Source organism: Phenylobacterium sp. (genome assembly GCF_965284355.1).
Taxonomy (GTDB): Bacteria; Pseudomonadota; Alphaproteobacteria; order Caulobacterales; family Caulobacteraceae; genus Phenylobacterium.
Genome location: NZ_OZ260078.1, coordinates 1,173,342 through 1,228,208 on the forward strand (window position 1 = coordinate 1,173,342; position 54,867 = coordinate 1,228,208).

Annotated in this window: 54 protein-coding genes (2 of these 54 running past the window's edge); 21 read left to right on the forward strand and 33 right to left on the reverse strand. The window is 69.6% G+C overall.

What is annotated here, in order from left to right; all coding sequences use genetic code 11:
• The 3 genes from ACQ66R_RS05665 to ACQ66R_RS05675 all read left to right on the forward strand — a co-directional run.
• A protein-coding gene (locus ACQ66R_RS05665; RefSeq protein ID WP_430419998.1) for an EAL domain-containing protein crosses the window boundary here: on the forward strand, positions 1-1,308 show its 3' portion. 255 nt of this gene lie to the left of the window's left edge; 1,308 of the gene's 1,563 nt are visible here — the last part of the coding sequence; the start codon falls outside the window, past its left edge; the stop codon is at positions 1,306-1,308.
• A gap of 270 nt (positions 1,309-1,578) precedes the next feature.
• Positions 1,579-3,588, forward strand: coding sequence for an elongation factor G (locus tag ACQ66R_RS05670; RefSeq protein ID WP_430420000.1), 2,010 nt, complete (start codon positions 1,579-1,581; stop codon positions 3,586-3,588).
• A gap of 129 nt (positions 3,589-3,717) precedes the next feature.
• Positions 3,718-4,107: a VOC family protein gene (locus ACQ66R_RS05675; RefSeq protein WP_430420002.1), complete on the forward strand. Its 390-nt coding sequence runs from the start codon at positions 3,718-3,720 to the stop codon at positions 4,105-4,107.
• Here ACQ66R_RS05675 and ACQ66R_RS05680 read toward each other — a convergent pair.
• Together ACQ66R_RS05680 and ACQ66R_RS05685 are read right to left on the reverse strand one after the other, a co-directional pair.
• The gene (locus ACQ66R_RS05680; protein WP_430420004.1) at positions 4,079-4,714 is read right to left on the reverse strand and encodes a glutathione S-transferase family protein; all 636 of its coding nucleotides are present in this window, start codon (positions 4,712-4,714) and stop codon (positions 4,079-4,081) included. The two genes, ACQ66R_RS05675 and ACQ66R_RS05680, sit on opposite strands and share 29 nt — an antisense overlap.
• 67 nt (positions 4,715-4,781) lie before the next feature.
• On the reverse strand, positions 4,782-5,393 hold the full coding sequence (locus ACQ66R_RS05685) for a DUF2306 domain-containing protein (RefSeq protein WP_430420006.1): 612 nt from the start codon (positions 5,391-5,393) through the stop codon (positions 4,782-4,784).
• A 163-nt stretch (positions 5,394-5,556) separates the two neighbouring features.
• On the opposite strand from ACQ66R_RS05685, the gene ACQ66R_RS05690 reads away from it, so the two are divergent.
• Both ACQ66R_RS05690 and ACQ66R_RS05695 read left to right on the forward strand, forming a co-directional pair.
• Positions 5,557-6,324 carry a LytTR family DNA-binding domain-containing protein gene (locus ACQ66R_RS05690; protein WP_430420008.1) on the forward strand — a complete coding sequence of 256 codons (768 nt, stop codon included), beginning with the start codon at positions 5,557-5,559 and terminating at the stop codon, positions 6,322-6,324.
• Positions 6,325-6,955: 631 nt separating this feature from the next.
• Positions 6,956-7,222 carry a hypothetical protein gene (locus ACQ66R_RS05695; RefSeq protein ID WP_430420010.1) on the forward strand — a complete coding sequence of 89 codons (267 nt, stop codon included), beginning with the start codon at positions 6,956-6,958 and terminating at the stop codon, positions 7,220-7,222.
• Between the two features lie 243 nt (positions 7,223-7,465).
• On the opposite strand, the gene ACQ66R_RS05700 is transcribed toward ACQ66R_RS05695, so the two are convergent.
• From ACQ66R_RS05700 to ACQ66R_RS05725, 6 genes are all read right to left on the reverse strand, one after another.
• Positions 7,466-9,178, reverse strand: a complete 1,713-nt coding sequence (locus ACQ66R_RS05700) for a hypothetical protein (RefSeq protein ID WP_430420012.1) — start codon at positions 9,176-9,178, stop codon at positions 7,466-7,468.
• Positions 9,179-9,436: 258 nt separating this feature from the next.
• Positions 9,437-10,201, reverse strand: coding sequence for an alpha/beta fold hydrolase (locus ACQ66R_RS05705; RefSeq protein ID WP_430420014.1), 765 nt, complete (start codon positions 10,199-10,201; stop codon positions 9,437-9,439).
• On the reverse strand, positions 10,201-11,100 hold the full coding sequence (locus ACQ66R_RS05710) for an alpha/beta fold hydrolase (RefSeq protein ID WP_430420016.1): 900 nt from the start codon (positions 11,098-11,100) through the stop codon (positions 10,201-10,203). Before ACQ66R_RS05710 ends, ACQ66R_RS05705 begins: the two co-directional genes overlap by 1 nt.
• A gap of 95 nt (positions 11,101-11,195) precedes the next feature.
• Positions 11,196-13,034: a DUF885 domain-containing protein gene (locus ACQ66R_RS05715; RefSeq protein WP_430420018.1), complete on the reverse strand. Its 1,839-nt coding sequence runs from the start codon at positions 13,032-13,034 to the stop codon at positions 11,196-11,198.
• A 5-nt stretch (positions 13,035-13,039) separates the two neighbouring features.
• The gene (locus tag ACQ66R_RS05720; protein ID WP_430426216.1) at positions 13,040-14,851 is read right to left on the reverse strand and encodes a DUF885 domain-containing protein; all 1,812 of its coding nucleotides are present in this window, start codon (positions 14,849-14,851) and stop codon (positions 13,040-13,042) included.
• 184 nt (positions 14,852-15,035) lie between these two features.
• Positions 15,036-16,823 carry a DUF885 domain-containing protein gene (locus tag ACQ66R_RS05725; protein WP_430426218.1) on the reverse strand — a complete coding sequence of 596 codons (1,788 nt, stop codon included), beginning with the start codon at positions 16,821-16,823 and terminating at the stop codon, positions 15,036-15,038.
• Between the two features lie 206 nt (positions 16,824-17,029).
• Between ACQ66R_RS05725 and ACQ66R_RS05730 the strand changes: the two genes are divergently transcribed.
• Complete coding sequence (locus ACQ66R_RS05730) at positions 17,030-18,346, forward strand: M20/M25/M40 family metallo-hydrolase (protein ID WP_430420020.1); 1,317 nt, start codon at positions 17,030-17,032, stop codon at positions 18,344-18,346.
• A 9-nt stretch (positions 18,347-18,355) separates the two neighbouring features.
• Here ACQ66R_RS05730 and ACQ66R_RS05735 read toward each other — a convergent pair whose 3' ends face one another.
• Positions 18,356-18,880: a DUF2867 domain-containing protein gene (locus ACQ66R_RS05735; protein WP_430420022.1), complete on the reverse strand. Its 525-nt coding sequence runs from the start codon at positions 18,878-18,880 to the stop codon at positions 18,356-18,358.
• An 86-nt stretch (positions 18,881-18,966) separates the two neighbouring features.
• Between ACQ66R_RS05735 and ACQ66R_RS05740 the strand changes: the two genes are divergently transcribed.
• The gene (locus ACQ66R_RS05740; protein ID WP_430420024.1) at positions 18,967-20,148 is read left to right on the forward strand and encodes a TIGR03862 family flavoprotein; all 1,182 of its coding nucleotides are present in this window, start codon (positions 18,967-18,969) and stop codon (positions 20,146-20,148) included.
• Here the strand turns inward: ACQ66R_RS05740 and ACQ66R_RS05745 are convergent.
• Both ACQ66R_RS05745 and ACQ66R_RS05750 read right to left on the reverse strand, forming a co-directional pair.
• Positions 20,085-20,498, reverse strand: coding sequence for a response regulator (locus ACQ66R_RS05745; RefSeq protein ID WP_430420026.1), 414 nt, complete (start codon positions 20,496-20,498; stop codon positions 20,085-20,087). The genes ACQ66R_RS05740 and ACQ66R_RS05745 overlap by 64 nt on opposite strands.
• A 321-nt stretch (positions 20,499-20,819) precedes the next feature.
• Positions 20,820-21,686, reverse strand: coding sequence for a TauD/TfdA dioxygenase family protein (locus ACQ66R_RS05750; RefSeq protein ID WP_430420028.1), 867 nt, complete (start codon positions 21,684-21,686; stop codon positions 20,820-20,822).
• 57 nt (positions 21,687-21,743) lie between these two features.
• Between ACQ66R_RS05750 and ACQ66R_RS05755 the strand changes: the two genes are divergently transcribed.
• Complete coding sequence (locus ACQ66R_RS05755) at positions 21,744-22,577, forward strand: phytanoyl-CoA dioxygenase family protein (RefSeq protein ID WP_430420030.1); 834 nt, start codon at positions 21,744-21,746, stop codon at positions 22,575-22,577.
• Positions 22,578-22,665: 88 nt separating this feature from the next.
• Positions 22,666-24,891, forward strand: coding sequence for a DNA/RNA non-specific endonuclease (locus tag ACQ66R_RS05760; RefSeq protein ID WP_430420032.1), 2,226 nt, complete (start codon positions 22,666-22,668; stop codon positions 24,889-24,891).
• A 150-nt stretch (positions 24,892-25,041) separates the two neighbouring features.
• On the opposite strand, the gene ACQ66R_RS05765 is transcribed toward ACQ66R_RS05760, so the two are convergent.
• From ACQ66R_RS05765 to ACQ66R_RS05805, 9 genes are all read right to left on the reverse strand, one after another.
• Positions 25,042-25,782 carry a dienelactone hydrolase family protein gene (locus ACQ66R_RS05765; RefSeq protein ID WP_430420034.1) on the reverse strand — a complete coding sequence of 247 codons (741 nt, stop codon included), beginning with the start codon at positions 25,780-25,782 and terminating at the stop codon, positions 25,042-25,044.
• Between the two features lie 23 nt (positions 25,783-25,805).
• A complete protein-coding gene (locus tag ACQ66R_RS05770) occupies positions 25,806-26,618 on the reverse strand; it encodes an SDR family NAD(P)-dependent oxidoreductase (RefSeq protein ID WP_430420036.1) in 813 nt (270 codons plus the stop codon).
• 76 nt (positions 26,619-26,694) lie between these two features.
• The gene (locus ACQ66R_RS05775) at positions 26,695-26,931 is read right to left on the reverse strand and encodes a hypothetical protein (RefSeq protein ID WP_430420038.1); all 237 of its coding nucleotides are present in this window, start codon (positions 26,929-26,931) and stop codon (positions 26,695-26,697) included.
• Positions 26,932-29,010 (reverse strand): cell cycle histidine kinase CckA, encoded by a 2,079-nt coding sequence (cckA, locus tag ACQ66R_RS05780; RefSeq protein WP_430426219.1) that lies wholly within the window; start codon positions 29,008-29,010, stop codon positions 26,932-26,934.
• 94 nt (positions 29,011-29,104) lie between these two features.
• Complete coding sequence (flhB, locus tag ACQ66R_RS05785) at positions 29,105-30,193, reverse strand: flagellar biosynthesis protein FlhB (RefSeq protein WP_430420040.1); 1,089 nt, start codon at positions 30,191-30,193, stop codon at positions 29,105-29,107.
• Complete coding sequence (gene fliR / locus ACQ66R_RS05790; RefSeq protein WP_430420042.1) at positions 30,190-30,951, reverse strand: flagellar biosynthetic protein FliR; 762 nt, start codon at positions 30,949-30,951, stop codon at positions 30,190-30,192. The genes flhB and fliR overlap by 4 nt, the downstream gene beginning before the upstream one ends.
• A gap of 14 nt (positions 30,952-30,965) precedes the next feature.
• Positions 30,966-31,229 carry a flagellar biosynthesis protein FliQ gene (gene fliQ, locus ACQ66R_RS05795; protein ID WP_430420044.1) on the reverse strand — a complete coding sequence of 88 codons (264 nt, stop codon included), beginning with the start codon at positions 31,227-31,229 and terminating at the stop codon, positions 30,966-30,968.
• 221 nt (positions 31,230-31,450) lie between these two features.
• The gene (locus ACQ66R_RS05800) at positions 31,451-32,992 is read right to left on the reverse strand and encodes a glycine betaine ABC transporter substrate-binding protein (protein WP_430420046.1); all 1,542 of its coding nucleotides are present in this window, start codon (positions 32,990-32,992) and stop codon (positions 31,451-31,453) included.
• Complete coding sequence (locus tag ACQ66R_RS05805; RefSeq protein ID WP_430426221.1) at positions 32,989-33,756, reverse strand: ATP-binding cassette domain-containing protein; 768 nt, start codon at positions 33,754-33,756, stop codon at positions 32,989-32,991. The genes ACQ66R_RS05800 and ACQ66R_RS05805 overlap by 4 nt, the downstream gene beginning before the upstream one ends.
• Before the next feature lie 87 nt (positions 33,757-33,843).
• Between ACQ66R_RS05805 and ACQ66R_RS05810 the strand changes: the two genes are divergently transcribed.
• The gene (locus ACQ66R_RS05810; RefSeq protein WP_430420047.1) at positions 33,844-34,338 is read left to right on the forward strand and encodes a superoxide dismutase family protein; all 495 of its coding nucleotides are present in this window, start codon (positions 33,844-33,846) and stop codon (positions 34,336-34,338) included.
• Positions 34,339-34,445: 107 nt separating this feature from the next.
• Here the strand turns inward: ACQ66R_RS05810 and ACQ66R_RS05815 are convergent, their stop codons facing one another.
• Genes ACQ66R_RS05815 through flgB form a run of 3 tightly spaced genes read right to left on the reverse strand, consistent with a single transcriptional unit; the run spans position 34,446 to position 35,651 of the window.
• Positions 34,446-34,781 carry a flagellar hook-basal body complex protein FliE gene (locus ACQ66R_RS05815; RefSeq protein WP_430420049.1) on the reverse strand — a complete coding sequence of 112 codons (336 nt, stop codon included), beginning with the start codon at positions 34,779-34,781 and terminating at the stop codon, positions 34,446-34,448.
• Positions 34,782-34,791: 10 nt separating this feature from the next.
• Positions 34,792-35,214, reverse strand: coding sequence for a flagellar basal body rod protein FlgC (gene flgC, locus ACQ66R_RS05820; RefSeq protein WP_430420051.1), 423 nt, complete (start codon positions 35,212-35,214; stop codon positions 34,792-34,794).
• 14 nt (positions 35,215-35,228) lie between these two features.
• Entirely contained in the window at positions 35,229-35,651 is a 423-nt protein-coding gene (gene flgB / locus ACQ66R_RS05825) for a flagellar basal body rod protein FlgB (RefSeq protein ID WP_430420052.1), read from the reverse strand.
• Between the two features lie 83 nt (positions 35,652-35,734).
• Between flgB and ACQ66R_RS05830 the strand changes: the two genes are divergently transcribed.
• Together ACQ66R_RS05830 and fliP are read left to right on the forward strand one after the other, a co-directional pair.
• Positions 35,735-36,004 (forward strand): flagellar biosynthetic protein FliO, encoded by a 270-nt coding sequence (locus ACQ66R_RS05830; RefSeq protein WP_430420054.1) that lies wholly within the window; start codon positions 35,735-35,737, stop codon positions 36,002-36,004.
• Positions 36,004-36,801 (forward strand): flagellar type III secretion system pore protein FliP, encoded by a 798-nt coding sequence (gene fliP, locus ACQ66R_RS05835; RefSeq protein WP_430420056.1) that lies wholly within the window; start codon positions 36,004-36,006, stop codon positions 36,799-36,801. The genes ACQ66R_RS05830 and fliP overlap by 1 nt, the downstream gene beginning before the upstream one ends.
• Positions 36,802-36,835: 34 nt before the next feature.
• Here the strand turns inward: fliP and ACQ66R_RS05840 are convergent, their stop codons facing one another.
• The 5 genes from ACQ66R_RS05840 to ACQ66R_RS05860 are packed head-to-tail and all read right to left on the reverse strand — an operon-like array spanning position 36,836 to position 43,025.
• The gene (locus ACQ66R_RS05840; protein WP_430420058.1) at positions 36,836-39,754 is read right to left on the reverse strand and encodes a tetratricopeptide repeat protein; all 2,919 of its coding nucleotides are present in this window, start codon (positions 39,752-39,754) and stop codon (positions 36,836-36,838) included.
• Positions 39,755-39,757: 3 nt separating this feature from the next.
• The gene (locus tag ACQ66R_RS05845) at positions 39,758-40,702 is read right to left on the reverse strand and encodes a MotE family protein (RefSeq protein WP_430420060.1); all 945 of its coding nucleotides are present in this window, start codon (positions 40,700-40,702) and stop codon (positions 39,758-39,760) included.
• The gene (locus ACQ66R_RS05850; protein ID WP_430420062.1) at positions 40,699-41,298 is read right to left on the reverse strand and encodes a DUF6468 domain-containing protein; all 600 of its coding nucleotides are present in this window, start codon (positions 41,296-41,298) and stop codon (positions 40,699-40,701) included. Before ACQ66R_RS05850 ends, ACQ66R_RS05845 begins: the two co-directional genes overlap by 4 nt.
• On the reverse strand, positions 41,298-42,380 hold the full coding sequence (gene fliM, locus ACQ66R_RS05855; protein WP_430420064.1) for a flagellar motor switch protein FliM: 1,083 nt from the start codon (positions 42,378-42,380) through the stop codon (positions 41,298-41,300). The genes ACQ66R_RS05850 and fliM overlap by 1 nt, the downstream gene beginning before the upstream one ends.
• 27 nt (positions 42,381-42,407) lie before the next feature.
• Positions 42,408-43,025: a flagellar basal body-associated FliL family protein gene (locus tag ACQ66R_RS05860; protein WP_430420066.1), complete on the reverse strand. Its 618-nt coding sequence runs from the start codon at positions 43,023-43,025 to the stop codon at positions 42,408-42,410.
• A 230-nt stretch (positions 43,026-43,255) separates the two neighbouring features.
• Between ACQ66R_RS05860 and flgF the strand changes: the two genes are divergently transcribed.
• The 4 genes from flgF to flgH are packed head-to-tail and all read left to right on the forward strand — an operon-like array spanning position 43,256 to position 46,284.
• On the forward strand, positions 43,256-43,993 hold the full coding sequence (flgF, locus tag ACQ66R_RS05865) for a flagellar basal-body rod protein FlgF (RefSeq protein ID WP_430420067.1): 738 nt from the start codon (positions 43,256-43,258) through the stop codon (positions 43,991-43,993).
• A gap of 14 nt (positions 43,994-44,007) precedes the next feature.
• Positions 44,008-44,796: a flagellar basal-body rod protein FlgG gene (flgG, locus tag ACQ66R_RS05870; protein WP_430420068.1), complete on the forward strand. Its 789-nt coding sequence runs from the start codon at positions 44,008-44,010 to the stop codon at positions 44,794-44,796.
• A 4-nt stretch (positions 44,797-44,800) separates the two neighbouring features.
• Positions 44,801-45,541, forward strand: a complete 741-nt coding sequence (flgA, locus tag ACQ66R_RS05875; protein ID WP_430420070.1) for a flagellar basal body P-ring formation chaperone FlgA — start codon at positions 44,801-44,803, stop codon at positions 45,539-45,541.
• An 11-nt stretch (positions 45,542-45,552) separates the two neighbouring features.
• Positions 45,553-46,284, forward strand: a complete 732-nt coding sequence (flgH, locus tag ACQ66R_RS05880; protein ID WP_430420072.1) for a flagellar basal body L-ring protein FlgH — start codon at positions 45,553-45,555, stop codon at positions 46,282-46,284.
• Positions 46,285-46,350: 66 nt separating this feature from the next.
• On the opposite strand, the gene dxs is transcribed toward flgH, so the two are convergent.
• The 5 genes from dxs to ACQ66R_RS05905 form a co-directional block, all read right to left on the reverse strand.
• Positions 46,351-48,267 (reverse strand): 1-deoxy-D-xylulose-5-phosphate synthase, encoded by a 1,917-nt coding sequence (dxs, locus tag ACQ66R_RS05885; RefSeq protein ID WP_430420074.1) that lies wholly within the window; start codon positions 48,265-48,267, stop codon positions 46,351-46,353.
• A gap of 17 nt (positions 48,268-48,284) precedes the next feature.
• Complete coding sequence (locus tag ACQ66R_RS05890; protein ID WP_430426223.1) at positions 48,285-49,166, reverse strand: polyprenyl synthetase family protein; 882 nt, start codon at positions 49,164-49,166, stop codon at positions 48,285-48,287.
• The gene (locus ACQ66R_RS05895; protein WP_430426225.1) at positions 49,163-49,405 is read right to left on the reverse strand and encodes an exodeoxyribonuclease VII small subunit; all 243 of its coding nucleotides are present in this window, start codon (positions 49,403-49,405) and stop codon (positions 49,163-49,165) included. The genes ACQ66R_RS05890 and ACQ66R_RS05895 overlap by 4 nt, the downstream gene beginning before the upstream one ends.
• Before the next feature lie 169 nt (positions 49,406-49,574).
• Positions 49,575-50,186, reverse strand: coding sequence for a histidine phosphatase family protein (locus tag ACQ66R_RS05900; RefSeq protein ID WP_430420076.1), 612 nt, complete (start codon positions 50,184-50,186; stop codon positions 49,575-49,577).
• 31 nt (positions 50,187-50,217) lie between these two features.
• A complete protein-coding gene (locus ACQ66R_RS05905; protein WP_430420078.1) occupies positions 50,218-51,141 on the reverse strand; it encodes a histone deacetylase family protein in 924 nt (307 codons plus the stop codon).
• Between ACQ66R_RS05905 and ACQ66R_RS05910 the strand changes: the two genes are divergently transcribed.
• The 5 genes from ACQ66R_RS05910 to ACQ66R_RS05930 all read left to right on the forward strand — a co-directional run.
• Positions 51,140-51,706 carry an N-acetyltransferase family protein gene (locus ACQ66R_RS05910; protein WP_430420080.1) on the forward strand — a complete coding sequence of 189 codons (567 nt, stop codon included), beginning with the start codon at positions 51,140-51,142 and terminating at the stop codon, positions 51,704-51,706. The genes ACQ66R_RS05905 and ACQ66R_RS05910 overlap by 2 nt on opposite strands.
• Positions 51,707-51,867: 161 nt before the next feature.
• The gene (locus tag ACQ66R_RS05915) at positions 51,868-52,365 is read left to right on the forward strand and encodes a recombinase family protein (RefSeq protein ID WP_430420081.1); all 498 of its coding nucleotides are present in this window, start codon (positions 51,868-51,870) and stop codon (positions 52,363-52,365) included.
• A 91-nt stretch (positions 52,366-52,456) separates the two neighbouring features.
• Positions 52,457-53,194 carry a PEPxxWA-CTERM sorting domain-containing protein gene (locus ACQ66R_RS05920; RefSeq protein ID WP_430420083.1) on the forward strand — a complete coding sequence of 246 codons (738 nt, stop codon included), beginning with the start codon at positions 52,457-52,459 and terminating at the stop codon, positions 53,192-53,194.
• A gap of 103 nt (positions 53,195-53,297) precedes the next feature.
• Positions 53,298-54,479, forward strand: coding sequence for a vWA domain-containing protein (locus tag ACQ66R_RS05925; protein ID WP_430420085.1), 1,182 nt, complete (start codon positions 53,298-53,300; stop codon positions 54,477-54,479).
• 137 nt (positions 54,480-54,616) lie between these two features.
• Positions 54,617-54,867 carry the 5' end (the start) of a TetR/AcrR family transcriptional regulator gene (locus ACQ66R_RS05930; protein ID WP_430420087.1) on the forward strand. It continues 409 nt past the right edge of the window, so 251 of the gene's 660 nt are visible here — the first part of the coding sequence; the start codon lies at positions 54,617-54,619; its stop codon lies off the right edge, out of view.

Genomic DNA, 54,867 nt, shown 5'->3' on the forward strand with positions numbered 1-54,867 from the left:
GCCGGCAGGTTCGCGACCCTCTCCGCGATCCGGCTGCCGCAGAACCACGGCGCGATTTCGTGCGCCATCGGGCGTGCGCGCGGTCCCCGTGTCGCCGGCCTGCACGACCGCGAGACGTTCGAGAGCCGAGCCGCCGAGCTGCTGGCCGGCGCGTCCCAGGATCTCGAGCTGACCTTTGTCGAACTCGGCGGTCTCAGCGCGTGCGCGTCTGCCGACGCGCCGCAACAGCGCGGCGCCGTCATCGCGGGCGCTCTGCGGGCGCAGGCTTACCTCGGCGAGGCCGCGACCGCGGTGGGCCAGAGTCGATACGCCCTGCTGCGCCGACGTGACGACCCCATCGGCGAGATGCTCCGGCGCCTGACCCGCGTGCTGTCCGAGGCTGGCGTGGATGGCGTCATCCCGGAAACCGCCGCCATGCCGCTCACCGGAGCGGTGCGGCCTCGACAGATGGCGCAGGCGTTGCGCTTCGCCCTGGACCAGGTGCTGAAGGACGGCCTCTCCCGGCCGCTGCCCGGCAACCTGGCCGGGGCGCTCAAGCAGGCGATGCAGGCGGCCCTGAGCCGCAGCGGGGCGCTGGGCGCCGCCATCCGCCACCGCCGCTTCACGCTGGCCTACCAGCCCGTCGTGGCGCTGGCCGACGGCGCGCTGCACCACCATGAGGTGCTGGTTCGGTTCGGCTCCAACGGGAGCCCCTTCCCGACCATCCGCATGGCCGAGGAGATGGACCTGATCCAGGCGCTCGACGGCGCCGTGCTCGAGGAGACGCTGGCGGTCCTGTCGAAGGACCCTGCGCTCATGCTGGCGGTCAACGTCTCCGGGCGCAGCATCATGAGCGAGGGCTACGTCACCCGCGCCGCCGACCTCCTGCGCGACCGGCCGTGGGCTCAGGGCCGGCTGATGTTCGAGGTGACGGAAAGCGCCGCCATCGAGGACCTGGCCCTGGCAGACCGGCATGTGCAGGCGCTGCGTGGCGCGGGCTGCGAGGTCTGTCTCGACGACTTCGGCGCGGGGGCCGCCTCGCTGGCCTACCTGCAGCAGCTGACGCTCGATGTCGTGAAGATCGACGGCCGCTATATCCGCGACCTGCAACACGGCGGCCGCGAGGCGACCTTCGTCCGCCACCTGGTGAACATGTGCCGCGAGCTCAAGGTCAGGACGGTCGCCGAGATGGTGGAGACGCCCGAGGCCGAGAACGCCGTGCGCCGGGCGGGCGTGGACTATGCCCAGGGATGGCTCTACGGCCGCGCGATGGCGACGCCGATCCGGGATGTGAAGTTCGCAAGGGCCGCGGTACGCGAAGCGTCCTGAAACCTCACGGCTTCGTGAGGCGCGCGCCGCAGATTTCCGGGCGTAGAGTTTTGCCAGAGGGCGGCGTCTGACCGGCCCAGAGTTCCGGTCGCCGACCGTCCATAACCGCGCACAAGGGCGGCTCGACACTCCCGCAAGACGGGGCGCCCTGAGCGTCCCCGCGCACATCTGTTCCAGATGTGCGCAGCAACGAGAGGCTGGAGCGCGTCGAACGGCGAAACCGGTTTCCACTTTCGCCTGACGCGCTCACGGTGATGGGAGAACGTGGCCATGGCAATCCGAGAAAAGGGGTCGGTTCGGGCGCTCGCGCTCGTCGGCCCCACGAGCTCCGGCAAGACCGCCCTGATGGAGGCCCTGCTGGAAGCCGCAACCGGTCAGGCGGTGCGGCCCGGCGAGGTGGGTGACTCCAGTCCGGAAGCGAAGGCTCGCGGACACTCGGTCGAGCTGAACATCGCCGGCTTCGATTTCATGGGCGACCGCTACGTGGTCGTCGACTGCCCGGGATCTCTCGAGTTCTGCGCCGAGATCGATCCGGCGCTCCCGGCCGTGGACCTGGCCATCGTGGTCGCCGACCCCGACCCGGCCAAGGCCGTGCTGCTGCAGCCCACGCTGCGCGAGCTGGAGCGGCTGGGCGTGCCGCACGCGCTCTTCATCAACAAGATGGACCAGGCCCGAGGCTCCCTGCAGGAGCTGCTCGACGCGTTGGCGCCGGTCTCGTCGGCGCCTCTGGTGGCGCGGCAGATCCCGACGTGGAGCGGCGACAAGGTCACCGGCTACATCGACCTGGCCCTGGAGCGCTGCTTCGTCTACCGGCCCGGCAAGCCGTCCGAACAGATCGACATCCCTACCGACCTGCAGAAGGAAGAGGCCGACGCGCGCTTCCACATGCTGGAGCAAATGGCCGACTTCGACGACGCGCTGATGGAACAGCTGCTGTCCGACATGACGCCCAGCCGCGATGTGGTCTTCACCGACCTGGTCAAGGAGATGAACGACGGCCTGATCGTGCCGGTGTTCTTCGGCTCGGCGCAGAACGGCTTCGGCGTCCGCCGTCTGCTGAAGGCGCTGCGGCACGAGACGCCGCCGGCCGAGACGGCGGCCAACCGACTTGGGATCACCACCGGAGCCTATGTGCTGAAGGCGGCCTATGCGGGCCAGTCGGGCAAGCTGGCCTATGCGCGCGTGTTCGGCGGCAAGCTGCCGGATGGGGCCGAGTTCGTGCTGCCCGACGGGACGCGCAGCCGCGCCGGTGGGGTCAGCCAGGTGCAGGGCTCGGCGCTGAAGAAGCTGGGCGAGGCGCCCGTCGGTGACATCTGCGCCATCGGCAAGGTCGAACAGGCGGCGGCAGGGCAGATCCTGTCCACCACCGGCCAGCCGCAGGCGGTGCGCGCGCAGGCCCGGGCGCGGCGGCCGCTGTTCGCGGTGGCGCTGTCGGCCAAGAACCGCAGCGATGATGTCCGCCTCTCGGGGGCTTTGAACAAGCTGATCGAGGAGGACACAGGCCTGTCGCTGACCCACGACGCCGAGCAGCGCCAGGTGCTGCTGTCGGGGCAGGGCGAGGGTCATGTGCGGCTGGCGCTGGAGCGGCTGAAGCGGCGGTTCGGGGTCGACATCGACGCGGTCCAGCCCCGGACGCCCTATCGCGAGACGCTCGCGCGCGGGGTCCAGCAGCGGTCGCGGCACAAGAAGCAGTCGGGCGGCCACGGCCAGTTCGCCGACATCACGGTGGAGGTGAAGCCCCTGCCCCGCGGCTCGGGTTTCGTGTTCACCTCGAAGGTGGTGGGCGGGGCCGTGCCGAAGCAGTGGATCCCGGCGGTGGAGACGGGCGTGCGCGACGGCCTGGCCAAGGGGCCCAAGGGCTTCCCGGTCACCGACCTGGAGGTCACCCTGCTGGACGGTCAGACCCACGCCGTGGACTCCTCGGAAATGGCGTTCCGCACGGTGGGCCGGATGGCGATCGAGGAGGCGATGGCCCAGACCGGCACCATCCTGCTGGAGCCGATCGAGAAGCTGACCGTGTTCTCGCCGACGCCCAGCGCCAGCCACGTGACCTCGGCCCTGACGGCCCGGCGCGGCCAGATCCTGGGCCTGGCGCCCCGCGAGGACTGGCGCGGCTGGGAGCGCATCGAGGCCTACCTGCCGCAGAGCGAGCGGCAGGGCCTGATCGCCGAGCTGCGCGGCCTGACCCAGGGCCTGGGAGCCTTCGAGGCCGACTTCGATCACATGAGCGAACTCCACGGCAGGCTGGCGGACGAGGCGGCGCAGGCTTCCCTGCCTTGATGGGGAGGGACTGATCGTGAAGCGATCAGGGTGGGGAAGTGTCGATCCTCCCCACCCTCGGAGCTTGGCCCTCACTCACCCACCCTGGCCGCTGGCGCGGCCTGTCCCTCCCCATTAAGGGAGGGAGATATGCGTCTCACCCTCACCGCCCTCCTCGTCCGGGACTATGACGAGGCGATCGATTTCTATGTCCTCAAGGTCGGGTTCGACCTGGTCGAGGACACCGACATGGGCGGGGGCAAGCGGTGGGTGGTCGTGCGGCCGCCGGGGTCGGAGGGCGGCCTGCTGCTGGCCAAGGCGGCGGGCGACCAGGCCCGGGTTGTGGGCGACCAGGGCGGCGGGCGCGTCTGGCTGTTCCTGCAGACCGACGACTTCGGCCGCGACCAGGGGAGGATGGCCGCGGCCGGCGTCCGGTTCCTGGAAGCCCCCCGCCACGAGCCCTACGGGACCGTGGCGGTGTTCGAGGACCTCTACGGGAACAAGTGGGACCTCATTCAGCCGGCTCGGGCTGCGGGATGAGCGCATCGTCGATCTGATTGGCTCGGACGGCGGCCGGGCGGGCGGTGAGGCGCGCGACGTAGTCTTCGAACACCGGACGCTTTTCGATCGTGCCGAAGTCCATGCCCCAGCCCAGGTGGGAGGCAATGTAGAGGTCGGCGGCGGTGAAGCTGTCGCCCGCCAGGAACTCCCGGCCCTTGAGCGCGCCCTCCAGCGTGTTCAGCACGTCGGCGGCGCAGCCGAAGCCCACCATCATGCGCTGGTCCTCGGGAACCTCGAGCCTCAGGGCGGCGAACGACGCCATCTGCTCGATCGGGCCGGCCCCGAAGAAGAGCCAGCGGTAGTAGGGTCCGCGATCCTTACTGCCCGGCGCCGGGGCCAGGTTCGCCTGCGGGAACGCATCGGCCAGGTAGGCGCAGATGGCCGCGCACTCGGTCACCACCACGCCGCCGTGGACGATGGCCGGCACCTTGCCCATCGGGTTGATGGCCAGGTACTCGGGGCTCTTCGCCGCCCCGGTTTCCCAGGCCAGGATCTTGGTCTCGTAGGGCTGGCCCACCTCTTCCAGCATCCAGCGGATGATGCGGCCGCGCGACATGGGGTTGGTGTAGAAAACGAGATCGGACATGGGAGCTCCTCCTGTGTCTCCAGTAAACGCCGCGTCTGCTGACAGGGCCATGTCAGCAGTGTTGCGTTCAGGCCGTCACCACGCGCCGGCTCAGGCCGCGGCGGATGTAGAGCTCGGCCAGCAGCAGGTTGGGGATCCAGCTGATCCACGCCGTGGCCACGTAGATCTGCTCGAACGTCAGGCCCGACATGATGCCGATCGGCAGGTAGAGCCGCAGGGTCACCGCCGCGAAGGTCAGCGAGAACGAACGGATCATCCAGCGCCGGTGCGCGTCGAACCGGCCCGCCCGTGCGGCCAGCCAGCCTTGGGCGGTGGTGTAGATCCACGCCGGCGCCAGCAGGCCGAACCCCACGGCCGCCACGGGCCCGGCCGTGGTCCCGAAGGCCAGGATGAAGCCCGCCGCGCCGCCGCCGATGCAGCACGTGGCGTAGATGCGGCCCAGCCAGCGGTGCAGCGCGCGCCGCCGCCGGACAGCCGGCAGGAACTGGAACGCGCCCACCATCAGCGCCGTGCCTGCGCCGCCCGCGTGCAGGGTCAGCCAGGGCCGGGCGAACAGGTTGGCGAAGATGGCGGGCGACAGGTTCTGGACCTGGGGCGCGAAGTACCAGGCGTAGCCGGCCACGCCCACGCTGAGGAAGGCGAGCAGGCCCCAGCCGGTCCAGGGAAGGATGCGCGTCATCGGGTCGTCCCTCGTTGGCGTCGATGCGCCAGGGGTGGCCGGGCGGCGCCGCCGCGCCAAGGGGCCGATGCGCGAGCGGCGCCACGGCTTCGCGAACGGATGCGCCATTTCCGTCAGACGTGGCAGGATCGCGCGAACGACTCAGGCCGCCTTCGAGCCCTGCATGACCGACCTCCCGGCCCGCCGCCCCGCCGCTGACAGCCGCCTTCACCGATTGGCGGCCGAGGTCGCGCTGTGGGTGGCGATCGGCGTGGTGATGGCGATCCTGGGCCCCTTCGGCTCGTCCGAGCGCTCGCTGGGCGAACGGCTGATCTACTGGCAGGTCTGCATGGTGGGCGGCGGGTTCATCGGCACGGCCATCGACGCGCCGGTCCGTCGGCGGTTCGGCCACTTCTGGCTGCGGCTGGCCGTCGTCAGCGTCGCGATGACGCCGTTCGTGACCCTGCTGGTGGGCCTGACCAACCACTACCTGGGCCACATGCGGCCGACCGCCGCCAACTTCGTCGAGCCCACGTTCCAGGTGTTCGTCGTCTGCTTCGCGGTGATGTGCCTGCGCCAGCTGGCCTGGGCCGAGCCCGTGGTGGTGGTCGTACCTCCCGAGGCGCCCGAGGACCCGCTGGCCGCCTTCCGCCAGCGCCTGTCGGCCAAGCGGCGCGCGGCGGTGCTGATCGCCGTCGAGGCCGAGGACCACTACCTGCGCGTCCACACCGACGCGGGCGATGAACTGATCACGGCGCGCTTCGGCGACGCGCTGGCCGAGCTGCGCGGCGTGGCGGGGTTTCAGACGCACCGCTCGTGGTGGGTCGCCGCCGACGCCATCGACGAGGTGACGTGGCTGCGCGGCCGCGGCGAGGCGAGGCTGAAGTGCGGGATCACCGTGCCCATCAGCCGCTCGAACGCGGGGCCGTTGAAGGCGGCGGGGTGGTTCTGAGGGGGCGTTTCCCTCCCCTCCGGGGAGGGACAGGCCGCGCAGCGGCCAGGGTGGGGAGGTGTCGATCCTCCCCGACCTCCGCGCTTTGGCCCACACTTCCCCACCCTGACGACTTCGCCGTCTGTCCCTCCCCGGAGGGGAGGGAGACTCACGCGGCCGCCGCCCTGTCGGGCGCGGGCAGCCGCAGGCCGGTCGTTGGCCGCGTCGGCGTCCTGGGCCGCCTGCGCGCGGGCCACGCAGCTGCAGGCCATGGCGAGGTCGTGGCGGGGGAGGTCCGCGAGGCCCTGGGCCTATTCCTCGGTGATGTCGGGCGCTCCTGCATGAGTACGGGAGTGTGGAACGGGGGTGGGTCAGATTTGGTCGTGGGTGGGGATTGCCCCTCTCCCACGGCGCTGCCGCGCCTGGGAGAGGAGCCCTTGAGGTTGAGGAGGCTCCGCCGCTCTGAGCCATTCAATCCATGGACGGAGTTTGCCTTGGGGTCCGGCGAACTCAAGGACGGGCCGCAGGCCCGCCGCGGGGCGGCGACGCCAGAGGCGTCGTCCTTGACTTCGCCGGGCCCCAAGGCTCGCATCAACCATGGATTTCAGGCGGGATTTATCCCCGGTGGGGATGTGGGGCGGAGGGGCAAGGGATGTTTGTGATTGAGGACGACATCCACGCCGACCAGATGAGCAAGTTCGAGGCGCGGGCGGATGCGCTAGTTGAACTGCGGCGGCTGGCGGCGATCCCCTGGGATCAGGATCCGAACACTGCGCCGTGCACGAACTGGCGCAACTGTGGCCGCGAGTATCGGCTGATCGAGTACGACACGACGACCATGCCCTGGCGCGAGGTCGCCTCCACGCCGGCGCTGAATATCTCCGCTGCCGGGATGCGATGGCTCCTGCCGGAGGGTTAGGCGGGCTGCCGGGGCGTCCGCTTCGATGGATTTCCCCTCCCCCGTGCGGGGAGGCGTCGGGGCGGGAGCGAGAGCATCCTGGTCGCCGAGCCCCACTCCCAACCCTCTCCGCAAGGGGGAGAGGGCTCTGTGCCCACCGCTCGCCCCCACCACCACCCGCTCTTCGGCCTGCGGCCTTGGCGGGCGGTCCCCCTCCCCCGCTGCTGCCGCATCGGGGGAGGTGCGGCGGGGGCGGTGGGGTGATTAGAGCCGCGACGTCTCGATCTTCGTATCAGCCCGCTTCCACGCCTCGGCGAGCTCGGCCTTGGCCTTCGCGGCGTCCTTGCCCTGGGCTTCCAGGGCTTTCACCAGGCCGGCCAGGGCCCAGCCGTCTCTCCGGTAGTGGTGGAGGCTGTCGTGGTAGACGGCTTCGGCTTCGGCGGGTTTGCCGGCTTCCAGGAGGGCGGCGCCGAGCAGGTGGGCCACCGGGCGGTGCCAGTAGGCGGGCTCGGTGTAGGGAAGCGCGCGTTCGAGCTGCTGGGCGCGCCTGAAGTGTTCGACGGCGGCGGTCAGGTCGCCGGACTTGCGGGCGATCTCGCCGTCGACGCTGGCCAGGGCCACGGGGATCATGGCCTCGGCGGGGACGCCGAAGGCCACGTACTTGTCGAACTTGATCTTCTGCAGCGCCGCGATGCGGGCGCGTGAGGCGCGGGCGGCCTTGAGGTCTCCGGTATTGGCCTGGGCGAAGGCGCGGGCGTAGAGCCACATGGCGGTGTCGAGTTCGAGGACCTTGTCGGGCGCGGGCTCGGCCAGGATCTCGCGCCACTTGCCGAAGCGCAGCAGCGTGACCACCGGGGTGAAGTTGTAGAGCTCGGCGATCGACATCTGCTTGGAGAGGTTGGGCGCGTCGACGGCCTTGACCAGGCGGCGCGAGGCGTCGAGGGCGGCGCCGAAGCGACCCTCCATCTCGGCCGAGGTCCAGAGGAAGTGGATGTTGTGGCCGTAGTAGGCGGCCGGATAGAAGCCCTGGGCCTTGCAGGCGGCGATGTAGTTCTCGTCGGCGACAGCGGCGACCTCGTTGGCGGCCGCGGCGTCGGCGTAGCGGCCCACGCGGTAGTAGATGTGGCTGGGCATGTGGACGATGTGGCCGGCGCCCGGCATCAGCTTCAGCAGCCGGTCGGCGGCGGGCTCGGCGCGCTCAGGCGTGGTCGAGGCCTCGACGGCGTGGATGTAGAGGTGCAGCGCGCCGGGGTGGTCAGGCGCCTTGGCCAGCACGCTTTCCAGGGTGGCGACGATCTGGGCGCCGTGGCCCTTGGGCGTGACGCCGTCGGCGGCCCAGTAGTCCCAGGGCTGGGTGTCCATCATGGCTTCGGCCCAGAGGGTCTGGGCGTCGAGGTCGTCGGGGTAGGCGCGGGCGAGGTCGCCCATGGCCTGGGCGAAGGCCTCGTTGAGGGCGGCGCGGTCGGCGGTCTTGCTCTGGGCGTAGCGCTTGGCCAGCGCGGCGATCCAGGCCTGCTCGCGCGGCGTGGTCTTCGGCGCCAGCGCCTGGGCGTTCTGGACGGCCATCCAGGCGGGGCCGACGGCGTCGTCCTGCATGGGCAGGTTGATGTTGGGGCCCAGCGCGAAGGCCACGCCCCACCAGCACATGGCGCAATTGGGATCCAGGCGGGCGCCCTCGCGGAACGAGCGGATCGCCTCGGCGTGGTTGAAACCGAAGACGAGGTTGACCCCCTGGTCGAAGAACTTCTGGGCCTCGGGGTTGGCGGTGACGGGCATGTGGAAGACGCCCAACCCTGAGAACACCGGGGCGCCCGGCTTGTCGGCCTGGCCGCCGTAGATGGATGGCATGGGCGGCAGGCCCATGCTCATCGGGCCCATGCCTTGGGGGCCCATCTTCGACATGTCGTGCGGCTGGGCGACCGCGGCCAAAGCCCAGAGGCTGAAGGCGGCGGCGAACAGGGCGAGCTTGGCGGTCATGGGGGCCTCGCGAGGGGGGTGGCGGCCAACACTACGCCAAGCAGCGGCGGCGGCTACTGTACTCGCAGTCGGTTATGAGCGGATGGGCGGTGTGCGCTACCCCTTTCCGGTTGTCATCCCGGTTTTCGCGCAAGCGAAAGACCGGGACCCATGACCAGGCGCGGCGCCTACGGCTGCGTTGAGCTCGGAGCTTGATCGTGGGTCCCGGTGTTTGGCCTGCGGCCAAAACCGGGATGACAACGGGTGGGGAGTGAGGGGCTAACTCAGCCCCTCCAGAAACCCGACGATCGCAGCGTTGAACGCTTCGGGCTGGTCGATGTTGGCGGCGTGGCCGGCGCCCTCGATGACCGCCTTCTTCGCGCCGGGGATCTTGGCGGCCATGTAGTCGCCGGCGGCCAGGAAGGGCGTGTCCTCCGAGCCCACGACCACGATGGACGGAACGCGGATGTCGGGCAGCGACAGGATCACGCCGGCGTCGCGCTGGGTGAGCATGCCGCGGGCGGCCAGCGCCAGGCCCTTGGCGCTGCGATGGCGGGCCAGGCGGCGTTCGGGGCTGCCGGCCTCCAGCCCCTTCAGGCCTTCGGTCTCGTAGCGCTGGGCGGTCTTGAGGGACGTGCGGTTCCAGCCCTCGCGGGCCTCGTCGTTCTTGTAGCCTGGGCCGGTGTCGATGATCAGCAGCGCCTCGGTGCGATCGGGATGCACGCGGTGGAAGGCCAGCGACATGTAGCCGCCCAGCGAGAGGCCGCCGATGATGGCCGACCTGGCGCCGACCGTGTCGAGCAGCGCGGCCATGTCGGCCACGGTCGCGGGCTCGGAGTAGAGCGCCGGATCGTCCGGGCTGTCGGACTGGCCGTGGCCGCGCATGTCCCAGATCACCAGCTGGTGGTCCTTCGACAGGGCCTCGACCTGGCCCTGCCACATCTGGGAGGTGGCGGAGTAGCCATGGGTGAGGAGGATGGTGGGGCCGGTTCCGTGGACCTCGTAGTAGAGGTTCACGCCGTCCGGGCGCTGCAGCGTCGGCATCAGGCGGCCTCCGCCTTGGCGCGCGTCACGGCCTTCAGGATGCCGTCGACGAGAGTGTTGTAGAGGGCCGGCGGGAAGTCGTGGCCCATGCCGGGGATCACCACCAGCTCGGCGCCGGGGATGTTGGTGGCCGTGTCCTCGCCGCCCGCAAGCGGCACCAGCGGGTCGTCGGCGCCGTGGAGGACGACGGTGGGCGCCGTGATGGTCGCGAGCTTGGGCCGGCGGTCGGGCGAGGCCGCGGCGGCCGCGTACTGGCGCTGGAAACCGGCGGGTGAATAGCTGCGGTTGAAGTCGTTGCGGATGCGCAGCTTCGCCTCCTCCGGGTCGGGCGGATAGCCGGGCGAGCCGACCGCGAAGGCGCCCTTCACGCTGTGGGCGAGATAGCCTTCGAAATCCACCAGCGGGTCAGGGCCGCGGTCGTTCAGCACCGCAATGGCCTCGGGCTTGGCGGGGGGCAGGCTGCGGTTGCCGGTGGTGGACATGATCGAGGTGAGCGACAGCGTCCGCGAGGCGTGATCGGCCGCCACCAGCTGGGCCACCATGCCGCCCAGCGAGGCGCCGACGATGTGCGCGCGTTCGATCCCCAGCGCGTCCAGCAGGCCCACAGCGTCCCTGGCCATGTCGTCCAGCAGATACGGCACGTCGGGCGTCCGGCCCTCGCTCAGCGCCTTGAACATCGCCGGGAAGTCGGGCGTCCCTTTCAGCTTGGTCGAGAGGCCGACGTCGCGGTTGTCGAAGCGGATGACCCGGAGGCCGTGGGCCGCCAGCTTGTCGACGAAGGCGCTGGGCCAGCGGGTCATCTGGGCGCCCAGGCCCATGATCAGCAGCAGCGGATCGCCGTCGTCCGGCCCCGTGACGTCGTACTCGAGCTCGATCCCGTTCGCCTGTGCGCGCGGCATGGCGTCCTCCCTTGTTCGTTGGGCGGCATCGAAGGCCCTTTGACGGGGGATGTCGAGTTAGATGGCCTGAAAGGCGCCCCCCGCTTCGCTGATGCTCAGGCCGCCTTCTGGCTCGCGATCCAGCGGCGGACGTTGGTTTCGACCACCGGCAGGGGCAGCGCGCCGCCGCCCAGGACCACGTCGTGGAACTTGCGGTAGTCGAACTTCGGCCCCAGCTCGCGACGGCTCTCGTCGCGCAGCTGCTGCAGGCGGATCATGCCGATCTTGTAGCAGGTGGCCTGGCCGGGATTGAGGAAGTAGCGCTGGATCTCGGCGCGGACCGCGGCCTCGGGCTGGGCCGAGTTGGCCAGGAAGTAGGCGACCGCCTGCTCCTCGCTCCAGGCCTTGTGGTGGATGCCGGTGTCGACCACGAGCCGGATCGCCCGCCAGATCTCGCCCGAGAGCCGCCCGAAGTCGTTGTAGGGGTCGGCGTCGAAGCCCATCTCCTTGGCCAGCGCCTCGGAGTAGAGCCCCCACCCTTCCGAGAAGGCGGTGTAGCCGTACTGGGTGCGGAACTTGGGCAGCCCGGTCAGCTCCTGGGCGATCGAGATCTGCATGTGATGGCCGGGCAGGCCCTCGTGGTAGGCGATGTTCTCCAGCTGGTAGCTGGGCATCGCGTTCATGTCGCTGAGGTGCGAGTAGAAGATGCCCGGGCGCGAGCCGTCGGGCGTGCCGGCGAAGTAGTGCTGGGCGGCGCCGGGGATCTCGCGGAACGCCTCGACGCGGCGAACCACCAGGTCGGCCTTGGGCAGGATGCCGAAATACTCGGGCAGCTTCTTCTTGATGCCGGCGAGGTAGGCGTCGGCCTTGGCGAGATACTCCTGGCGGCCCGCGTCGGTGTTGGGGAAGTAGAAGCGCTTGTCGGTGCGCATGAAGACGAAGAACTCGGGCAGCGTGCCCGTGAAGCCGGTCCTGGCCTTGACCACCTCCATCTCGCCGCGGATGCGGGCCACTTCGCTGAGGCCCAGGTCGTGGATCTCGTCGGCCGTCATGTCGGTGGTGGTCTGCAGCTTCAGCATGTCGGCGTAGTAGGCGCGGCCGTTGGGGAGCGCGTGGGCGCCGGCGGCGGCCTCGGCCGTGTTCGGCATGTCCTCGTTGAGCCAGGCGACCACGCGGCCGTAGGCGGGCAGCATCTGGCCGGTCATGGCCGCGGCGGCGGCCTTCACGTAGCCGTCGGCCTGGGCCTGGGTGATCTTGCCGGCGGCGCGCAGGGCCTCGGTCTTCGTCTTGAAGTCGGCAAAGAGCGGCGAGTCCGGGCCGTCGGTGAACGGCGCGCCCTTGGTGACGCGGGCGATGTCGGACAGGCCCTGCTTGTAGTCGAAGCGCGGCATGCGCACGCCGTCGGCGGCGGCGGCCCTGGCCCGCACCAGCAGCGTGTCCAGCGCCTCGTCGATCCGCCCGATCCGGGCCACGTAGGCGTCGAGGTCGGACGGCTGGTCCACGCGGTGGAAGTTGATCAGGAAATTGGGCAGCCCGACGTGGGCCGAGCCGCGGGCGAAGACGTAGCGGTGACGGCGCCACTTGGCGCGCAGCTGCGACCGCTCCAGCTCCAGCGCCCACATGTCGTACGAGGTGCGGGCCGCGTCATCCAGCTGGGCCGGGTTGAAGCGGGCCTTCATCTTGGCGACACTCTGCCGGCGCCAGGCCAGCGCCTTGTCGGCCGCCGCCTCGCTGCGGTCGGTGAGCTTGTCGTAGTGCTCCTTGCGCCCCTGGGAGGTCAGCTCCTCGGGGTCCATCTGCAACTCTTCCTCGTACTGGGCGTCGAGGAAGGCGGTGAGCGCCCTGGACTGTTCGGCGACCTTGGGATCGCGCGCCTGGGCCCAGGCGGGCGCTGCCGTGGCGAGGCCCGCGGCCGCGGTGGTGGCGAGGAAGCTGCGGCGGTGGATGGCGTTCATCGGTCTCAGGCCTTGTTGGCGGCGATCCAGCGGTCGACGACGCCTTCGGCCACGGTGAGGGGCATGGCGCCGCCGAGCAGGACGGCGTCGTGGAACTTGCGGATGTCGAAGCTGGGGCCGAGCGCGGCCTGCGCTTTCGCCCTGAGGCGCAGCCAGGTGAGCTTGCCCACCATGTAGGCGCAGGCCTGGCCCGGGCGGATGCAGTAGCGCTCGATCTCTGTGGTGGCCGACGAGCGCGGGCTGCCGTCGATGGAGACCATGGTGTCGATGGCCTTCTCGCGGCTCCACTTCATGGCGTGCAGGCCGGTGTCGACGACCAGGCGCGCCGCGCGGAACAGCGAGGCCTGGATCTGGCCCAGCTCGCCCAGCGGGTCGTCCTTGTACATGCCCATCTCGAGCGCGACCTGCTCGGAGTAGAGCGCCCAGCCCTCGGCGAAGGCGGGGAAGCCGGCGGTCCGGCGCAGCATCGGCAGGTCGGCCTCCTGCTGCAGCGAGCGCTGCAGATGATGGCCCGGGATGCTCTCGTGGTAGGTCAGCGTCTTGAGCGTCCACGAGGGGTTCTCGGCGCTGTCGCGCAGATTGATCCAGTAGATGCCGGGACGCGAGCCATCCAGGGCGGGCCGGTTGTAGTAGCCGCCCGGCGCGCCGGCCTCGATGAACTTGGGCACGCGGCGGATCTCGACATTGGCCTTGGGCAGAGCGCCGAACTGCTCGGGCAGGCGCGGACGGATCTCGGCGACCAGCTTGTTGAGGTCGGCGATCAGCTGTTCCTTGGCCGCGTCGGTGTTGGCGTAGTGGTATTTGGTGTCGGCGAAGAGGGCGGCGATCCGTTCGCCCACCGTGCCCTTGGTCATCCCCTGCCTGGCCAGGATCACCTCGGCCCGCGCGCCCAGGTCCCTGGCGGTGTCGAGGCCCATCTGGTGGACCTCTTTGGGCGTGAGCGTCGTGGTGGTGAAGTTCTTGAGCGCGTCGCGGTAGTAGGCCTCGCCGTCGGGCAGTTTCCAGACGCCGGCCTCCTGGGTCGCGCGCGGCTGCAGCGACGTCAGAAGTTCGATCTGGCGATCCAGGGCCGGGTAGACATAGGCCTCGACGGCCCGCTGGGCGGCGGCGGCGTAGTTCCCTTCGATGCCCTTGGCCTTCACCCGGCCGGTCAGCTGGGTGACCAGGGGCGAGTCCGCGGGCGCCGGGGCGCGCAGGCCCTGCATCTGGCCGATCGCCCGCTCGAGGATGAACGCCGGCGGGACGACGCCCAGCTGGACGTCGCGGCGGACGCGGCCGATCTCTTCGTCCATCACCACGCCGAACGCCACGAGGCGTTCCAGGTAGGCGTCGGCGTCGGCCTTCACCTCGATGCCGTGCTGCGAGCCCAGGAAGTCGGGGATGTCCTGGTAGGCGCCGGTGAGCTGAGAGAGCACGTACGGCTGGCCCGCGCCCTCCATGCCGTAGGCGTAGCGCTTGCCCGCCGCCGCATTGCCCTCGAGCGTGAAGTACACGGCGTCGTAGTTGGCCTGGTCGAAGGCGCTGAGCTTCGACCGGTCGATGGCCTTCAGTTCGGCGAGTTGCTTGACCGTGCGGTCCTTGGACTCGTCCAGCGCCTGGATCGAGGCGTTGTCCAGCTTCGACTTGGCCGCGGCGCGCTCGCCCTTGTCGAGGCCCAGGCGCGTAACGGCTTCGGGGCTCGCCGCGAGGTTGGCCTCGAAGATCCGGTCGAACAGCGCGCGGAGCTTCGCGTCCTCCGGCGTGTGCTGGGCGAGCGCGGGAGACGCCGCGACGGCGGCCGCGACGGCGGAGGTCGCGAGGAACGTACGGCGGTCGATGTGATTCAATTCAGCGCTCCCAACTCATCATCGTCATGGCCGGGCTTGTCCTGGCCACCCAGAAGCGCCGCCATCCGCGGGGGCCTGCGGCGGGAATGCCGCGCCCCTTCCTGCATCGCCTCGTGTCTGGGTCCCCGGGACAAGCCCGGGGATGACGTTCGTTATCTAGATCAAGGTTTTGTGCTCACGCCTTGGTCTTTGCGATGTAGAGGTCGACGACGTTTTCCAGGGCTGTCAGGGGCATCGAACCCGAGAGCAGGACCGCGTCGTGGAACTTGCGGGGGTCGTACTTGGCGCCCAGGGCCGCCTTGGCCTTCTCGCGCAGGCGCAGGATGGTGACTTTGCCCACCATGTAGCTGCAGGCCTGGCCCGGCCAGACCGAGTAGCGTTCGATCTCCTGGGCGGCCAGGGGCTCGGGGTCGCCCTCGATGGCGCGCATCTCCGCGATGGCCTTCTCGCGGCTCCACTTGAGGTGATGCAGGCCGCTGTCACAGACCAGACGGGCCGAGCGCAGCAGGGCGTCGTGGATGTAGCCCAGCTCGTTCAGCGGCTCGCCCTTGTAGAGCCCCATCTCCTGGACGACCTGTTCGGAATAGAGCGCCCAGCCCTCGGCGTAGGCGCCGAAGCCCATGACGCGGCGGATCATCGGCAGGTCGGCCTCGCGCTGCATGGCAATCTGCATGTGATGGCCAGGGACGCCCTCGTGATAGGTCGTGGTCGGCAGGAACCAGTACGGGCTCTCGGCGGTGTCGCGCAGGTTCAGCCAGTAGACCCCCGGGCGCGAGCCATCGAGGCTGGGCGACTCGTAGTGGGTGGACGCACCGCCCTCGGTGGCGGGGGGAATGCGGCGGATCTCCAGCGGCGCCTTGGGCAGCGTGCCGAACTGTTCCGGCAGGCGCTTCTGCATGGCCTGCACCACCTTGTTCAGGTCGGCGATGATCTGGGCCTTGCCGGCGTCGGTGTTGGGGTAGACGCCCTTTTTGCTGTCGTAGAGGGCGATATAGCGCTCGCCCACAGTGCCCTTGGTGAAGCCGATCTCCTTGAACAGGACGTCGGCGCGGGCCGACAGCTCGGCGGTCACGTCGCGGCCCATCTTGTAGACTTCGTCGGGCGTGATCTTGCTGGTCGTCTGGGCGGCCAGGACGTGGCGGTAGTAGGCCTGCCCGTCGGGCAGCCGCCAGATGCCGGCGTCGTGGACGGCCTTGCCCTTCAGGCTCTCGAGCAGGGCCATCTGGCGGTCCAGCGCGGGAAGAACCCGGCCTTCGTAGACCTTGGTCGCTTCGGCGGCCCAGTCGCCGGCGACGCCTTTGGCCTTGGCCTTGGCCGCGAACGAGGTGACGAGGGTCGACTTGTCGGCCGGCTGGCGCAGCACCTTCATGCCCGCCAGCGCGCCGGCGATGGCGAAGTCGGGCGGGACGACCCCCAGGCCCACGTCGTGGCGCACCCGCTCGATCTCGTCGTCCAGGGTGCGGGCAAAGGCGTTCAGGCGCGACAGGTAGGCCTGGGCGTCCTCGCGGCTCTCGACCGAATGCTGGCTGTCGAGGAAATCGGGCACGTCCTGCCAGGCGCCGCAGATCTGGGCCAGAACGTAGGGGCTGCCCGTGCCAGCGCCGCCGTACTTGAAGCGCCTGGCGCCTTCGTCTGTTGCTTCCAGCTCGAACAGCAGGGTGTCGTAGTTGACCGCCGCCATGCCGGTGAGCTGCTTACGGTCGATCTGCCTGAGGCGGCGCAGCTGGTCGGCGTTGCGGGCCTGGCGCCTGGCCACCCCGGCCAGCGAAGCGTCCTGCAGCTGCGCCTTCGCGGCGGCGCGCTCGCCCTTGTCGAGGCCCAGCGAGGTGACCAGCTCGGGGCTGTCTTCCAGAGCCTCGTTGAACACCTGATCGAGGAAGGCGGTGAGCTGCGCTTCGGCGCCGCTCGGCTGTGCGCCGACGCGGGTCGCGGCCAGCGCCGCGGCGGCGCCTGCGGCCATCATGATCTGCCGGCGATTCTGCACGTGACGCGGCCCCCGTTACATCCTGTGACGCGAAGGCTTAGAGGGCGCGGTGCGGCGGCGGCAAGGCGCGGGGGGCGGATCGGGGCATTAATTCCCGGTAATCCGCAACTTCTTGCCCGGCCCCCTGGCGGCGCGCAGTGGGATCGGCTGTATTGCCCTGGCTCGCAGGCAAGGAATCCATCTCGATGTTACGTGTTTCGCGGTCCGCGCTGATCGCCGCCCTGGCGTTCTCCATCGCCGCGCCGGCCTTCGCGGCCGACCAGATGCCCGTGGTGGTGACGCCGGCCCAGGCCGACAAGACGGTGGCCAAGATCCGCGGCAGCGCCGGCTTCAAGGCCGCGGTCGCAGCCCTGGACGCCGAACACGACCGCATCGTCGCCGACACCATCACCCTGACCGAGATCCCCGCGCCCCCCTTCAAGGAAGAGAAGCGCGCCCGGGCCTACATGGAGATGCTGAAGGCGCACGGCCTGAGCGACGTCGAGATGGACGCCGAGGGCAACGTGATGGGCCTGCGCCGCGGCACGGGCAAGCCGGACGGCAAGATCGTCGTGATCGCGGCGCACCTCGACACGGTCTTCCCCGAAGACGTCAGCGTGAAGGTGCGCCGCGAGGGCACCAAGTTGCACGCCCCGGGCGTGGGCGACGACACCCATTCGCTGGCCGTGCTGCTGGGCTACATCCGCGCGCTGGACGCGGCCAAGATCAGGACGACCAGGGACATCCTGTTCGTGGGCAACGTCGGCGAAGAAGGTCCGGGCGACCTGCGCGGGGCGCGCTATATCTTCACCAAGGGCAAGTACAAGGACCGCATCGCGGCCTTCTTCTCGATGGACGGCACGTCCGCGCCGCGCGTGACGTCCGGCGCGGTGGGGTCGCGGCGCTATCGGGTGACGTTCAAGGGCCCGGGCGGCCACAGCTATGGCGCTTATGGCCTGGTGAACCCGATGGCGGCGATGGGCGCGACCGTGGTCGAGATGAACAAGATCAAGACGCCGACCAAGCCCAAGACCACCTACATGACCAGCGTGGTCGGCGGCGGCACGTCGGTGAACTCGATCCCCGACGCCATCTGGCTGGAAGTGGACATGCGCTCGGAGAGCAAGGACGAGCTGGCCAAGATCGACGGCCAGTTCCTGCAGATCGTCGAGGGCGCCGTCGCGGGCGAGAACGCGGCCCGCTCGACCGCCGCCGGCAAGATCAGCGCCGAGGTGAAGCTGATCGGCGACCGGCCAACCGGGAACACCCGCGAGGACGCCGAGATCGTGCAGATGACGGCCGCCGCGGTGCGCGGCGCCGGCTACACGCCGATCCTGGGCGCCGGCTCGACCGACTCCAACGTGCCGATCAGCCTGGGCATCCCGGCGGTTACCATCGGCTCGGGCGCGGGCGGAGGCGGCCGCGCACACGCGGTGGACGAATGGATCGACGTGGCCAAGCCCGAGAGCCTGAAGGGCATGACGGTCGGCCTGGTGGCCTTGCTGGCGATGGCGGGGACCTAGAGCGTCGGCTCAGATCCGCCCCTTCTGGACGGCATTGGCCAGCAACCGGCGCATGCCGAGGATGTGGAAGGGCGCGATCGCGACCAGATAGGCCTTGCCGGCCAGATTGTGCGGCTGGCAGAGCGTCGTGACCGTCACGGCGACGCCCTCCCCGCGCCGCGTCCGCAGGATCGAGACCCGGAAGTCGAGATGGCGATTGTCACGGCCCGCGATGATCTCGTCCTCCGCGAGCGCGTACGTCGGCCATGGACCGATCCGGTCTCCCACCGCATAGGATGGCTTGACCGACGGGGCGAGGATCTCGTCGTCCCGGGCCACCGCCAGCCCCCAGCGCGCGGCGAGCCGGTTTCGCGCGATTAGCATCCCCTTCATCCAGGACGGATGGTGACCGAAGATCGAAAAGAACAGGTCGGGCATCGTGTCGTGCCGAACGGTCAGGGGGGCGGACTGGACGTCCTGGAACCACGCGCGTGGCGTGAAGATCTCCGGAAGCCGGGAACCAGCCGGGATCTTGGTCGAGACGGTGGTCCTCACGAGGCGCACCTGCTTTCGCGTTGGGGAGGGGCGATGAGCGCCACCATAGATAGGGCGGAGCCCCTCATCGCCGCCAGGGCAAACCCATGACGAAGGTCGCCATCATCGGCGGCGGGCCCGCGGGCCTGTTCGCGGCCGAGCGACTGGCCGCGGCGGGCTGTGCGGTGACGGTCTATGAACAGATGCCGTCGGTGGGGCGCAAGTTCCTGATGGCCGGACGTGGCGGCCTGAACCTGACCCACTCCGAGGACTTCGAGGCCTTCGCCGCGCGCTACCGTGAGGCGGCGGCGTGGCTGCGGCCGCATCTCGAGGCGTTTCCGCCCAGCGCGCTGATCGCCTGGGCCGAGGGGCTGGGCCAGCCGACGTTCGTGGGGTCGTCGGGCCGGGTCTTCCCCCGGGCGCTCAAGGCCTCGCCGCTGCTGCGGGCCTGGCTGGCGCGACTGTCCGACCTGGGCGTCGAGGTCCGCACCCGCCACCAGTGGCTGGGCTGGACCGATGACGGGGCGCTGCGCTTCCGGTCTCCCGAGGGCGAGACGACCGTGCGGCCGGATGCGACGGTGCTGGCGCTGGGCGGCGCGAGCTGGCCGCGGCTGGGGTCGGATGGCGCCTGGACCGCCTGGCTGCCTGACATCGCGCCTTTCCGGCCCGCCAACATGGGCTTCGACGTCGCCTGGAGCCCGGTGATGCGCGGCTTCGCGGGCCAGCCGCTCAAGGGGATCGCGCTGAGGTTCGACGACCGTGTCGCGCGGGGCGAGGCGATGGTCGCGGGCTACGGCCTCGAAGGCGGCGTATTCTATGCGTTGTCGGCGCCGTTGCGCGAAGCGATCGAGACCAAGGGCGGGGCGACGGTCAGCTTCGACCTGCGCCCGGACATGACGGCCGACGATCTGGCGGGGCGGCTGAGCCGCGCCCGGGGCGGCCAGTCGCTGTCGAACCAGCTTCGCAAGGCGCTGAAACTCTCGCCGGTCGAGATCAACCTGCTGCGCGAGGCGCACGGCAAGGACCTGCCGGCCGCGCCTCCGGCCCTGGCCGCCGCCATCAAGGCCGCGCCGATCCCGCTGATCGGCGTGCAGGGGCTGGCGCGCGCCATCTCGTCGGCGGGGGGCATCCGCCTGGGGGCCCTCGACCATGATCTGATGCTGAAGTCCCGCCCCGGCGTGTTCGTGGCTGGAGAAATGCTGGACTGGGAAGCGCCGACCGGCGGTTACCTCCTGCAGGCGACCTTCGCGACCGCGTCCGCGGCCGCGCAGGGCGTGCTGCGACGCTGACGGCGGCCGGCGCGTCGGGCGGCCGAGGCGGCCTCCACGATTTCGGCCAGTTCGCAGCAGCAGAACGGTTTGGGCAGGATTGCGTCGAAGGCGCCGTCGATCCCCTCGGGATGCGAGGTGCAGGCCACGAGATAGGCGCTGCCCTGAAGCTGGCGGGCCGCCGCTTCTCCGCCGATCCCTGGCATATGGCGATCGAGGCAGACGATGTCGAAACGAGGACCGGCCGCCACAGCGCTCTCGCCATCCGGCACCGTGGTGACGGTGCAGCCCAGCGCCGTGAACAGGTCGTCCAGCAGACGTCGGTGCGCCTCGTGGTCGTCGGCGACCAGAACCCTCAGACGTCGCGTCATGAATGCCCCCCTCTTTTGACCGATAATGGGGAACAGTCACGCCGCGCTCCACTCAGGGTCAGCGCCTAAGTACAACTACGTGGGGCAAGTTATCACAGGGCTCGCAAGAGTTGCCGCATAGAGCAAAAGTTGCTTCAGAAGGCGTTCAGCAGCATCGGGCCGACCAGCGGGATCGCCATCGTGATGGTGAAACCGAAGCTCATCAGGGCCAGGGCGATGTTCATGACGTCTCTCCTTTGACGCCTCCCAAGTAGGGCCCGGCCGGCCGCTTCGCACTCCCCGCTTTCGCAGGACAGTTCTGCTGTTCTGGAAGAGGTCGCCCTACTCCGCCGCCGCTGCGACCTTTGACGCCTGAGACCACGGGTCGACCGTGACGCGGCGCATGTGCCGGCGCTGGCCGGGGTAGTCGTTGAGGGCGAAGTGCCAGACCGAGCGGTTGTCCCAGAAGGCCACCGAGCCGGGTCGCCAGCTGAAGCGGCAGGTGAAGCCCTCGTAGCGGCAGTGGTTGAAAAGATAGTCCAGCAGCGCCTTGGATTCGCTGGTCTTCCAGCCCTCAAGCCGCAGGGTGAAAGCCGGGTTCACATAGAGCGCCTTGCGGCCCGTCTCGGGGTGGACCAGCACCACCGGGTGGACGTATTCGCCCACATAGCCGTCGGCCTCGGCCACGTTCATCGAGCCGCGCTTCTGGGCCGAGTGGCCCTGGGCGGAGTACTCGCGGCTGGCGGAATGGACGGCGTTCAGCCCCTCCAGCGTCGCCTTGAGGCCGGGCGACAGGGCGTCGTACGCCGCGGCCTGACTGGAGAACAGGGTGTCGCCGCCCCACTCCGGCAGCTCGACCGCATAGAGGATGGAGCCGATGGCCGGGGTTTCCAGGAAGCTCATGTCGGAATGCCAGCCGCCGCCGAAGTTGATGCGGTCGGACGGCTCCTTGACGATCTCCATCACCTCGGGATGGTCCGCCATGCCGGCGACGTAGGGGTGGATGTTCAGCGGGCCGAAGCGGCGGCCGAACGCCACCTGCTGGGCCGGCGTGAGGTTCTGGTCCCGGAAGAAGATCACCTGGTGCTCGACCAGCGCCCGGCGGATCGCCGCGATCGTGTCGTCGGGCAGCGGCTGGGCCAGGTCGACGCCGGTGATCTCGGCCCCCAGCGCGCCGGCCACGCGGCGGATGTTCAGGGTTCCAGTCATCGTCGGCTCCTCCCGGACGGTCGTGTTATCCTGGACAGAATAGGGAGACGCCGCCCGATGGACAAATCCACGGCCCGCTTCGACGCCGACGGCCATGCCGCCGAGATCCGCGAACGGGGGTTCACGGTGATCCCGGACTTCATGGACGCGGCCGCGATCCGCGCGGTGCGCGAGGGCCTGGCGCCCTACATGGGCCAGCATCGCGGGCGCAACGCGTTCGAAGGGTTCTCGACCGAGCGGATCTACACCCTGGTGGCCCGCGGCAAGGTGTTCGAGGACCTCACGGAGGAGCCGCGCGTCCTGGCGATCCTCGACCGGTTCCTGCAGCCGGGCTACCTGCTGACCGCCAGCCAGTCGATCCAGATCCTGCCGGGCGAGGCCGCCCAGGATCTGCACACCGACGACGGCTTCTACCGCCAGCCGCGCCCGCGGCCGCCGATCAGCATGACCGTGATCGCCGCGGTGGACGCCTTCACCGCCGAGAATGGAGCCACCGAAGTCATCCCGGGCAGCCACCTGTGGGGCGACCTGGGCGACAGCGTGCGGGCGACGGGCGACGAGACCATGGAGTCGCAGCTGGTTCCCATGGAGATGCCGGCCGGCGCCTGCCTGGTCATGGCCGGAACCTGCGTCCACCGCGGCGGCGCCAACCACACCGAGCGACCGCGGCTGGCCTTCACCAATCAGTATTGCGAACCGTGGGGGCGGACGCAGGAGAACTTCTTCCTGGGCGTCCCGCCGGAACAGGCGCGCACCATGTCGCCCCGCCTGCAGACCCTGCTGGGCTACGACATCTGGGCGCCCTTCATGGGGATGGTGACATCGCTTCACCCCCGCCGAGCGCTGGAGCCCGGGTGGATTCCACCCGTGGTGGCGCAGCGGCCGCGGTAGCGTCGCCCAAGGGCGGTCGTAGTCGGCATTTGAATCGCTCGGAAGTTGTGATGTAGTGCCCGCGACACGGTGGCGGGGGCCCACTGACATGCCGATATTGTCGCTGCAGCAGGCCCGGCTCGACCTCCAGGTCCGCAAGGCGTTGGAGCGCGCGGCGGCGGATCACCTCGATCTGGCCAGGCTGAAGGCGCAGACCCGGGACGCGACGCCCGACGAGCTGGATGACGCCCAGGCCAAGACCAACCGCCTGAACTTCCTGGGCGCGACCTCGCCCAGCACGGAGATGGCCGAGCGCGCGCTCGAGCGGATCATCTCCGGCAACGAGCTGCAGCCGGTCAACTACCTGGAGCTGGGCGCGCTGGCGGCCCGCGCGATCTGCCGTATCGATATCGCCGACGCTTCCGGGCGGCGCGTGGCCTGGGGCAGCGGCTTCCTGATCGCCCCGCGGGTGCTGCTCACGAACAACCATGTCCTTCCGGGTCCAGAGATGGCCAGGGGCTCCATCGCCGAGTTCGACTACGAGCTGGACGCCCTGGGTCGACAGAAGGATGTGGCGCGGTTCGCGCTCGCGCCGGACGACCTCTTCTTCACCCATTCCGAGCTGGACTTCACGGTGGTGGCCGTCGCTGAGCGGGGGGGCCCCGGGAAGCGCCTGTCGGACTACGGTTTCCTGCCGCTGATCGGCGCGCTGGGGAAGGTGCTCGAGGGCGAGTGGCTGACCATCATCCAGCATCCGCAGGGCGGGCTGAAGCAGGTGTGTGTCCGGGAAAACCACCTGATGAAGCGCACGGAGGACCTGCTCTGGTACTCCACCGACACCTTGGGCGGATCGTCGGGCGCGCCGGTGTTCAACAACGCCTGGCAGGTGGTCGCGCTGCACCACAGCGGCGTGCCCGAGACGAAGGACGGCCGTTGGCAGACGATCGACGGCCGTGACTACGACCCGGCCAACGACAGCGAGGACGCGATCAAGTGGGTGGCCAATGAAGGCATCCGCATCTCACGCATCGTCCAGACGCTGAAAGGCGCCAGAGCCGCCGACCCGCTCCTGGCGGACGTCTTCGACATGACGCCGGCCCGCGCGAACGACCTCACCCAGCGCCTGCTGTCGCGGGCGCCCCCATCCGCGCCGCCCGCAGAGCGGGACCCAACACCAGCCTCAGGGAGCGCCGACAACATGAGTCGCAGTGTCACCGTCACCCTCGACATTTCCGACGACGGGCGCGTCACGTTGCGCAACGCGCCGCCCGGACCGGTTGAGTCTTTCCTCGAGAAAGTCGTCAAGACGAAGGTGAACAACGTCGACGTCGAGCTCGATATCGACTTCGACCCCGACTACTCGAAGCGCAACGGCTACCAGGAAGACTTCCTCGGGGCGGGCTTCAAGGTTCACGTCCCGAAGCCGCAGGGCGGCTACCCCAGCGTCGCCGCCGTCATGATCGGCAAGTCCAAGACGTCCGCCAAGGCTGACGACTACATCCTGAAGTACACGAACTACAGCGTGCTGATGCACGCCAAGCGCCGGCTTGCGCTGTGGACGGCGGCGAACATCGACGGGGGCAACCGCTTCAAGGTCGGGCGCACGCCCGACACGTGGCGCTTCGACCCGCGCCTGCCGCGCGAACAGCAGCTGGGCGGCTTCTACTACAAGGGCAACAACTTCGACCGGGGCCACCTGACCCGCCGCGAAGACATGGAGTACGGCAAGGACGTCGAGACCGCGATCGCGGCGGCCGACGACACCTGCCATTGGACGAACTGCACCCCGCAGCACGCCAAGTTCAACGGACTGGGCTACATCTGGCAGGAGCTGGAGCGGCACTTCCTCGAGAACGCCATCAGATCGAAGCGTTTCGCCGCTCAGGTCTTCACCGGCCCCATCCTCAGCGAGAGCGATCCCACCTACAGCAAGTTTCCCGACATCCAGTACCCGACGCGCTACTGGAAAATCGGCGTCGCCCTCTCGGCGTCAGGCGAACTGTTCGCGGCCGGTTTCATCCTTGACCAGGGTCCGGTGATCGACAAGTTCGGCATCGAGGCCGCGCCTGCGGTCCCGTTCGAGCCCTTCCACACCTACCAGACGCCGATCGCCGACATCGAGGAAGAGACAGGGCTCGTCTTCACGTTCTCCAAGGGCAGCGGCGGCGCCAAGTCGCTGTCGACGGTCGACCCGCTGGCGGGCTCCGTCGGACGAGCCGCGGCGGCCAGACAGCGCCGCACGGGCAGCGGCGCCCGAGAGGCCTACTCCGGCGCCGATCTGACACCGGGCCATGTCCTGATCGACGACCTCAGCGCGGTCATTCTGCAGCGCTGAGGCAGAGTTCACCGGTGGTGGCGCAGCGCCCCTAGGGCTTGCGTGCGACCTCCTCGTAGCTCTGGTCCTCGTGCTCGACCGGGTGGTCGAACCGGTAGACCCGTAGCTCGGGCGACTGCCAGAGGGGCGTGATCCGCGCCATGGCGAAGCCTAGCCGAGATTCCGTGCAAAGAGCGCGAACAACCGCTCCCAGTGCCGCTCGGCCGCGGGCTTGTCGTAAACCGCGCCGCGTTGGGGGAAGGCGAAGCCGTGGTGGACGCCGGGATAAAGCTCGACCTCGGCATTCACCCCAGCGGCCTTCAGCGACGCGTCCAAGGCCTGAACCATCTCCAGCGGCGCATAGGTGTCGTGCTCGGCGCAGGCGAAGTAGAGCTCGGCCTTCGTCTTCTGCGCCGCCAGGTGCGGGCTGTCGGGCGCATCGGTGACCAGTTGCACGCCGTAGAGCGAGGCCGCGCAGGCGATCCGCTCGGGGTGACGCGCGGCGGCGTTGATCGCGTACTGGCCGCTCATGCAGTAGCCGATGGCGCCGGCTCGGCCGGGGCTGGCCGCCGGGTCGCGATCGGCGAAGTCCAGCAGGGCGTCGGCGTCGCTCATGACCAGCGGGATGTTGATCGAACCCATCAGCTCGAACATCCGCGCCCGCGCCTCGGCCTCGGGCAGCGGCGGCAGGTCGGCCAGCTCCATGACGCCCTTCCGGTAGTAGAGGTTGGGCAGCATCACGTAGTAGCCGGCGGTGGCGATCCGCCGGGCCATGTCGCGCAGCTCCTCGCGGATCGCGGGCGCATCCATGAAGAACAGGATGATCGGATGCGGCCCGTTCCGCTCGGGATGGACGATGAAGGTGGTGGTCTTCCCATCGCGGGTGGCGATGTCGACGGTCTGTTCGATCATGGGATCTGCTCGATCATGGGGGCTCAAACCAGCGCGGAGGGCTTGATCCCCAATTCTTGCAGCATCGGCGCGGCGTGGTCGATGCGGCCCGTCATGGTTTTGGGGTCGCCGACAGAGAGCTGGTAGACGGCCTCGGCGATGTACTCGATGGGCGTGACCCGGTCCTTGGTGGCCTCGGTGATCAGGCCGTGGACGGCGACCCCGGGGGTGTCGACCAGCCCGGGCGAGATCACGTTGACGGCGACGTTGTCGTCGTAGACCTCGGAGGCCAGGCCCGTGGAGAAGCGCTCTAGCGCGGCCTTGCACATGCCGTAGATCGTGCCGCCGCCGCGCCGGTTGTAGGGCTGCTGCGGATGGATGGCGGCGCCGGACGAGATGTTGGTGATCCAGCCCTGTTTGCGCTCGCGCATCGACGGCAGGACCAGCTGGGTCAGGTGGAGCGGCGCCCACACCTGGACCTCGAACATCAGGTCGAAGCGCTTCTTGGGGAAGGTCTCCACCGGGATGAAGAAGGTGACCGCGGCGTCGTTGACCAGGATGTCGACGGGTCCGTAGGCGGCGACCGTCTCCTCGACCAGGCGGATGCGGTCGGCCTCGATCGAGAGGTCGGCCTTGACCGCCGTCGCCTCGCCGCCGGCCGCCCGGATTCGCTCGACCGTCGCGGCCAGCGTGCCCGGAAGCTTGCTCTCGCCGGTGTCGGCAGTGCGGGCCGAGGCCACGACCTTGGCGCCCTCCATGGCCAGGCGCACGGCGATGGCCTCGCCGATGCCGCGGCTGGCGCCCGTGACCAGCGCCACCTTGCCCTTCAGAGTTCCGTTCGGATTCACCCCGGCCATCGTCGTCCTCCCATACCGCGTTTTCTGATTGGCGGCAGGGTCGCGCGGCTGACGCGCGGGCGCAAGGGGTCGGCGCTCAGTCCTGTTCGCGGACGGTGAGGCGGCCGACCGTCAGTTCATCCACGTCCAGGCGGCGCTGATGGACCCGGCGCACCGTCAGCCGACCGATCGCGAGGCGACCGATGGCCAGCGCGCCGACGGCGATGGCGCCGAACGCCAGCGCGCCCAGCAGGGCCGAGCCCAGGGCCGCGGTTCCCACTGCGGTGGCGCCGGTGGCCGAGGCCGGGACGGCTGACGACTTGGGTTCCGACATCTAGGCGGCCTTCTGCAGTTCCAGCTTCACCCGCTCGGCCAGGGTCTTGATGTCGATGGGCTTGGGCAGGAACGAGACGTTCTTCTCACCCTCCAGCAGGTCGGAGAACTCGCTCTCGGCATAGCCGGAGATGAACATCACCGGCGCCGCACCCAGGTACTGGCGGGCCTGCTTCAACAGGTCGGGGCCCTGCATGCCGGGCATGACCACGTCCGAGATCATCAGGTCGATCTCGCCGGCATGAGTCTCGGCGTATTCCAGGGCCTCTTCTCCGCTGGCCGCCTCGATCACCTCGTAGCCACGAGCGCGCAGCAGCTTGGCGGCGACGCCGCGCACGGCGTCCTCGTCCTCGACGAACAGGATCCGGCCGGCGCCCGACAGGTCGCGGGCGGCGGGGCGCTTGGGCGTGACCGGCTCGGCCGCCGGAGCCGCGGCCTCCTGGGCGGGCGCCACGTGGACCGGCAGGAAGATGCGGAAGGCGGCGCCCTGCCCCGGCTTGGAGTCGACGGCGATCCAGCCGTCCGACTGCTTGACGATGCCGTAGACGGTGGCCAGCCCCAGGCCCGTCCCCTCGCCCACCGCCTTGGTGGTGAAGAAGGGCTCGAAGATCTTTTCCTTCACGTCCGGCGGGATGCCGGGGCCGTCGTCGCTGACGTCGATCAGCGCGTGGTCGCCCTGGGCCGTCGGATAGCCCAGGCTGCGGGCCTCTTCCTGGGTGACCCGGGCGGTGCGGATGTTGATCACGCCGCCGCCGTGCGTGCGGATCGCGTCGCGGGCGTTGACCACCAGGTTCATCACAGCGGTGTCCAGCTGCCCGCGGTCGGCGCGGACGTGCGGCAGGTTGCGGCCATAGTCGGTGACCAGCTTGATGTCCTCGTGCAGCAGGCGGCGGAGCAGCACCTCGGACTCCGAGATCATCTCGCCCACGTCCAGAATCTCGCGCTGGACCGTCTGCTTGCGCGAGAACGCCAGCAGCTTGCGCACCAGGTCGGCGGCCCGCATCGACGTCTGCTTGATCTCGTTCAGGCCCTCGTAGCTGGGGTCGCCCACCGGGTGGCGGGTGGACAGCACGTCCAGCTGCATGAGGATGGCGGTCAGCAGGTTGTTGAAGTCGTGGGCGACACCCCCGGCCAGCTGGCCGATGGCCTGCATCTTCTGGCTCTGGGACAGCTGCAGCTCGACCTGCTTCTGCTCGGAGACATCGACCAGGTAGGCCACCCAGCGGTCGCCGGCCTGGGTCAGGTAGAGGTGGGCGATGCGGGCCGGGTCATGGGCCAGGCGCACCTCGAGCGGGGCGTGGCCGTCGCGGTGATCGGCCAGCCGCAGGCCGGCGTCGAGGCGGCTGGCGGGCTCGATAAGCGCGCCGAACACCTGTCCCGCCTCCCCCCCCTTGGCGAGGGCGGCCAGCGCGGGGTTGGCCTCGATGATGCGCGCCTCGAAGGGGTCGTCGCCCTCCAGCAGCGCCGCGCCGAACGGCGAGGCCGCAGCGAACGCGTCCAGCACCTTGGGCGGCGGGGCCTTGGCGGTGGCCACGGCGTTCAGCACTTCCAGGGCCGACGAAGGCAAGGCCAGAGGACCGCCGCCGCGGCCGGCCAGCCGCACCAGGAAGCGGCGGGGACCGATGGGCGATACCATGGCCTCGCGCTCCTGGCCGCCGGCCTTGATGGGCGCGCGGCCCAGTTCGCCGCGGCGGGCGGCGGCCAGCGCGCCGAACAGGCTGGAGGCGGCCGCGCCGCTCTTGGGTAGGCGCGGGTGCGGGCCCATCGTCTCGCGCCACGCGGCGTTGGTGGTGAGCAGCCGCCCGTCGGGGGCGACCACGGCGGCGGGCTCTTCCAGCGCGGCCAGGAACGCCTCGGCGCCGGCCTCGGCCTCCTGCGGCGCCTCGGGCGAGCCGCGCAGCACGAACAGGCCGATGCAGGCGACGCCGGCCAGCCCGATCAGCAGCAGCGAGCTGCCCAGCGCTTCCAACGGCGCATTCAGCAGCGGCGCGCCCGCAAAAATCACGGCCAACAGGAAAAACAGCACCGCGAACGCGGTGAAGACGTCGGCCTTACGGGTCTTGGTCGGCGGCTCGGCCATGTGAGGGCTCAGCGCTTCCGGCGATTCGATGCTCTGCATTCTGTCACAAGGCCAACAACTTAGTGAAAAATGGCCGCCGGCGACGGCCGACGATCTAGAGAGGCCTTGCCGCCGGGCGGCGACGCTGGGCCGAATTCAGGATGAAGCCGATGATCTTGGCGACGGCTTCATAGTGGGCCGCGGGGATCATCTCGTCGATCTCCACCGAAGCGTAGAGCGCCCGCGCCAGCGGCGGATCCTCGATGACGGGCACGCCGGCCTCCTCGGCTACGCCGCGGATCTTGAGGGCGAGGGAGTCCAGCCCCTTGGCGACGCAGGTGGGCGCAGCGCTCTCGCCCTGCTCGTACTTCAGCGCCACGGCGTAGTGGGTCGGGTTCATGATCACGACCGTGGCGCCCGGCACGGCCTGCATCATCCGCTGGCGGGCGCGGGTGTAGCGGATCTGCTTCTGGCGCGCCTTCACGTGAGGGTCGCCTTCGCTGTTCTTGTAGTCTTCCTTGACCTCTTCCTTGGTCATCCGCTGGCGGACCATGAAGCGCTGGCGCTGCCACAGGTAGTCGCCGGCGGCCACGACCAGGGTGAGCGCCAGGACCGCGATGACCAGCCTGCGGATGATCTCCAGGCACAGCGGCAGGATGGCCGACGGGTCCAGGGCCGCCAGCGAGGCGAACTGCGGCATGTAGGGCTCGAGCACCCACCAGACGAGCAGGCCGATGACGATGACCTTCACCGTCGACTTGGCGAACTGCATCAGACTGTCGGGACCGAACAGCCGCTCGAAGCCCTTGCCCAGCGAGACCTTGGAGAAGTCGGGCTTCACCTTGTCGGGTGTGAAATGCAGGCCCGTCTGGATCAGGTTGGCGCCGGCGCCGGCGATGGCGGCGGCCGCCATCACCGCGACCAGGATCGGCGCGCTGGCCATCATCGCGTAGCGGAAGATCTCGACGCCGCCGTTCCCATGCAGCGACATGGCGTCGGGCCGGGCGATGAAGGGGAGCAGCTGGGCGGCCATGTTGCGCGACAGCCAGCCGCCGGCCAGCAGCACCACGCCCGACACCGCCGCCAGGGTGGCGAAGTGCGCCAGGTCCATGGTCTTGGGGATGTCGCCCTTTTCCCGAGCCTTCTCGAGTTTCTGGGGTGTCGCCTCTTCTGTCTTTGAGTCTTTTTCTGGAGCTTCGCTCATGTGCCGAGGAACGTCCCCAGCAGGCCGCGGTACCGGTCGATCCAGATGATGCCGATCGCGCCCAGGCTAAGGGCGAAGACCGAGAGGCCCAGAAGGACGATCAGCGGGGTGACGGCGAAGAACACCTGAAACTGCGGCATCACGCGGCCGACGAGACCGGCGGCGACGTTGAAGACCAGCGAGAAAACGATCACGGGCGCCGAGAGTTGGAGCCCGAGCGCGAACGAGCTTCCGAGGGTCTGGACGGCGAGTTGCCCGGCGTCGGCGACCGGAATGTCGCGGCCGAACGGGAACAGGTCGAACGACTTGACGATGGCGGCGATGAACAGGTGGTCCAGGTCGGTGGCGAAGATCAGCACGATGCCGATGAGGCCCAGGAACGTGCCGAGCGTGGTGGACGGCGCGGCCTGCATCGGGTTGGCCGTCTGGGCGAACGACAGGGTGGTCTGAAGCGACACGATCTCGCCCGCGGTGGCCAGCGAGGTCATGAAGAGGCGCAGGATCGACCCGATCAGCAGACCGATGATGACCTCCCGGATCACCGCCAGCCCGAAGTCGCCGGCGCTGGTCGCCAGCACAGGCACCTTGGCCGCCAGCAGGGGGAACAGCAGCAGCGACAGGGCCAGCGCGAACGACAGGCGGATACGCGCCGGAATGAACGTCTCGCCCAGGCCGGGCATGAGCATGACGATGGCGCCCAGCCGCGCGAAGATGAGGCCGGCGGCGTAGACCTGTTGGGCCGTGGCGTAGGATTCCACTGCGCCCTGCCCGCCTACATGCCCGCGATGCGGGCCGCGATGTTGCGCATGAAGCCGCTCATCAGGGCGCCCATCAGCGGCAGGAAGACCAGCAGCGAGACGAAGATGGCCACGATCTTGGGGGCATAGACCAGGGTCTGCTCCTGGATCTGGGTCAGGGCCTGCAGCAGGCCGATGCCAACGCCCACGATCAGGCCCACCAGCAGCACCGGCGCGCAGAGCTGAATGGTCAGCCAGATGGCGTCTCGCCCGACGTCCAGAACCTCGGCGCCGCTCATCGAAAACCTCATGCGGAAGACAGGGCCCGACGGTCGCCCCGCCGGCCGCCCAATCTCGCCGGTCATGGTTAACGAAAGGCTAGAGAGGGTTAACCATCCTTCCCCTTCACGAGGAGGGTGGCGCGCGCAGCGAGACGGGGGGAGAGGCGATCTTCCCCAACGCTCGTGGCCCGACCTCTACGCCCTCACCCGGATCGCCTCCGGCGATCTGTCGCGCCCCATCAAGGGAGGGAAAGCGCCCGCGCCGCCTCGGCCGGGGTCACCTTCCCCGTGTCGCGGTCGACGCTGTAGTTGGCCGCGCGCATCGCCTCGACGGAGACGGCGCCGACCAAGGGCTGCAGGGCGTCCAGCAGTCGCCGGTCCTGGGCCCGCTTCGGCGAAACAAGAATGACCGCGTCGTACGGGGGGATGGCGCCTCGGGGATCGCTCAGAACCACCAGCTTGTCGGCGGCGATGCGGCCGTCGGACGAGAAGGCGCTGATGACGTCAGCCTCGCCCGAGCCCAGGGCCCGGTACATGAAGGTCGGCTGGAACGATCGCTCGGCCTTGAAGGTCAGGTCGTAGGCCGCATCGACCGCCTTCCACTCCGGCCGCGACAGGAACTCGACGTCCGTCCCCAGGGTGAGGTTGCGCGCCTCGCGGGCCAGGTCGTCCAGGGAAGTCACGCCCAGAGCCTTGGCGCGGTCGGCGCGCATGGCGAAGGCGTAGGCATTCTCGAAGCCCAGCGAGCCCAGGACGACCACGCCGTCACGCTTTTTCAGCTCGGCGGTCAGTCCGGCCAGGATGGCGGCGCGGCCGGGGTTGTCCGTCCGGCCCAGCACGCTGGTCCAAAGTGTGCCGGTGTAGTCGACGTAGACGTCGATCTCGCCGGCGGACAGGGCGCGGTAGGCGACACTGGAGCCCAGGTTCTCCTTGCGCTCGACCTGGGCGCCGGTGCGTTCCAGGCGCTCGGCCATCAGGGCCGCCAGGATGTACTGCTCGGAGAAGTTCTTGGCGCCGACCACATAGGCCGCCGGCCGACCGAAGCTGGCCAGCGGAAGCATGGCCGCCGCCGCGCCGACCAGCAGCGCGGCCAAACCGGCCAGGACGAGGCTGCGGCGCCGGGTGCGCAGGCCCGTCTCGACGAGCCCCAGCAACTGGTCGGTCGTCATGGCCAGGATCGCCGCCGCGGCGCAACCGAACAGCACCGAGACCCAGTTCTCGGTCTGCAGGCCCGCGAAGATGTAGTTGCCCAGGCTGGTCTGGCCGACGGGGGTGGAGAGCGTGGCGGCGCCGATGGTCCAGACGGCGGCGGTGCGCACGCCGGCCATGATCACCGGCGCGGCCAGGGGCAGCTCGACCTGGATCAGCTTCTGGCGGCCGGTCATGCCCACGCCGTCGGCGGCCTCCGAGATCGCGGGATCGACGCCCGTGATGCCGGTCACTCCGTTCCGCAGGATGGGCAGGATCGAATAGAGCGTCAGCGCCAGCAGCGACGGCAGGAAGCCCAGGGCCGAGAACCCACGCCCCAGCACCGCCTCCGACACGGCCGAGAGCGCGAGCAGGAGCGGATAGAACAGCGCCAGCAGGGCCAGGCTGGGGATCGTCTGGATCAGGCTGGCCAGCGCCAGAACGGGCCAGCGCAGGCGCGGACTGCGGCTGGCCGCCACCGCCAGCGGCAGGCTGATCGCCAGCCCCAGGGCCAGCGCGCTGACGCTGAGCAGGACGTGCCAGCCCAGGTACTCGGGCAGCAGTTCGAAGGCGGCGGCCAGTTGCGGGCTCATGCGCCCAGCCTCTCGCGCAGCCGCTCGGCCTGGCGCTTGGGCGCTTCCAGCAGGGCCAGCACGTGGGGGTCTTTGGATGTCGCCAGCAGCTCGGCCGGCGCGCCGTCGGCCAGGATGCGCCCGCCCGCCAGCACCACGATGCGGTCGGCCAGCAGCACCGCCTCGGCCATGTCATGAGTGACCATCAGCGTCGTCAGGCCCAGGCGTTCATGCAGGGCGCGGTAGTCGGCGCCCAGGGCGTCGCGGGTGACCGGGTCCAGGGCGCCGAAGGGCTCGTCCATCAGCATCAGGCGGGGCTCGGCGGCGAGCGCCCGGGCCACGCCCACGCGCTGGCGCTGGCCGCCCGAGAGCGCGGCCGGCGCGCGCCTGGCCACCTCCGCCGGCAGTGCGACGAGCTCCAGCAGCTCGGCCACGCGGGCGGTCATTCTGGACGCGTCCCAGCCCAACAGCCTGGGCGTGATGGCAATGTTCTCGGCGACCGTCAGGTGCGGGAACAGGCCCACCTCCTGAAAGACGTATCCGATGCGCCGGCGCAGCAGATGAGGCTCGGCCGCGGCCACGTCTTCTCCGGCCACGCTGACCCGCCCCGCGTCGGGGGCGATGAGGCCGTTGACGGTCTTGAGCAGCGTGGTCTTGCCAGAACCCGACCCGCCCACCAGCGCCACGAACTGTCCGGCCGCGACCGCGAGATCGACGCCATCGAGGGCGGCGTGGGCGCCGTAGCGCTTGGACACGCCTGTGAGTTCGATCAGCGGATCGGTCATACCCACGCGTAGCATTCCCTCCGGGCTTGGGGGAGCCATCGCGCGCCGCTACACGTTGCAGATCGGTTCGAAACGGAGTTGTCCCCCATGCGCCGCCCCCTCGCCCTCGCCGCCGTCCTGGCGCTGACCGCTTCCGCCGCCCTGGCTGACCCCGTGACGGTCGAGCTGAAGACGGGCGCGGGCGCCAGCGCCGGCAAGGCCACCCTGACCGAAGCCCCCAAGGGCGTACTGCTGAAGGTGGAGGCCAAGGGCCTGGCGCCCGGCTGGCACGGCCTGCACTTCCACGAGAAGGCCGACTGCTCGAAGGCCGACTTCACCTCGGCGGGCGCCCACACCCACGGCAGCGAAAAGGCCGTCCACGGCCTGCTGAACGCCGCGGCCAACGAGACCGGCGACCTGCCGAATATCTATGCGGGCGCGGATGGCGCCGGGAACGCTGAGGTGTTCACCAGCCTGACCACCCTGAAGGCGTTGAAGGACGCCGACGGCTCGGCCCTGGTCATCCACGCCAACCCCGACGATCACATGGCTCAGCCGATCGGCGGCGCGGGTCCTCGAGTGGCCTGCGGCGAGATCAAGTGACCGCGAAGCGAGTCATCCCGGCAAAGGCCGGGATCCAGGGGCCGCACGGAATGGAAGCTGGAGCTCGGTCTGGATCCCCGCCTGCGCGGGGATGAGTCGCTTCGCGCTCAGATCGGCATCCGCATGATTTCCTGGTACGCCGAGATCACCTGATCGCGGACGGCGATGACCGTCTCCAGGCTGGCCTCGGCGGCCGAGATGGCGGTGACCACGTCGACCAGTTCGGTGCGGCCCGCCACCTGGGCGGCCATCTGGTGTTCGGCGTGCTTGGACGCGGCCATCGCATCGGTCATCGCCGACTTGAGAATGGCCCCGAACCCGCCCGGCGGCCCGGCGGCCGGCGCCGAGAGCGACGGCATGCCGTCCGCGTCTCCCGGGCCTCCCACGCCGATGCCTTTCTGGGCGGAGGCATATGCCTTGGCGGCGGCGAGCGGGGTGATCATCGGCTAGCCCCTACTTCTTCAAGAGATCGAGCGTGCGCTGTTCCATGCTGCGCGCCGTCTCGATGACGTTGAGGTTGGCCTCATAAGCCTTCTGGGCCTGGCGCATGTCCATCGCCTCGACGAGGGAGCTGACGTTCGGCAGCTTCACGTAGCCCTTGGCGTCGGCCGACGGGTGGCCGGGGTCGTATTCCTGGCGGAACTCAGTCTGGTCGGCCTCGACCTTCGACATCCTCACGCCGCGCGCGCCCGAGATGCGGGTCGGCTCGAAGACCGGGGCCTGGCGGCGGTAGGGATCGCCGCCTGGGGTCTTGGACGTGGAGTCGGCGTTGGCCAAGTTCTCGGCGATGATCCGCATGCGCGCCTGCTGGGCGCGGAGCGCGGAGGCCGCGATCGCCTGGGTGACGCCGCCCACGGGCAGTTTGGAGTCGGCCATCTAGCTCTCCTGCCTCACGCGCCCGGCCGCTTGGTGGCCAGGCGGAGCATGCCCATGGACTTCTGATAGAAGCTGATCGCCGCGTCGTAGTTCATCCGAGACTCGGCCATCTTGATCATCTCTTCCTCGAGCACGACCGAGTTGCCGTTCAGCGTGGTCTCGGAGTCGGGAGACCGCATGGTCTTGAACTGGCCGCCGAGGCGCGACTGGGGGCCCTTGGGCGCGATGTGGCCCGGCTGGGTCACGGACATGGCGCCCGACTGTCCCGCCCGCTGAGCCTGGACCCGCGCGTCGAAGCTGTAGGGCTTCATGTCCTCGGGCACGTAGCGGGCGGTGTCGGTGTTGGCGACGTTCTGCGCGATGATCTTCTGGCGCTCGCTGAGATACCCCAGCCGGCTGCGAAGCATCGAGAAGAGAGGGATGTCGGCCAGGTTCATTGCCGGCCAACTCTGAACAAACAGGGTTAATCCGCGCTTAAGGGATTCAGCGGCGAATGGGCCTCCTCAGGGACCCCCGCCGCATGGACCTCGCCACCTTCGCCCGCGCCATATTCGCCCTCGTGCTCACGCTGGGCCTCATCGGGCTGGCCGCCGTGGCGCTGCGCAAGTACGGCCCCGACGCGATGGCCCGCTTTCAGGGCGTGCGCAAGGATCGCCGGATGCGTGTGGTCGAGACCCTGGTGCTGGATCCGGCCCGCCGGCTGCTCATCATCGAGTGTGACGGGCAGGAGCGCCTGGTGCTCCTGGGCGAGGGCCGCGTCGTCGACCTCAAAGCGCGGGACCCCGCCTGATGCGCGCCCTTCTCGCCGCGATCCGCACCCTGCCGGCCGAGGATTGGCGCCGCGCGGCGCTGATCGCGCTGGTGACCACCTTCGCCGCCATGATCGTCCCGGCCTCCGCGGTCGCCCAGACGCTGAACGTCAATCTGGGCACCGGGGCGGGCCTGACCGAGCGCGTGGTCCAGCTGGTCGGCCTGATGACGGTGCTGTCGCTGGCGCCGTCGATCGTGATCATGACCACCTCGTTCGTCCGCATCGTGGTGGTGCTGTCGCTGCTGCGCACGGCGCTGGGCCTTCAGCAGAGCCCGCCGAACGCCGTGCTGATCTCGCTCAGCCTGTTCCTGACCGCCATCGTCATGGGTCCCACCTTCGACCGCGCTTACAACGAGGGCGTCCGTCCCCTGCTGGAGCAGCAGATGGAGCTGCCCGCGGCGTTCGACGCGGCGGGCGGGCCGGTGAAGCAGTTCATGCTCTCTCAGGTCGACCAGGAGGACCTGGCCCTCTTCGTGCGCCTGTCGAAGGTGCCGCGGCCGGCCAATCTCCAGGACCTGCCGATCCGCGTAGTCACGCCGGCCTTCATGATCTCGGAGCTGAAGCGGGCGTTCGAGATCGGCTTCCTGCTGTTCGTGCCGTTCCTGGTGATCGACCTGGTGGTCGCCAGCGTGCTGATGAGCATGGGCATGATGATGCTGCCGCCGGTGGTCATCAGCCTGCCCTTCAAGCTGATCTTCTTCGTCCTGGTGGACGGCTGGCGGCTGGTGGCGGGCAGCCTCGTCGAGAGCTTCCAGCGCGGCCCGCCCGGCGGGTAGCGGCAGCCAAGAAATCCGCGCTCCCGAAAGGGTGCTAGCCCTTGGCGGCGAGTTTGGCCGGGGCCACCTGGGCCTGGCGGGCCGGGGCGGCGGGCTTGGCGGTTCCGACGGGGGCGGCTCTCGTCTTGAAGCGGCCCTTCATCTTCTCGACCCAGCCGGCGAAGACCTCATTGTCGGCCGAGACACGGCCGAAGTCGCCGACACTCAGGCGGCCGGTCGGCGCGCCCGACAGCGCGATGCGCAGGGCCTCGGGGTTGTTGGCCTTCTCGTAGAAGCCCTGGTAGCGGCTCTGCAGGCGATCCAGCGAACCCTCGTCGCCGGCCAGGCTGTAGGCGACGCCGGCGCGCAGCAGGCGGCCCTCCTCGTCGGTGCTCAGGGGAGTCGCGGTCTTCCAGCGGTCGCCCAGACTCTTCTCGAACAGCGGGGCCGCGGCGGCCCAGTTCTTCTGCTTCCACAGGATCTCGGCCCGCAGGTCCTGGGCCTCCTTGCCTGTGTCGCGTTCGATGATCTCGAGGGCGCTGTCGTGACGGCCCAGGCTGCTCCAGGCGCGGGCCTCGACCAGCCGGCGCTCCGCGCTGAGGGCCAGCGGCAGCACCGTCGTGCGTGAGGTGTTGATCGCCTCCAGCGCCATCTCGGGCTTGCGATCCATCAGATAGATCACGGCGAGGTCCGTGGAGACCTGGGCCTTGGGCACGCCGTCGAGGCGGTTCTCCGCCTGATACTTGAGGAGGTCAGCGGCCTGGGGCAGCAGGTCCACGTCGACCAGGCGGCGCACGATCTTGCGAACCATCAGGTCGCCGTCGGCGCCCAGCGGGGCCAGCTCACGGAAGTCGAAGAACAGCGCCAGCGCCTGGGTGGGCTCCAGGCCGTCAGCGTGGCCATCCAGGAAGAGGCCGCGGAAGGCGGCGTTCAGGTCCGCCTGCAGCTGCAGCGCCTCGGGCAGGTCGGGCAGGCGCACGCCGGCCGACCGCAGGGCCTCCAGCGCCTCGCGGTAGCGGCCCTGCGCCAGGTAGAGCTGACCCAGCGCGCGAATGGTCTCGAGCTCGGTCGCATCGCCGCGCCAGCGGTAGCGCAGGTTGTCGAAGACGAGCGCCGCCTGGGCCGGCTTGATCTGGCCCAGTTCCAGACGGATCTGGGTCGAGCGCAGCACCGCCGGCGCCGAGAGCGACTCCACCGGCGCGGTGGCGATCGCGTTGTAGACCTTCAGCGCGCGGTCCTTGTAGCCCTGCAGCTCGATGATCCGGGCCTGGACCAGCCGGGCGCGCAGCTGCTCCTCGGGGTCGACCTTTTCCTCCAGCGCCATGCGGATACGGGTGTCGGCGCCGATCAGGTCGCCCTGGGCCAGCGCGGCCTGAGCGTCGGCGCGGGCGAAGCGCGCCTTCCACAGCGGCGACATCAGGCCGTAGGCCTCGACGCCCTTCACGAACAGAGCGCGCGCCTCGCCGTACTGGGCGAGCTGGGTGGCGACGTAGGCGCGCCAAAGGGCGGTCGAAGGGTCGTCCGCGAGCGCCGGCGCCGAGAAGTCGGTGTCGGCCTCGGCGTAGCGGCGCGACAGCGTGCGCGCCACGCCCCGCAGGCCGCGGAACTCGGGGTCGTCGAGCATCTCGGGATGCTCGCGCGCCAGGGCGTTCAGGAGGCCGATGGCCTCGTAGCTGAGCTCGGAACCCACGAGGAAGCGGGCCATGGCCATGCGCGCGGCGACCGGCGCCTCGGGGTCCTTGTTGCCGCTTTCGGCCGCGGCCGCGGAAAACAGGCTCTCGTGGCGGCGCAGAAACCCGCCTTCGCCGGTCTTGGCCCATTCGGCCGGCACGATGGCCGGCATGATCGCCGGCTGCGGGGCGCCCAGCTTGGCGTCTTCACGCTCGCGCGTGGCCCAGGCCGGCGAGAGGGTCAGGCCCTTGGCGCGGCTGATGCGGACGATCTCGCCGTCGCGCTGGACGGTCAGGTCTTCGACCAGCGGTTCGACCGCAAGGCCCTGGATCGACGGCAGCAGCGCGGCGTCGACGAAGTCGCGGCGGGACGGGATGCCCTTGGGCGGGCCCAACGCGGTGACCACGGTCAGGGTGTCGCCCACGACCGGATCGGGCAGGTTGACGATGCGCGTGGCGCCGGCGACGGGCGCCTTCAGGGTGGCGGGGCCGCCCGCGGCGTCACGGCTGACGCGCACGATCGCAGGCTGCGACTGCGGGCCAGGGCCCAGCGAGATGGTCCAGGTGTTTCCCTGGGAGGCCACGAAGACCGGGGCGTCGGGTTCGGCGTCGATGCGCAGGGCCGCATGGTCGGCGCCCTTGAACGCCTGCACGCCGCGCAGCGGCCGGACCTTGGGCGTGGCCGACACGTCGAGGGTGGCGGGGGCGTCGAACACGACCCAGACGGCGTCGCCGCGGCGGAACACCGCGGCGCCTGCGGGATTGGCCCAGGTGAAGGCGAGCTGTGTCTGACCGCCGGCCACCTTGGCGTCCATCCGCACCACGCCGCCAGGCGGCAGGGGGTTGGGCCGCGGCGGCTCGGCCTCGGCGACGGCCACGGCCTCGGGTTCAGCGGCAGCGTCGACCGGCGGGGCCTCTGCCTTCTCGAAGACGTTGACGTAGGTCGCGCCGTCAGCCTGGCCGATGCTGACATCGGCGTTGTCGGCCAGGGTCAGGACGACCTGGACGCCTTTGGCCGTGCGCTTACGTTCGGCCGACTTGACCCACTTGGGCGGCGCGGTGAGCAACCGGGCCAGGTCGGGATCGCCCGACATGGTGATGGTGACGGTCTGGCCCTGCCGGCTGGCGAGCGCGCCGCCGCGGACCTCGATGCGCGAGAAGGTCTCCGCCGTAGCCACGCGAACGTCAGGGCCGCCACGCTGAGTGACGGCCTTGACCGCAGGTGCGGCGGCGCCGGCAGGAACCGCGACGCTGGCGATGCAGGCCGCGGCGACCCCGGAGCGGAGGGCCTTCTTCAGGCTCATGCTCTACCCGGTCTTGGCCGGCGGCGTGGCGGCCGGAGCCGCGGGCGGCGCAGCGGCCGGGGTCGGTCCGGCGGCCGGCTTGGCGGCCTGCTGTGCGGCCGGGGCCTTCTTGCGCGGCGGGGCCTTGCGGGCCGGCGCCGGCTTCTTCTCCTCGGCGGTCGGATCGACGGAGGCGGTCTTGGCCGGCGCGGCCTTGTCTTCGGCGGCCGCGGCGGCCTTGGTGGCGGCGGCCTGGGCGTCGGAGTAGCGGCGGGCCAGCATCTCGGTCAGCTTCTTCGCATCGGCGGCCGACATCTGAGCCATGATCGCCGAGAGCGCCCGCTCCTTCATCTTGGCGGCGATCTTGATGCGCACGCCGTCGTCCAGGGCGGCCAGACGCGGGGCGGCGTCCTTGGCCTTCATGCCCTCGAACACCTTCACGAGGCGGTCGATCTCGGCCTGTTCCTTGGCGGTGGACTGGTTCAGCAGGCCGTTCACCTCGGCCTTGAGGCCATTCAGCGCCTTGATCTTGGCGTCAAGCTTGGCTTCGGCGGCGGCCATCAGCGCCAGCTGGGTGTTGAGGTCGTTCTCGCGGGCGTCCAGGGCGCCGCGGCGCTGACCCAGGCTCTGCAGCACCTGGAGTTCGGCCGGCGACAGACCCGCCTGCTTGGCGAGCTCGGCGGCGGTCGGGGCGCACACGGCCTTGGGCGCGATACTGGGCGCAGGCAGGCCGGCCGCGGCGTCCTTGGGCTCGCCGGTCTCCGCGGTTTCGCCGCTCTTGGCGTCTTTCGTCTCGGACTTGGCGTCAGCCTTGGCCTCAGGTTTGGCGGCTTTCGTCGCCTCCTCGGCGAAGGCCTGCGCGCCGGTCAGCAGGCCGCTCAGGTCCTGGGCGCCCGACATGGCGTTCACAATCAGGACGCCGCCGATGGCGACGCCGACCAGCGGCAGGATGCGGGGAACGGACTTCAACGGCGCGCTCCCCCGACACCGGCTTGCGCGAAGCGATCGAACGCCGTCGGCGCGTCCTCGAACAGGTCGTCATCCGGCGTGGCGGCGATGCGACGGCCAGGCAGCGGGGCGCGACCGACCAGCGGCTCGCGCTCGACGGCCGGCGCGGCCTCGGGCTGGGCCTGGGCGGCTTCCTTAGCGGCGAGGCGCGAGCGGGCCATGGCCAGCAGGTTGGACAGCCGCTGCTCGGCGTTGTCCTCGACCCGCGGGGCCGGCGTGACCGACGGCATGGATCGCGGCTGCAGGCGCTCGGCCGACATGGCGCGGGGCAGCTCCGGCGCAGCCGAGACCAGCTTCTCCAGCTTGGCGGCCAGCGCGCGGCCCTTCTCGATGCGGTCCGACAGCATGTCGGTGGCCTCGTCGGTGGCGGCGCGCAGGTCGGCCAGACCCTGTTCCGCGCGGACGGCGGCGACGTTCAGTTCGCGCACGGCCGCCTCGAAGCCCTCGTGGCTGTCGCGCAGGGCCTTCAGGCGCTTGTTGAGGCGCAGGCCGACGACCATGGCCGCGACCAGAAGGGCCGCGAGCAACAGGTTCATGCCGATGGCGATCAGGCTCATCACAACCTCTGGACGGCTTGCCGGGCGCTGGGTGAAAGCGGGGCTTCCACGCGCACGGCGATGTGGGCGTTGCGACGGCCCATGCGGCCGCGCGTGAGGGGAATCGTTCCGGCCCGAAGCTCGATCAGACTGTCGGGACCGGCGTTCAGCATCAGGGTGTCGCCGACCTTCAGATCCAGCACCCGCCGGAGGCTGATCTGCTGCTCGTCGAGCACGGCGCGGACCTCGGTGTTGGTGGTCCAAAGCTCGGTGGCGAGGTGGCTTTCCCAGATGTTGTCGCGACCGAACTTCTCACCCATGAACTGCTGCAGCAGCATCTTGCGGATGGGTTCGAGCGTCGCGTAGGGCAGCAGCAGCTCGATGCGGCCGCCGCGGTCTTCCATGTCGATGCGCAGCTTCACCAGGATGGCCGCGTTGGCCGGGCGCGCGATGGCGGCGAAGCGCGGGTTCGTCTCCAGTCGGTCCAGGGTGAACGTCACCGGGGTCAGCGGCTCGAACGCTTCCTTCGCGTCGCCCAGCACCACCTCGACCATCCGCTGCACCAGCACGCGTTCGATCGTCGTGTAGGGCCGGCCTTCGATCCGCATGGCCGCCGTGCCGCGGCGACCGCCCAGGAGGACGTCCACGATCGAGTAGATCAGGTTCGAGTCGACCGTCAGCAGGCCGTAGTTGTTCAGTTCCTCGGCCCGGAACACCGACAGGATGGCCGGCAGCGGGATCGAGTTGAGATAGTCGCCGAAGCGGATCGAGCTGATGTTGTCGAGGCTGACTTCGACGTTGTCGGAGGTGAAATTCCGTAGGGAGGTGGTCATCAATCGCACCAGGCGGTCGAAGACGATCTCCAGCATCGGCAGGCGTTCGTAGCTGACGAGCGCCGAGTTGATGATCGCGCGGATGCCGGTCCGCTCGGCGATCTCGTCATCGGTGAGATCGAAGCCCAGGAGGCTGTCGATCTCGTCCTGGTTCAGGATGCGCTCGGCCGAGTTTGCCTCGGCCGCAGCTGCGGCCGCCCAGTCGGTCTCGCCGGTGGACTCGAGACCGGTCTGAGCGTCGTTGGGAGGGAGTTCGTTCTCGTCGGCCATGGTCGTGTGTGATCGTCAGCGCGGGCGCTAGTTGATCAGCATCTCCTCGATCAGGACGGCGTTGGCCTTGGACGGGGCGATGACCAGGTTGACGCGGCGCAGGATCTCCATGCGCAGCTGGTAGCTGCCCTGGCTGCCCGACAGATCCTCGGGACGCAGTTCGCGCAGGAAGGTCTGGAACATGTCCTGGAGCCGCGGCATGTTCGGATCGAGTTCTTCGACCGCGCCCTCGTCCGGCAGTTCCAGGGTGAGCTTGAGCTTGAGGAAGGTGGGGCGACCGTCGGCGGTCTGCATGTTCACCACCACGTCGGGCATGGTGTAGAAGACGATGCCGTCAGGGCCTTCGCGGACGACCGCGGCGCCCTTTTCGCCTTCCTTGCCGCCTTTGCCCTTCTCTTCCTTCTTCTTCTCTTTCTTCTTTTCCTTGCCCTTTTCGCCGGCCTGAGCGGCCTCGTCGGGCTTGGGCTTCAGGAAGATGAACGCGGCCGTGCCGCCGCCGCCCAACACCACGAGCGCAGCGACGCCGCCGATGATCAGCATCTTCAGCGGGAGCTTTTTCTTCCCGGAGGCCTCGCCCTCCGCGCCCTCGGCGCCTTCGAGCGCTTCGCCCTCGGCCTCCTTGGGTTTCTTCTCCTTCTTCGCCACGTGCGCCCCAGTCCTTCAGACCGTCTGTGAATTCCGGCGCGTCCTGAATGGCCCGCTTTAGTTAAGAAGCGGTTTTTAACACCTCTTAACGCGCCCATTTCCTGCCCGGCAAAATCCGCCGCGGGGCGCGCATTAACCATCGTGTTTGTTGATTTTATTAGCGTTTCAGACTGGCCCGGCCCTTGCATGCCAGAACGCTAGAAAGTCGCACCACCAGGTTGCCCGGTTAAATGGAAAACGCTCTCTACGTCGGCCTCTCCCGCCAGATGATCCTCCGCAGGGAGATGGAGATCATCGCGAACAACATCGCCAACATGGACACCAACGGCTTCAAGGTGGAGTCGATGATCCAGAAGACCGATCCGTCGGAGCCGGCGGTCACGCTGGGCGGACCGCGTCCGGTCAAGTTCGTCGCCCCCGACGGCGTGGCCCGCGACTTCGGCCAGGGCGTCCTGACCCGCACCGGCGGGGAGCTGGACATGGCCATCGAGGGCAAGGGCTTCTTCCAGGTCCAGACGCCCCAGGGCCCCCGCTTCACCCGCGATGGCCGCTTCACCACCGACACGACCGGCCGACTGGTCACCCAGGGCGGCCACGCCGTGCTGGACGCCAGCGGCGGCGAGATCATCATCAACCCGGAAAAGGGCCAGGTCGCCGTCGCCGCGGACGGCTCGATGAGCCAGGGCAACGAGGCGGTCGGCAAGGTCGGCGTCTATACGTTCACCAACCCGGGCGCGCTCGAGAAGGCCGGCGACAATCTCTTCCGCAACGGCTCGAACCTGGCCGCCAACCCGGCCACCGAGTCCAAGCTGCGCCAGGGCTTCCTGGAAGGCTCCAACGTGAGGCCCGTGCTCGAGATCACCCGAATGGTCGAGGTGAGCCGCGCCTACGAGAGCACCACCAAGATGATGGAATCCGAAGCCGAGCTCTCGCGCCGCTCTGTCGAGCGCCTGGGCCGGGTTCAGTAAGAGGATAACGACCGATGCAGGCTCTTCGCACCGCGGCCACCGGGATGGCCGCCCAGCAGATGAACGTCGAGGTCATCTCGAACAACATCGCCAACATGAACACCGTGGCGTTCAAGCGCCAGCGCGCCGAGTTCCAGGACCTTCTCTACCAGACCTTCCAGGCCGCCGGGACGCAGTCGTCCGACCAGGGCACGATCGTGCCGACGGGCGTGCAGGTGGGCGCCGGCGTGAAGGCGGGCGCGGTCTACCGGGTGCAGACCCAGGGCTCGCTGACCCGCACCGACAACCCGTACGACCTGGCCATCGACGGCCGCGGCTACTTCCAGGTGCTGACGCCGTCGGGCGAGACCGCCTACACCCGCGCCGGCAACTTCTCGACCAACGACCAGGGCCAGCTGGTGACCCAGGACGGCTATACGATCGAGCCGGCGATCACGATCCCGGGCGACGCGGTGCGCGTCTCGGTGTCGAAGTCGGGCCAGGTCGAGGTGCTCCAGGCCGGCCAGACCGCACCCAGCGTGGTGGGGGTGATCGAACTCTCCACCTTCGTCAACGAAGGCGGCCTCGAGGCCCTCGGCGGCAATCTCTACAAGGAAACCGCGGCCTCGGGCGCGCCGACGAACGGGACGCCGGGCTCGACCGGCATCGGCGCCCTGACCCAGGGCTACACCGAAGCCTCGAACGTCGATGCGGTGGCGGAGATCACCGCCCTGATCGTCGCCCAGCGCGCCTACGAGATGAACTCCAAGGTCATCTCCACCGCCGACAACATGCTGGCCACCGCCAACCAGGTGAAGACCTAAGCTCATGAAACTGTTCGCGTCTCTCGCTGCTCTCCTGACGATCGCGACGCCCGCCCTGGCCGGCGTCCCGGTCACGGTCAAGGCCGACATCGTCGACGCCGACGGCGTCGTCACCCTGGGCGAGATCTTCGCCGGCGCAGGCGCCGCCGGGGCCACCCCGGTGGCCAGCCGCGCCCAGGCCAGCGTGATGCTGAACGCCCAGGCGGTGCGCATCGCCGCCGCCCGCGCCGGCCTCGACTGGGCCAACGCCGAGGGCCTGCGCACCATCGTGGTGCGCGGCGGGGCCCCGGCCGCCTCCGGCGCGGTCGCCGCCCGTGGCAACGTCGACGTGCTGACCTGGGCCCGTTCGATCCAGGCCGGCGAGATGATCCAGCCCGCCGATCTGGTCTGGGGCAAGGCCGCTGCGGCTCCCGCCGACGCGCCCAACGATCCCGAGGCGGTGATCGGGCTGGCCGCCCGCCGCCCCCTGCGCGCCGGCGCCGCAGTGGCCGGCCGCGATGTTTCGGCCCCGCAGGTGGTGCAGGCCAATGAAGTGGTAACCCTCACCTACGACAACGGTGGGGTCTCGCTCGCGCTCCAGGCCAAGGCCCTTTCCGGCGGCGCGGTCGGCGAAACGATCAACGTGCAGAACGTCACGTCGAAGAAGACCGTCCAGGCCGTGGTCACCGGACCCGGACAGGCGGCGGTCGGACCCCAGGCGGAGCAGCTGAAGCTCAACCGCTCGACCCGTTACGCGCTCCGTTGAAGGAAGCTCACATGCGCCTGCGCAGCCTGGCCCTCGCCGCCCTCCTCGCCCCCCTCGCCGCCTGCTCGACCGTGAAGGAAGCCGTGCGCGGCCCCGACCTCGCGCCTGTCGGCTATCCGGCGTCGCTGGCGCCGATCACCCAGCCGATGGTGTCGGCCCGCGAAGCCGGTCCCCAGCCGGCCAGCGCCAACTCGCTGTGGCGCTCGGGCGCCCGCGCCTTCTTCAACGACCAGCGCGCCGGCCGCGTCGGCGACATCCTCACCGTCAACATCGACATCGACGACAGCGCCAAGACCAACAACGCCACCACCAGTTCGCGCACCGCGGGCATGACGGCCGGCGTGCCGCACCTGCTGGGCCTGGAATCCAGCCTTGGGAAAATCCTGCCGGGCGGCTTCGACCCCGCGAACGCCATCGAGACCAACTCGGCCAGCAACAACGCCGGCTCCGGCTCGGTGAACCGCCAGGAGAAGATCAACCTGACCATCGCCGCGGTCGTGACCGGCATCCTGCCCAACGGCAACATGGTGATCCAGGGCACCCAGGAGGTGCGCACCAACGCCGAGGTGCGCCAGCTCACCGTGGCCGGGATCGTGCGCCCCGAGGACATATCGTCGGCCAACACCATCCGCCACACCCAGATCGCCGAGGCCCGCATCAGCTACGGCGGCCGGGGCGACATCAGCCGCGTCCAGAAGACCCCGGCCGGTCAGAGCCTGATCGAGAGATTCTCGCCGTTCTGATCGCCCCGTCTTCCCGCGACCCAAAGGGCCTCCGCGCAAGCGGGGGCCCTTTTCAGTTGGGCCGGGTCAGGCCCGCCGCCCCGCGGTGCTGGCGTTGTCGACGCCGAGGGCGGAGAGCGCCGTCCGCACGATGCCGTCCGCGTCCAGGCCGGCCAGGGCGTACATGGCCTCGGGCTTGTCGTGGTCCTGGAAGATGTCGGGCAGTGTCAGGGTGCGGACCCGCAGGCCGCGGTCCAGCGCGCCGTGGTCGGCCAGGGCATGCAGCACGAAGCTGCCGAAGCCGCCGACGGCGCCTTCTTCCACGGTGATCAGCGCCTCGTGCTCGCGGGCCAGCCGCAGCAGCATATCGAGGTCGAGCGGCTTGGCGAAGCGGGCGTCGGCGACGGTGGCCGAGAGGCCCCGGGCGGCCAGCTGGTCGGCCGCCTTCAGGGCTTCGCCCAGGCGCGTGCCGAACGACAGGATGGCCACGGCCGTCCCCTCGCGCACGATCCGGCCCTTGCCCACTTCGAACGGGGCGGCCAGCAGCGGGATCTGCACGCCCGTGCCCTCGCCGCGCGGATAGCGGAAAGCGGACGGGCGGTCGTCGATGGCGGCGGCGGTGGCGATGGCCTGGGCCAGCTCGGCCTCGTCGGACGGCGCCATCAGCACCATGCCCGGCAGCGCGCCGAGGTAGCCGATGTCGAACGAGCCCGCGTGGGTGGCCCCGTCGGCGCCCACCAGGCCCGCTCGGTCGATGGCGAAGCGGACCGGCAGGCCCTGGATCGCCACGTCGTGGACCACCTGGTCGTAGCCGCGCTGGAGGAACGTCGAATAGAGCGCGCAGAACGGCTTCATGCCGTCGGCGGCCAGGCCCGCGGCGAACGTCACCGCATGCTGCTCGGCGATGCCGACGTCGAAGCAGCGGTCGGGGAACTTCTGTTCGAACAGGTCGAGGCCGGTGCCCGAGGGCATGGCCGCGGTGATCGCCACGATCTTGGAGTCGCGCTCGGCCTGCTTGATCAGCTCGGCGGCGAAGACCTTGGTGTACTGCGGCGGGCCGCCGCCGGCGCCCTTGGCCTGCTGGCCCGTCACCACGTCGAACTTGACCACGCCGTGATACTTGTCGGCGGCGTTCTCGGCCGGCGCGTAGCCCTTGCCCTTCTGCGTGACCACGTGGACCAGGACGGGCTTGTCCTCGATCTTGCGGGCGTTCTGCAGCACGTGGACCAGCGCGTCCATGTCGTGTCCGTCGATCGGCCCGACGTAGTAGAAGCCGAGTTCCTCGAACAGCGTGCCGCCGGTGACCATGCCGCGGGCGTATTCCTCGGCCTTGCGGGCCGCCTCACGCATCGGCCGCGGGAAGGCCTTGGCCACCGACTTGCCGAGGTTGCGGATCGACTGGTAGCCGCCGCCCGAGACGAGGCGGGCGAAATAGGCGCTCATCCCCCCCACCGGCGGGGCGATCGACATGTCGTTGTCGTTGAGGATGACGGTGAGCTGCTTGTTGCCCCCGGCGTTGTTCATGGCCTCGTAGGCCATGCCGGCGCTCATCGAGCCGTCACCGATCACGGCCACGACCTTGTTGTCCTCGCCCTTGGCGTCACGCGCCGCGGCGAAGCCCAGGGCCGCCGAGATCGAGGTGGCCGCATGCGCGGCGCCGAACGGGTCGTACTCGCTCTCGCTGCGCTTGGTGAAGCCCGAGAGGCCACCGCCCTGGCGCAGGGTGCGGATGCGGTCACGCCGTCCGGTCAGGATCTTGTGCGGATAGGCCTGGTGGCCCACGTCCCAGATCAGGATGTCCCTGGGCGTTTCGTAGACATGGTGCAGGGCGACGGTCAGCTCGACCACCCCCAGGCCCGCGCCCAGGTGGCCGCCGGTCTGCGAGACGGCATCGATGGTCTCGGCGCGCAGTTCATCCGCCAGCTGGCGAAGTTGCGGAATCGAGAGGCTGCGCGTGTCGGCGGGCGACGAGACCGTGTCGAGCAGAGGTGTGGCGGGTGGCAACGCGAAAAGTCCTGGTCTTACTGGCGGCGCTCTAACACGAAATCGACGCTGGCCCGCAGGAATTCGGCCCGGGGACCGAACGGATCCAGATGGGATTTGGTCTGGGTTTTGAGCAGACCCAGGCGCTGTTTCGCCGCATCGACGCCCAGCAGCGTCACGAAGGTGGTCTTCCCCGCCTCGGCGTCCTTGCCGACCGCCTTGCCCATCAGGGCCGCGTCGCCCTCGGCGTCCAGCAGGTCGTCGACGATCTGATAGGCCAGCCCCAGGTCGTGGGCGAAGGCCATCAGGGCGTGGCGTTCGAAGTCCGGGGCATGGGCGATGACCAGCGGCAGCTCGAACGCACACGCGATCAGGGCGCCGGTCTTCAGACGCTGCATGCGCGCCACCCCGCCCAGGTCCTCGCGAACGCCCAGCATGTCGATCATCTGGCCGCCCACCATGCCGCGGGCGCCGGCGGCCACCGCCAGCCGCGACACCAGTTCGGCGCGCACGCCGCCGTCGGGATGGGTGTCGGGATGGGCCAGGATCTCGAAGGCCGCGGACTGCAGCGCATCGCCCGCCAGCACCGCGGTCATCTCGTCGTACTGGATGTGGACGGTGGGCCGGCCCCGGCGCATGTCGTCGTCGTCCATGCACGGCAGGTCGTCGTGGATCAGGCTGTAGGCGTGGATGCACTCCAGCGCGCACGCGGCCCGCAGCACCGAGCGCTCGTCCAGGTCGAACATCCGCCCCGTCTCGAGCGCGAAGAACGTCCGCAGGCGCTTGCCCTCGCTCAGCGCGGCATAGCGCATGGCCTCGGTCAGGCGGCTCTCGGGTCCCTCGGCGCGGGGCAGCAGCTCGTCCAACGCCACGGTGACGAGGTCGGCGGCCTCGGCCACGCGGCGGGCGAGGTCCATCAGCTGAACTCGGCGGGCTCGACGCCCGGTGCGCCGCCGGCGCCCATCACGATCTTCTCGACGCGCAGCCGCGCCGCTTCCAGGCGCGTCTCGCAGTGGGCCTTCAGGGCCGCGCCGCGCTCGTACATCCGGATCGAATCCTCGAGCGGCGCCTGGCCGGACTCCAGCCGCGCGACGATCTGCTCGAGCTCGGACAGGGCCTGCTCGAAGGTCATGGCGGAGATGTCGGCGGGTTCGGACATGGCACGTGTTTAGAGGCGAGAAAAGTAAGGGTCCACCAGCTTTTCCCTCCCTTGATGGGGAGGGACAGACCGCGAAGCGGTCAGGGTGAGGCAGTGGAGGGCGGGACTCCGAGGTCGGTGAGGATCGCGCCTCCCTCACCCTGGCGGCTGCGCCGCCTGTCCCTCCCCATTAAGGGCGGGAGGGGCGCTCGAACCGCCGCATCGACCAGTATTTGTAGCCCTCGCTCTTGGTGAGCTTCCAGCCGAGCTTCTTCAGGGCGCGGCCGATCAGGTGATTGAAGAATCCGTGGGCCAGCACGACCACGTTCTGGCCGTCGGCGGCCAGATCGATCAGCATCGCCGCGGCGCGGTCGGCGCGGGCCTCGGCCTGGGCGCGGCTCTCCTGGCCGTCGTGGTGGTTGAAGAACCACCAGCAGACCCGGGCGACGAACCCCCAGATCCTCGGCGACAGCTTGATCCAGCCGGGCAGCATCGGCGGCGGCAGGGGCGCCTCGATGAGGATCTCGTACCGCTCGAACGCGCGGGCGCCGGCCACGGTCTGGGCGCTCTCGATGGCGCGCAGGCGGGTGGACGAGACGAGCGTGCCGCACTCGGCGACAAAGGTCTTCAGCGCCTCGGGCGGCGTCTGGCCCGGCAGCAGGCCCATGATCTCGTAGCGGGCCCAGAAGTCGACATACTGGGCGGCCGACAGGCGCACCTTGCGCGACAGGGCCGGTTCGCCGTGCCGCGCCAGCACGATCGTACCGGCGCGCGAACGAGATTCCGCGGTCAAGACGCTCATCGATCCTGAGAACGCACCGGCGCCTCGTCCCTCACCCTTCGCCGAGCGCCCGCACGTGCGCGAGCGCGGACTGGCCTAGAGCTTGGAGGTCGTATCCGCCCTCGAGCGACGACACAACCCGGCCCTTGGCGTGCCGATTGGCGACCGAGGCGATGGCGCGCGTGGCCCAGGCGAAGTCGACGGCCTCAAGGTTCTGGCCGCCGCCGCCGACCGGGTCCCACTTGTGCGCGTCGAAGCCCGCCGAGACGATGATCAGGTCGGGCGCGAAGGCGTCGACCCGGTCCATCAGGGTCTCGAACGACCGCTTCCAGACCTCGACCGGCGCGCCCTCGGGGGACACTGCGTTGACGATGTTGTCGGGGACCCTCTCGTCCGGATGGCCCGTGCCCGGCCACATCGGCCAAGACTGGATCGAGGTGAAGAACATGCCCGGCCGCCCGGCCAGCGCCGACTGGGTGCCGTTGCCGTGGTGGATGTCGAAGTCCACCACCGCGACCTTGGCGAGCCCGGCCGCCTGGGCCGCGTGCGCCGCCACCGCCACGTTGGAGAAGATGCAGAAGCCCATGGACGCGCCCGGCTCGGCGTGGTGGCCCGGCGGGCGCACAGCGCAGAATGCCCGCTGCGCCTGGCCCGACGCGACGTCCCGCACGGCCTGCACGGCCGCGCCGGCCGCCCGGCGCGCGGCCGTCAGGCTGCCCGACGACATCGAGGTGTCAGGGTCGAGATGGACGCGGCCCTCGCGCGGCGACAGGCGGACGATCTCGTTCAGGTAGGCGCGGTCGTGCACGTTGAGCAGGTCGGCCTCGTCCACGAACGGGGCGTCGTGGGGCGCCAGGTCGAGGGTGGCGTCCGCCAGCGCATCCATCACCGAGCGCAGACGCTCGGGGCGTTCCGGGTGCTGGGCGCCCGGACGGTGGTCGAACATGTCTTGATGGGTGTAGAGCGCGACAGTCATGAGCCATCCTAACCCAACTTCGCGCGCCGCCCAGACGCAACCGGTGATCCGCCGGGCCGGGCCGGCCGACGCCGAGACCCTGGCGGCGCTGGGCGTCCGCACCTTCAGCGAAACCTTCGCGCACCTCTACGATCCCGAGGACCTGCGAGTGTTCCTGGCCGAGGCCTATAGCCTCGAGCGCACCCGCGCCGACCTGGCCGACCCGGCCAAGGCCTCGTGGCTGGTCGAGGCCGATGGCGAGGCGATCGGCTATGCGCTGGCGGGCCCCTGCGGACTGCCGCACGACGAGGTCACGCCGACCTGCGGCGAGCTCAAGCGGATCTATTTCCTGAAGTCGCACCAGGGCGGCGGCCTGGGCGGGGCGCTGTTCGCGCAGACGATGGCGTGGCTGACCCGGAACGGGCCGTGCGACATCTGGATCGGCGTCTGGTCCGAGAACTACGGGGCCCAGCGGTTCTACGAGCGGGCGGGCTTCAGCAAGGTGGGCGAGTACGGGTTCGAGGTGGGACGCACCGTGGACCGGGAGTTCATCCTGCGTCGGTCGATGGAGAATTTTTCCTCCTGAGCGCCTGATTCGAAGTTCGCCCGACACAATTCGGCCCAAATCACGACCAGTCGCGCCTACTTCATTGCCGAGATTTAACCTCCCGCTCTCTTGGCGGGACCGCCGCCATTTGGGACCTTAGCCGCCGTTCGGCGTGTGTTTTTCCAGAACGGCGGGTGGGGATGTTGAGGATCGGGTACGTTCGGCTGCGGGACCAGACCGCGCACGAGGACACCGCCCTTCTCAAGGCCGCCGGCTGCCAGGTCGTCCGCGCCGAGGAGCCGCATTCGGGCGGCCACACGCTCGGCTCCATTCTCGATTTCATCGGCGGCGGCGATCAGCTGGTCGTAACGCGCCTCGAGCGCCTGGCGCTCACCAGCCGCGGACTACTGGACGCCCTCGACCGCCTCGAGGCGCGCGGCGCCAGCCTGTTCGTCCTGGAGCCGGAACTCTCCAGCCAGGGCCCCGAGGGTCGCGCGCTGCGCGCCGTGCTCGAAGCGGTGGCCGACCTGGAGCCCAACGGCCATCGCCGCCGCCGCCCCGCCGCGGCAGCCCACGAGATCTTCGCCCTGCAACGCGCCGGCGTCGGCCCGGTCGAGATCGCGCGCCGCCTGGGCGTCTCGCGCATGACGGTCTGGCGCAAGCTGAAGGCCGTGGAGGCCGAAGGTGTCGAAGCCTGAGGCCACGCATGAAAGACCTGCCCCCAAACGGGGGGAGGCGCCGCACGCTGCGTGATGAATCTTTGCCCCTCAATCATTTTGGGGGTGTCAAATGTCTGGAAATTTCGTTGAGCAGCGCCACCGTCGAAGCGCCGCATGGGCGGGCGCGGCGGTCGTGATCGCGGCCGCGCTGGGGACCGCGGCGCCAGCCGACGCCGCCATCGTGCACTATCGTTTCGACGCGACCGTTGTCGGAAACAACGGTAGTTTCGCCGCCCCTCGCTTCACCTACTTCAACCTATCGGACCCCGGAGTCTCGCTGGATCGGGTGCGGTTGTATGGCGGACCGCCCTGGGATTACGTCATTAACGGTGTCAATGGCGTCGTCCCGATCGACCCGGTCGGCGGCGGGCGGACGCTGCTGGAGGGCGAGGAGCGGAGCTTCAATCCGAATAACGGCTGCACCCCAGGCATCACGTACGGCTATTCCAGCTTCGACGCCGGCGACAGCGCGAGCTTCGTGGCCGACCCCGAGACCGCGGGCTGCGGCAACGCCGTGGTGGACGTGCAGCCCTGGCTGGACGGGACCGGAGCCCAGCTGACCCTCGACGCGCACTTCGGCGGCGGCGTCAGCCTGACCGGCGATGACTGGATCCTGGAAGCGATCAACCCGAACGTCAGCCTCTCGGTCGTCGCCAACCGTCGCTACCGGCTGACGATGACGACGACCCGCACGGTCGATGATCCTCCGCCGGTGGGCGGCGTACCCGAACCGGGAACCTGGGCCCTGCTGATCCTCGGCTTCGCCACCATGGGAACGGCCCTGCGGCGGCGGACGGTCGCAGCCTAGCCGCGACGCCGCGCCTGCGCGCCCACGCCATACTGGACATCGGGGCGCCCAGACCCCATCCTTCGCGTTCAAACAATCGTTCGACGCCAAGGGGCCTCCCCCGATGTTCATGCGCTTCTTCACCGAGCTCCGCGAAGCCAAGGTGCCGGTCACTCTCAAAGAGTACCTGATCCTGATGGAGGCGATGGACAAGCAGGTCATCGACCGCACGGTCGACGACTTCTACTACCTGTCGCGCTCGGCGCTGGTGAAGGACGAGAAGAACCTCGACAAGTTCGACAAGGTCTTTTCCCACGTGTTCCAGGGCCTGGAGAAGCTGGGCGACGACGTGGCCGTCGACATCCCGGCCGAGTGGCTGAAGCGCCTGTCCGACAAGTTCCTGACCGAGGAAGAGAAGGCGCAGATCGAAGCCATGGGCGGCTTCGAGGCGCTGATGGAGGCGCTGGCCCAGCGCGCCCGCGACGCCAAGGACGGCAAGGGTGAGGGCGAAGGCGAGCGCGGCGGTCGTCCCGACGGCTCCAACCCCTTCGGCGCCAATGGCTATCACCCCGAGGGCATCCGGGTCGGCCAGGAGAAGGGGCGCCACGGCCGGGCGATCAAGGTCTGGGACAAGCGCGAGTACAAGAACCTCGACGACTCGGTCGAGCTGGGCACCCGCAACATCAAGGTGGCGCTGCGTCGCCTGCGCAAATGGGTCCGCGACGGTTCGGTCGAAGAGCTCGACATGGACAAGACCATCAAGGGCACCGCCGAGAAGGGCTACCTCGACATCAACATGCGCCCCGAGCGCCGCAACAAGATCAGCGTGCTGCTGTTCCTGGACGTGGGCGGCTCGATGGATAGTCACATCAAGATCTGCGAGGAGCTGTTCAGCGCCGCGCGCACCGAGTTCAAGAACATGGAGTTCTTCTACTTCCACAACTGCCTCTACGAGGGCGTGTGGAAGGACAATCGGCGACGTCACACCGAGAAGATGAACACCTACGACATCCTCCATAAGTACCCGCACGACTACAAGGTCATCTTCGTCGGCGACGCCACGATGAGCCCCTACGAGATCACCTATCCGGGCGGCTCGGTGGAGCACTGGAACGAGGAAGCGGGCGCGGTCTGGATGGACCGGGTGAGCCAGATCTACGACTCCGTCGTGTGGCTGAACCCCACCGCCGAGCGTCACTGGGACTACACCCCCTCGATCGGCCTGGTGAAGCAGCTGGTCGGCGACCGCATGTATCCGCTCACCATCGACGGGCTGGAAAAGGCGATGAAGGAGCTGTCGCGCTGAGCGCGTTGGCGCTCCGCTCTTTTGGCTTGGCGCGCCGTCCGGGCGGCGAACCGGCCTCCACTTCGCCTGACGGCGCGCTAAGCCGTCGCGCATCTGTCACGATGCGCCTAAGCTGAGACCGTGCTTTAGGGATTCGCATGACCGATCCCCTTCTTCAGGACCCGTCCGAGACCGACGAGGCGCAGGCCGCGACCAAGGCCGCGGTGTTCAACGCGGCTGAGCGGCTGTTCGCGCTCCACGGCTTCCAGAACGTCTCGGTGCGCGACATCACCGCCGAGGCCGGGGTCAACCTAGCCAGCGTGAACTATCACTTCGGCTCCAAGGACGCCCTGCTGTTCGAGATATTCCGGCGGCGCACGTCCGAGCTGAACCGCGAGCGGGCGCGCAT

Coding starts and splice junctions, on each gene's coding strand:
- flgA (WP_430420070.1), top strand. CDS start 44,801: ATGAAACTGTTCGCGTCTCTCGCTGCTCTCCTGACGATCGCGACGCCC.
- ACQ66R_RS05775 (WP_430420038.1), bottom strand. CDS start 26,931: ATGTCGGAACCCAAGTCGTCAGCCGTCCCGGCCTCGGCCACCGGCGCC.
- ACQ66R_RS05715 (WP_430420018.1), bottom strand. CDS start 13,034: ATGAACGCCATCCACCGCCGCAGCTTCCTCGCCACCACCGCGGCCGCG.
- ACQ66R_RS05690 (WP_430420008.1), top strand. CDS start 5,557: ATGACCGACCTCCCGGCCCGCCGCCCCGCCGCTGACAGCCGCCTTCAC.
- ACQ66R_RS05815 (WP_430420049.1), bottom strand. CDS start 34,781: ATGATCACCCCGCTCGCCGCCGCCAAGGCATATGCCTCCGCCCAGAAA.
- ACQ66R_RS05710 (WP_430420016.1), bottom strand. CDS start 11,100: ATGCCGCGCGCACAGGCGAACGGGATCGAGCTCGAGTACGACGTCACG.
- ACQ66R_RS05675 (WP_430420002.1), top strand. CDS start 3,718: ATGCGTCTCACCCTCACCGCCCTCCTCGTCCGGGACTATGACGAGGCG.
- ACQ66R_RS05755 (WP_430420030.1), top strand. CDS start 21,744: ATGGACAAATCCACGGCCCGCTTCGACGCCGACGGCCATGCCGCCGAG.
- flgH (WP_430420072.1), top strand. CDS start 45,553: ATGCGCCTGCGCAGCCTGGCCCTCGCCGCCCTCCTCGCCCCCCTCGCC.
- ACQ66R_RS05700 (WP_430420012.1), bottom strand. CDS start 9,178: ATGACCGCCAAGCTCGCCCTGTTCGCCGCCGCCTTCAGCCTCTGGGCT.
- cckA (WP_430426219.1), bottom strand. CDS start 29,010: ATGGCCGAGCCGCCGACCAAGACCCGTAAGGCCGACGTCTTCACCGCG.
- ACQ66R_RS05810 (WP_430420047.1), top strand. CDS start 33,844: ATGCGCCGCCCCCTCGCCCTCGCCGCCGTCCTGGCGCTGACCGCTTCC.
- fliM (WP_430420064.1), bottom strand. CDS start 42,380: ATGGCCGACGAGAACGAACTCCCTCCCAACGACGCTCAGACCGGTCTC.
- ACQ66R_RS05800 (WP_430420046.1), bottom strand. CDS start 32,992: ATGAGCCCGCAACTGGCCGCCGCCTTCGAACTGCTGCCCGAGTACCTG.
- ACQ66R_RS05765 (WP_430420034.1), bottom strand. CDS start 25,782: ATGATCGAACAGACCGTCGACATCGCCACCCGCGATGGGAAGACCACC.
- ACQ66R_RS05745 (WP_430420026.1), bottom strand. CDS start 20,498: ATGACGCGACGTCTGAGGGTTCTGGTCGCCGACGACCACGAGGCGCAC.
- ACQ66R_RS05680 (WP_430420004.1), bottom strand. CDS start 4,714: ATGTCCGATCTCGTTTTCTACACCAACCCCATGTCGCGCGGCCGCATC.
- ACQ66R_RS05840 (WP_430420058.1), bottom strand. CDS start 39,754: ATGAGCCTGAAGAAGGCCCTCCGCTCCGGGGTCGCCGCGGCCTGCATC.
- ACQ66R_RS05910 (WP_430420080.1), top strand. CDS start 51,140: ATGAGCCATCCTAACCCAACTTCGCGCGCCGCCCAGACGCAACCGGTG.
- ACQ66R_RS05850 (WP_430420062.1), bottom strand. CDS start 41,298: ATGAGCCTGATCGCCATCGGCATGAACCTGTTGCTCGCGGCCCTTCTG.
- ACQ66R_RS05770 (WP_430420036.1), bottom strand. CDS start 26,618: ATGGCCGGGGTGAATCCGAACGGAACTCTGAAGGGCAAGGTGGCGCTG.
- flgC (WP_430420051.1), bottom strand. CDS start 35,214: ATGGCCGACTCCAAACTGCCCGTGGGCGGCGTCACCCAGGCGATCGCG.
- ACQ66R_RS05695 (WP_430420010.1), top strand. CDS start 6,956: ATGTTTGTGATTGAGGACGACATCCACGCCGACCAGATGAGCAAGTTC.
- ACQ66R_RS05670 (WP_430420000.1), top strand. CDS start 1,579: ATGGCAATCCGAGAAAAGGGGTCGGTTCGGGCGCTCGCGCTCGTCGGC.
- ACQ66R_RS05915 (WP_430420081.1), top strand. CDS start 51,868: ATGTTGAGGATCGGGTACGTTCGGCTGCGGGACCAGACCGCGCACGAG.
- ACQ66R_RS05760 (WP_430420032.1), top strand. CDS start 22,666: ATGCCGATATTGTCGCTGCAGCAGGCCCGGCTCGACCTCCAGGTCCGC.
- ACQ66R_RS05740 (WP_430420024.1), top strand. CDS start 18,967: ATGACGAAGGTCGCCATCATCGGCGGCGGGCCCGCGGGCCTGTTCGCG.
- ACQ66R_RS05750 (WP_430420028.1), bottom strand. CDS start 21,686: ATGACTGGAACCCTGAACATCCGCCGCGTGGCCGGCGCGCTGGGGGCC.
- flgB (WP_430420052.1), bottom strand. CDS start 35,651: ATGAACCTGGCCGACATCCCTCTCTTCTCGATGCTTCGCAGCCGGCTG.
- ACQ66R_RS05730 (WP_430420020.1), top strand. CDS start 17,030: ATGTTACGTGTTTCGCGGTCCGCGCTGATCGCCGCCCTGGCGTTCTCC.
- ACQ66R_RS05725 (WP_430426218.1), bottom strand. CDS start 16,823: ATGATGGCCGCAGGCGCCGCCGCGGCGCTGGCCGCGACCCGCGTCGGC.
- ACQ66R_RS05830 (WP_430420054.1), top strand. CDS start 35,735: ATGGACCTCGCCACCTTCGCCCGCGCCATATTCGCCCTCGTGCTCACG.
- ACQ66R_RS05920 (WP_430420083.1), top strand. CDS start 52,457: ATGTCTGGAAATTTCGTTGAGCAGCGCCACCGTCGAAGCGCCGCATGG.
- fliP (WP_430420056.1), top strand. CDS start 36,004: ATGCGCGCCCTTCTCGCCGCGATCCGCACCCTGCCGGCCGAGGATTGG.
- flgF (WP_430420067.1), top strand. CDS start 43,256: ATGGAAAACGCTCTCTACGTCGGCCTCTCCCGCCAGATGATCCTCCGC.
- flgG (WP_430420068.1), top strand. CDS start 44,008: ATGCAGGCTCTTCGCACCGCGGCCACCGGGATGGCCGCCCAGCAGATG.
- ACQ66R_RS05805 (WP_430426221.1), bottom strand. CDS start 33,756: ATGACCGATCCGCTGATCGAACTCACAGGCGTGTCCAAGCGCTACGGC.
- ACQ66R_RS05905 (WP_430420078.1), bottom strand. CDS start 51,141: ATGACTGTCGCGCTCTACACCCATCAAGACATGTTCGACCACCGTCCG.
- ACQ66R_RS05705 (WP_430420014.1), bottom strand. CDS start 10,201: ATGCCGACGCTGCAGCGCCCGGACGGCGTGAACCTCTACTACGAGGTC.
- ACQ66R_RS05925 (WP_430420085.1), top strand. CDS start 53,298: ATGTTCATGCGCTTCTTCACCGAGCTCCGCGAAGCCAAGGTGCCGGTC.
- ACQ66R_RS05900 (WP_430420076.1), bottom strand. CDS start 50,186: ATGAGCGTCTTGACCGCGGAATCTCGTTCGCGCGCCGGTACGATCGTG.
- flhB (WP_430420040.1), bottom strand. CDS start 30,193: ATGAGCGAAGCTCCAGAAAAAGACTCAAAGACAGAAGAGGCGACACCC.
- ACQ66R_RS05895 (WP_430426225.1), bottom strand. CDS start 49,405: ATGTCCGAACCCGCCGACATCTCCGCCATGACCTTCGAGCAGGCCCTG.
- fliQ (WP_430420044.1), bottom strand. CDS start 31,229: ATGAGCGGCGCCGAGGTTCTGGACGTCGGGCGAGACGCCATCTGGCTG.
- ACQ66R_RS05685 (WP_430420006.1), bottom strand. CDS start 5,393: ATGACGCGCATCCTTCCCTGGACCGGCTGGGGCCTGCTCGCCTTCCTC.